Below are 56184 nucleotides of genomic sequence, written 5' to 3' on the forward strand. Positions count from 1 at the left end.
CGGCATGCAGAACGGCCTGATTCCGCTGGGCACACCCGGTGGCGGCGGCAACGGCCAGGTGCCGCTGATCGCGGCCGATGACGGGCCGGTAAAGGTGCGACCCGAGGATCGCGGCGGCATCACCATCCCCGACCAGGACAAGCGGATCTACGACCGGCTCGCCGGCAGCGAGGCGGACCCTTCCGGAGAGGAGCGCATGCTGCCGCCGCCGGAGAGCCCGCTGTCGGACATGCCGAAGGCGCCGGCCGATGGCGGTGACGGGACGGGAACCGATGTCGTGCAGGCACCGGCCGCGCCGGCGGACGATGGCGGCGAGACCCTGGCGCAGGCCGTGGGGGCGGCGCCCGCGCCCGACGGTGGTCCGCTGGCGATGCAGACCGAACCGGAGCCGACCGGCCGGGGGACACCCGTCCAGGAATCGACCGGCTCGGAAACGGTTGGCTCTGAAACGGCAGACGCCGGGAGCGAAGCCACCGGCGGCAGCAGCGCGGATGTCGGCACGGCCGCCGCCGATGCCACGCCCGGGTCGCCGGACGGCATCGAGGAGCTGCTGTCGCCCAGCCGGCAGCCGGTGCCGGACCCTGCACCGCAGACCGCACCGGCGGAAGCCGAAGATGCGGAGACCGGTCCGGCCGATACCGATATCGGCGACAGCGATACGGCAGCACTGCGGGAGGAGGCACCGCCGGCGCCCGGCCAGGAGCCTGTGTTGCAGGACGACGGGCCGGCGGCGCCGGCCGGCGACGAGGCGGCCGACGACGCAAGGGTGGCGGCGCGCCAGCCGGACATCGACAGTTCAGCCCCGGCACCTGCGCCGGAGCGCGAGCAGCTTCTGGCGCCTGCCGATGCGGGGACAGAAGGGCAGGACACCGCCGCGAGCGACATTTCCACCACCGGTACCGCCGCGACCGATGCGGCCCCCGCGGCCGCGGCAGAGAGGGAGATGCCGCCCGGGTCCATCCTGCTGCAGCTCGCCGCCCTGCGCGACGATCAGGGGGCGCGCAGCGAGTGGCGGCGGATCCAGGGGCGCCACAGCCAGGTGCTGGGGCCGATGGCGGCACATTTCGAACGGGTCGACATCCCCGGCAAGGGCATGTTCACCCGCATCCAGGCGGGTCCCTTTGCCAGTGCCGCGGCGGCGGAGAGCGCCTGCGCGAGCCTGAAGGCCGCCGGCCAGGGGTGTTTCGTTGTCCGGCGCTGAAGCGGCGGCCATCGACTGGCCGCGGCGTGCGCCGGCGATCTTCGGCTGCGCCGGACTGCGCCTGAGCCCGGCGGAGCGGGCCTTCTTCGCCGAGACCCTGCCGGTCGGCTTCATCCTGTTCGCCCGCAATGTCGACGAACCGGCACAGGTCGCCGCGCTGGTCGACGCGCTGCGCGACGCGGTGGCCGATCCGGCCGTGCCCGTCTTCATCGACCAGGAAGGCGGCCGGGTCGCCCGGCTGAAGCCCCCGCACTGGCGCGCCGCACCGGCGGCGGCGCGGTTCGGCGACCTGTACGCGCAGGATCCTGCGCGGGCCTGCGCCGCCGCCCGGCTGAACGCGGAGATGATCGCCCGCGAGCTGTCGGCGCTGGGCATCGACGCCGACTGCCTGCCGCTGCTCGACGTCCGGCAGCCGGAGGCCGACAGGGTGATCGGCGACCGGGCCTTCTGCGGCGACCCGGCAGTGGTCGCGGCGCTGGGACGTGCGGTGGCCGAGGGCCTTGCCGCCGGCGGCTGCCAGGGGGTGATCAAGCATCTGCCCGGCCATGGCAGGGCGGGGGTGGACAGCCATCACGGCCTGCCCCGGGTGGATGCCCCGGCGGACCTGCTGGAAGCCGTCGATTTCCCGCCGTTCCGGGCGCTGAACGACTTGCCCTGGGGGATGACCGGCCATCTGGTCTTCACCGCCTACGATGCCGAGCGGCCGGCGACCCAATCGCCGGTGGTGATCGAGCGCGTGATCCGCGGCACGATCGGCTTCGACGGGGTGCTGATGACCGACGATATCGGCATGGGCGCGCTGTCGGGCTCGATGGCGGCACGGAGCACGGCCTCGCTGGCGGCAGGCTGCGACCTGGTGCTGCATTGCTCCGGCAAGCTGCGGGAGATGCAGGAGGTCGCCTCCGCCCTGCCGCCGATGGCCGCCGCCGCCGCCGTCCGGCTGGCCAGGACGCGCACGATGCGACCGTCACCGCCCGCACCCGCCGATTCGGCAGTGGCCGCGCAGGAATTGCAACGACTCCTGGCTTCGGCGTAGAAGGGGCGCCCCGGGGAATACCTGGGGAAAGCGCCCCGGGGGCTGCCGGACATCCGGTGCGACTGCCGATGCGCCTGCCGCCGCCCCCTGCCGCCGCTCTGGCCGCAGGCTGGATGCACAGCCGAGCATGCCTGACCAGACCGATCCCGAGACAAAGCCTGCCGATCCGTCCTTCGCCGAGGACGATCCGCGTGCCGCCAGCCCCGAGGAGGCGGCGCGGGAAGGGATGCTGGTGGTCGACCTGGAGGTCTATGAGGGCCCGCTGGACGTGCTGCTTGCGCTTGCCCGCGACCAGAAGGTCGACCTGCGCCAGGTCTCCATTCTGGCCCTGGCGGAGCAGTACCTGACCTTCGTGCAGGAGGCGAAGCGCCTGCGACTGGACATCGCCGCGGACTATCTGGTGATGGCGGCCTGGCTGGCCTATCTGAAATCCCGCCTGCTGCTGCCGGAGCGCGAAAAGGAGGAAGAGCCGAGCGGCGCCGAGCTGGCCGCACGCCTGGCCCTGCGCCTGCAGCGGCTGGAGGCGATCCGGGAGGCCGCGGCCCGGCTGATGGCGCGGGAGCGGATCGGCGTCGACATGTTCACCCGCGGCATGCCGGAGGGCATCCGCATCGTCCGCCGCTCCGTCTTTGCCTGCGACCTGACCGAGCTGCTGGCCGCCTATGGCGCCCTGCGCGGCAGCCGGGGCAGCAAGGAGCCGCTGACCCTGCGCGCCGCCCGGCAGCGGATCATGTCGATCGAAGATGCGCTGGACCGCCTGGCCGCCATCGTCGGCCAGGTGCCGGAATGGACGGTGCTGGTCTCGTTCCTGCCGAAGGACCTGCTGGACGCGTTCGACCCGCGGTCGGCGATCGCGTCGACCTTCGTGGCGACCCTGGAGATGGCGAAGCAGGGGCGCCTGCAGTTCCAGCAGGCGGAAGCGTTCGGACCCCTTTACGTGCGCGGCGTGCCGCCCGATTTCCGTCGCCCCGGCGACGAGACCGAGCCTGGTGAGGAAGAATGAGCGACGGCCGGAAAGACGAAGCGGCAGAAGATGATGCGACCGCGGAGGATGCCGCCCGAGACTCCGGAAGCGGCGCGGCCGGGGGCGGTGCGGTCCCGGAGGACCATGCAGCGCAGGAGGGCGCCGATCGGGCGGACGACGGGGACGCTGCGGCGCCGGCGCAGCCGGCCAACGATGCCGGCGACATGCTGGATCGCGCCGGGATCGATGCCGAGGGTCCGCGGCCGCCGGCCACCGACCATGTGCGGATCCTGGAGGCGGTCCTGTTCGCGGCGGAGGAGCCGCTGGACGAGGCCAGCCTGAAGGAGCGCCTGCCTGCCGGTGCCAATGTGAAGGCCGTGCTGGCGCGCCTCGCCGACGATTATGCGGAGCGCGGCATCCGGCTGGCCCGGATCGCCGACCGCTGGACCTTCCACACTGCCCCCGACCTGGCGCCGGTGCTGCGGCGCGAGCGCGAGGTGCCGCGCAAGCTGTCCCGCGCCGCGGTCGAGACCCTGGCCGTCATCGCCTATCACCAGCCCGTCACCCGGGCCGAGATCGAGGAGATACGCGGCGTCTCCCTCAGCAAGGGCACCCTGGACGTGCTGCTGCAGTCCGGCTGGGTGCGGCTGCGCGGGCGGCGCAAGGTGCCGGGCCGGCCGGTGACCTATGGCACCAGCGACGAGTTCATGCTGCATTTCGCGCTGGAGAGCCTGGACGACCTGCCCGGCATCGAGGAACTGCGGGCGGCCGGCCTGCTGGATCTCAGCCGCGACGCGGAGCTGGGCTTCCCCGCGCCCGGCGAAGCGCCGCCGGGCGAGGAGGTGGGCCTAGACGACAGCGAGGAGGAGGTTCCGGAACCCGACCCCGAACCTGAGCCTGGGCCCCCACCCGAGACAGGCGCATCGGACGACGACGACGCGGAACCGCGGCAGGGATGATGCCGGCCACGGCCATGCAGCAGGCGAAACCCGCAGCCCTGGCCCTGCAGGGCGTATCGCATAGCTATGGCGGCCGTCTGTCGGTGGAGGGGATCGACCTGGCGGTCGGCGCGGGCGAGATCGTCTGCCTGCTGGGCCCCTCCGGTTGCGGCAAGACGACCATCCTGCGCCTGGCGGCGGGGCTGGAGACGCCCCTGGCGGGCGAGATCCGTATCATGGGCGAACTGGTGGCCCGTGCCGGCCGCGCCACGCCGCCGGAAGACCGGCATGTCGGTCTGGTGTTCCAGGATATCGCCCTGTTCCCGCATCTGGACCTGGTCGACAATGTCGCCTTCGGTCTGCCGCGGTCGGTTCGCGACCGGCGGTCGATCGCCGAACGCTGGTTGGAACGGGTCGATCTGGGCCGGCACCTGCGCGACTGGCCGCATATGCTGTCGGGCGGCGAGCAGCAACGGGCGGCCCTGGCGCGCGCCCTGGCGCCGGAGCCCAGGCTGCTGCTGATGGACGAGCCCTTCTCCAGCCTGGATCCGCATCTGCGGCACCGGATGCGCAGCGAGACCCTGGCGCTGCTGCGGCAGGCCGGCGTGCCGGCGCTGATCGTCACCCATGATGCGGAAGAGGCGATGACCCTGGCCGACCGGGTGGTGGTGATGCGCGCCGGCGCCCTGGTGCAGGACGGCACACCAGACATGCTGTATCGGGCACCTGCCGACATCTTCGCGGCACGGCTGTTCGGCCCGCTGAACGAATGGTCCGGCATCGTCCGCCGCGGCGTCGTCGCCTCGCCGTTCGGCAGCCTGCCGGCGCCGTCGCTGGCGGATGGCCAGCGGGTGCTGGTTGCGCTTCGGGCGGAGGGGGTGCGGCCGCATGCCGCTGGTGCCGCGGTCGCCGGGACTGTGGAGGCCGGCGGGGGCGGTGCGGGGCCCGATGGCCTGCCTGCCACCGTGCGGCAGGTGCGGCCGCTCGGCGCCGACTGCCTGGTGGAGCTCACCGCCCTGGCGGCGGCGCCGGAGGGATCTGGCGAAAGGGAGGGGGCCGTCCCGGGCGGCGCGGCCGCCGGGGCGGCGAAGCAGGGGCTGCTGATGCGCTGCCGCCGGAATGAGGCCCCTGTGGCGGGACAGTCCCTGCACCTGCGGATGCAGGCCGACCTGGCCTTCGTCTTCCCGGCCCCAGCCGAATCAGCTTGACGGCAGACTCATTGCCGTGCCCGATGCGTTCTGCAATGATGCATTGCAACGGCGTTGCGGCGCCTTGGCTCAGTAACGGAGATTAGCCAGCATGGGCATCAGCTTCTGGCAGGTAGCTCTGATCCTGGTTGTGGTGTTGATCGTGTTCGGCGCCGGCAAGCTGCCGCGCGTGATGGGCGACCTCGCTTCCGGGATCAAGAACTTCAAGAAGGGCATGAACGAGCCGGACTCGGTGGATGCCGCCAATGCGAACAAGCAGGTTCGCAGCGACGAGAGCCAGTCTTCGGCTGCCCTGGAGAAGGACAAGGCCGCGCACGGCTGAGCCCGATCGGGCAGCAACCGGTGCGGCCGCGGCCATTCAACCTGCATGGCCCGTCCCACATAGACAGTCAGGCGCCCGTCCGGCCCGTCCGTGTGCCGCACCGCATTTTCGCGGGCGACGGCTGCGGAACGGGCAGGGCGCCGCAGTGACGGGCTGCGACCGGCCCGGCGGTGCGACGGGCGCGGCGGCACGGGCCGCTGACGTCTGGCCGAGGATCCCTGCGGTCGCTCAGAATTCCAGGTTCCCCTAAGCGATGCTCGACATCGGCTGGACAGAAATCGTGGTGGTGGCGGTCGTCACGCTTGTCGTGCTGGGACCGAAGGAACTGCCGCGTGCCCTGAAGACCTTCGGCGCCGTGATGTCGAAGGCCCGCGCCATGGCACGGGAATTCCAGTCCGGCGTGGACGAGATGATTCGCGAGTCGGAGCTGGACGACCTGCGCAAGGACCTGCAGCAGGCCACCCGGCTGGACTTCGACGAGAGCCCGCCCAAGGACAAGCGCATCGATCCCACCTCCGGCGAGACGACACAGCCCGCCCTGCCGGCGGCAGCGCCGGACGCTGAATCGTCCGTGGCGGAGCAGGCCGGAACGGCTGCCGCGGAGGTCCCGTCCGGGTCGCAGATCGCCGGAACGGTCGAGACCGGGACGCCGAAGCCCGACGTCCCGGCGGCCGGGGAGGCAGACGGGCCTGCGCCCGGCGACGTGAAGCAGGTCCCCGCCTCCGGCTATTCCCGTGCCACGCCGGCGGCCGCCGTCTCGGCAGCCGCCGTCGGGACGGATACCGACGAGGCGCCGCCGTTCGGCGCCAACCACTTTGACCGGGACTATGCCGGCGCCGCGGAGGCCCAGGCCATGGACGACTTCCTGCCGCCGGAGGCGGAGCCCGAGGATGCGGCGCCGGCCGGGGTGCGGGACGCGACGCCGGAAGACGGCGCGGACACCCCCACCGGTGCGCCGGCCAGGGTCGCCGGGTGATGGACGCTAGTGGCATGGGCGGCGGGGCAACGGGCCGGGTGAAGCGGCGATGAGCGACGTCACGAAGGACGGCCAGGGGGGCGGCGGCGACCAGGACCCGTTCGAAGCCACCAAGATGCCCCTGATGGATCACGTGGTGGAGCTGCGGAACCGGCTGATGTGGTCGGTCGGAGCGGTGATCATCTGTTTCGTGATCGCCTATATCTTCTCTGCCGAGATCTACGAGTTCCTCACCCAGCCGCTCTACATCGCCTCCGGCGGGCGCGAAGACGTCCGCACGATGATCTTCACCGCGCCGCAGGAAGCCTTCTTCACCTACATCAAGGTGTCGTTCTGGCTGGCGATGTTCATCGCCTTCCCGATGACGGCGACCCAGGTCTGGATGTTCGTGGCGCCCGGCCTCTACAAGCACGAGCGTCAGGCCTTCCTGCCCTTCCTGCTGGCGACCCCGGTCCTGTTCTTCGCCGGCGGCGCGATGGTCTATTTCCTGATCCTGCCGCTGGCGCTGGAGTTCTTCATCGGCTTCCAGACCAATGCGGAGGGACGGATCCCGATCGAGCTGATCCCGAAGGTCAACGAATACCTGTCGCTGGTGATGACCCTGATCTTCGCCTTCGGCCTGGCCTTTCAGTTGCCGGTCCTGCTGACCCTGCTGGCGCGGGTCGGCCTGGTCACCCCTGCGGGGCTGGCGAAGCGCCGGAAATATGCGGTGGTGATCATCATGATCGCGGCGGCGGTCCTGACCCCGCCCGATCCGGTCAGCCAGATCGGTCTCGCCGTGCCGCTCTACCTGCTCTACGAGCTGTCGATCATTTCCGCCCGGATGGCGGAGAAGAAGAAGGCGGAGCGCGAAGCCGCCGAACGGGCCGCGCGCGGGGAGTGAGCCGCGGCGCCCCGGGCCGGCGCGGTCCGGGCCGGCGCGGTCCGGGGCGCCGTCCTGCAGCGAGGATCGCCCTGGCGCCTGTTCTGGACCGCCGGGGGCGAGGCAGCGTATAAGCCCGGCACGACACGCCGCCCGCCGTCGCAAGGCACCGATGGCGCGGTCCGGCCCCGTTTTTCCGACGACGACCCGAAGCAGGCCATGCTGGACATCAAATGGATTCGTGACGATCCCGCGGCGCTGGATCGCGCGCGCGCCAGGCGCGGGCTGCCGCCCGTGGCGGACAGGATCGTCCGCCTCGATACCGAGCGCCGGGAGGTGCAGACCCGCCTGCAGGAGCTGCAGGCGGCCCGCAATACGGCCTCCAAGGAAATCGGCGCCGCCATGAAGGCGGGCGACAAGGATCGCGCCGAGGCCTTGAAGGCGCAGGTGGCGCAGGCGAAGGACGAGATCCAGGCGGCCGAGGAGCGCGAGCGCGCGCTTGCCGCGGACCTGCTGGGCGAGCTGGAGACGCAGCCGAACATCCCCGACGACGACGTGCCCGACGGCCGCGACGAGGCCGACAATGTGGAGATCCGCAAGGTCGGCGATCCGCGGCGCTTCGACTTCCAGGTGCGGGACCATGTCGCGCTGGGCGAGGGCCTGGGCGGCATGGACTTCGAGACCGCGGCCAGGTTGTCGGGTTCCCGCTTCGTGGTGCTGAAGGGCGCGCTGGCGCGGATGGAGCGGGCGCTGGCGCAGTTCATGCTGGACCTTCACACCGGGGAGCATGGCTATACCGAGGTCGTGCCGCCCTATCTGGTCCGCGACGATGCCGCCTACGGCACCGGGCAGCTGCCGAAGTTTTCCGAGGACCTGTTCCGGACCACGAACGACTTCTGGCTGATCCCCACGGCGGAGATGCCGCTGACCAACCTGGTCCGCGACAGCATCCTGGAGGCGGCCGACCTGCCGCTGCGCTTTACCGCCGACACGCCCTGCTTCCGGTCCGAGGCCGGGGCCGCCGGCAAGGACACCCGCGGCATGATCCGCCAGCACCAGTTCCGCAAGGTGGAGATGGTCAGCTTGGTGCAGCCGGAACAGTCCGCCGCGGAACTGCAGCGGATGCTGGGCTGCGCGGAGACCGTGCTGCAGCGCCTCGACCTGCCCTATCGGGTGGTGATGCTGTGCAGCGGCGATATGGGCGCTTCGGCCCGCAAGACCTACGACATCGAGGTCTGGCTGCCGGGACAGGACCGCTACCGCGAGATCTCCAGCTGCTCCAACTGCGGCGACTTCCAGGCCCGCCGCATGGCGGCGCGCTATCGCCCGGAGCCGGAGGCACGGCACACCGCCTTCCTGCACAGCCTGAACGGGTCCGGCCTGGCCGTGGGGCGGACCCTGATCGCGATCCTGGAGAACTACCAGGACGCGGACGGCGGCGTGGCGGTGCCGGCGGCGCTGCAGCCCTATATGGGCGGCCTGCAGCGCCTGGCGCCGGCGGGCGGCTGAAGGCAGCGTCGGAAGGCCGGCGGCACGGGTCGCGGCGGCATCGCATCGGGGGAGATCATCGCTTGAGGATCCTGGTCACCAACGACGACGGCATCCATGCGCCGGGCCTGAAGACCCTGGAGAAGATCGCCAAGGAACTCACCCGCGACGTCTGGGTGGTCGCGCCGGAATCGGAGCAGTCCGGTTCCTCGCACTCGCTGACGATCCACCTGCCACTGCGGGTCCGCCGGCTGTCGGCGCGGCGCTTCGCGGTCAGCGGTACGCCGACGGACTGCGTCGCGATGGGTGTCCACCAGGTGATCCCGGGCCGCAAGCCCGACCTCGTCCTGTCCGGGGTCAACCGCGGCACCAACATGGGCGACGACGTGACCTATTCGGGGACGATCGCGGCGGCGATGGAAGGCTGCCTGCTGAAGATCCCGTCGGTGGCGCTGAGCCAGATGGTGAAGCCGGGCCAGTCGGTGAAGTGGGCGACCGCCGCCCATCATGCGCCGCCGGTGCTGCGGGCGCTGCTGAAGGAAGGCTGGCCCGAGGGGGTGCTCATGAACGTCAACTTCCCCGACGTCCTGCACACCAAGGTGACCGGCGTCGAGGTTTGTCCGCAGGGCGAGCGGGACTATTCCGACATGGTCATCGACGAGCGCACGGACGCCCGTGGCAACCTCTACTACTGGCTCGGCTTCCGCCGGGTGACGGGCGAGCCGCAGGCGCGCACCGACCTGGCGCAGGTCTGGGGCGGCGGCATCGCGGTCACGCCGCTGCAGCTCAACCTCACCCACCGGGGCACCATGCGCAGCCTGAAGAAGGCGTTCGAGAACAAGAACTTCGGGGATATCGCGTCGGAATGAGCGACCAGGCGCACAAGATCCGCCTGATCATGGAGCTGCGGCGCAGCGGCATCACCGACACGCAGGTGCTGTCGGCGGTGGAGCGGGTGCCGCGGGAACTGTTCGTGCCCGACACCTTCGGCGACCGCGCCTACGACAATATCGCCTTGCCGATCGACCAGGGGCAGACCATCAGCCAGCCCTACGTGGTCGCCTACATGACCCAGGTGCTGGAGCTGTTCCCCCGCGCCAAGGTACTGGAGATCGGCACCGGCTCCGGCTACCAGGCGGCGGTGCTGTCGCCGCTCTGCCGCCGGGTCTTCACGGTGGAGCGGTTCCGGTCGCTGTCGCGCCGGGCGGAGGAACGGTTCCGCGCGCTGGGCCTGACCAACATCGTGACCCGGGTCGGCGACGGCATGCTGGGCTGGCCAGAGCAGGCGCCGTTCGACCGCATCATGGTCACCGCCGCGGCGGCCGACGAGGTGCCGCAGGCCCTGAAGGAGCAGCTGCGCGACAATGGCGGCATCCTTGTGGTGCCGGTCGGGGACGGTGTTGCACAGGAAATCGTGAAGGTGCGCCGCAACGGCGACACGTTCGAGGAAAGCCGCATGCTGCCGGTGCGCTTCGTGCCGCTGGTCAAGGGCGTGGCGGAGGAGAAGCGGTGAACGGAGAGGCGATGGCGGCGGAAGCGGCGGCGGAACCGGTCGAGGCAAGCCTGACGGAGCGCTACCTGGGCAGCGTCCAGACCTGGGAATGCGACACGATGGGCCACATGAACGTGCAGTTCTACTGCGCGAAGGCCTGGGAGGCGGAGCAGGGGCTGTTCGCGGACCTCGGCCTGGGCCGCCGGGCGCGCGGTGCCAGGGGCCTGACCCTTCGGATGACCGACCAGCATATCCGCTTCCACAAGGAGCTCCGCGCCGGCACACCGTTCCGGGTCGCCAGCGGCATTGCCGCGATCGCGCCGGACGGCCTGCGGATCTATCACGAGCTGCAGCCGGTGGTGGGCGGCGGCGTGGCCACCACCCTGACCAACGAGATCCGGCTCGCCGACCGGAACGATCCGAACCGTAGCCTGGCCCTGCCGGACGAGGTGCTGCGCGGGGCAGAGGCGTTCCGCACGGCCGTGCCGGCGCATGGCCGGGCGCGCGGCCTGGACCTGGGCGATGCGCGGCCGGCGCCGCGGCTCGACGACCCGCTGGTCGCGAAGATGGTGCCGATGCAGCGTGGCGCGGTGATGCCGCACGAATGCGACGAGGCCGGGCTGCTGCGCCCGCAGGGGGTCATGGGGCGGTTCTCCGACGGGATTCCCGCGCTGCTGGGCAACATGTTGGGCTGGGACCGCTCGTCCGACCCCGATTCGGGTGGCGCGGCGCTGGAATACCGCATCGTCGTGCGCCGGCCGGCGATGGCCGGCGACGTGCTCTGCTGTTTCTCCGGCATCGTCTCGATCTCCGGCAAGCCCTATACCTGGGCGCACTGGATGTTCGATGCCGAGAGCGGCGAGGCGGTGGCGACGGCGATCAATGTCGGCGTGCATATGGACCTGCGCAGCCGGCGGGCGACGCCGCTGCCGGAGCCGATGCGCGGCGCCTTCGAAGCCCATATCGTCGACGGCCTGTCGGTCTGACAGGCCGCTCGCGGCGCGCGCGGGCCAACGCAGGACCTTGACGCCACAGGCGGCTTCCTGCATGAGAATCGGGTAGTGTCGATTCGGGGGCCGGCCGGTGCCGTGCCCCGCATTGCGGAGTGACAGGCTTGGCCGGCACGATCCGCACCTGCGCCGGTGGCGGCGGCAGCGGGGATCGTCGGCAGTTTCCGGGGGTGGCAGGCGCAGTCCGGGCAGGACTGGCGCTTGCTTTGCTGTGTCTGCTCCCGGCCTGCGCCATGAAAATGGATCCGCCGGAATGGATGCGAATCGGCAAGTATTCCGACAGCGCCACCGGCGGCGGTGCCGGCCGCGGCACGCGCCCGGGCAGCGTCGTCGTGCAGTCGGGCGATTCCGTCTCCATCATCGCGGCGCGCTACGGCCTCGACACCCGCGAGATCATCGTCGCGAACAACCTGTCGCCGCCCTACACCATCTATCCCGGACAGCGCCTGCACCTGCCGCAGCCGAAGCTCTACGTAGTCGAAGGCGGCGATACCCTTTCGGGCATCGCCGCCGGCCTGGGGGTGGAGATGGCGGCGCTGGCGGCCCGCAACGGCCTGCGCGCGCCCTATCGGATCTATCCCGGGCAGGCCCTAGAAGTGCCTGACGGGCGTGCGATCCGGACGGTCGCTGCGGCGCCTGCGCGGGCCGCGGCCGATGCGTCCCTGCCGTCCGCCCGCCGCGCCGCGAGCCCGGCGCCCCGCGCCGCCGGCAATCCGGCCCCGGCAGCGAAGCCGGCCCCGGCGCCGGCGCCGCGCAAGGCGGTCGCCGCGCCGCCGCCGCGGTCGGGCAAGCCGTTCGGCTGGCCGCTGACGGGGCAGATCCTGTCGCGCTTCGGGCCGAAGGAAGGCGGCCTGCAGAACGACGGCATCAACATCGCGGCCCGGTCCGGCGACCCGGTGCGGGCCGCCGACAACGGCGTGGTGGTCTATTCCGGCAACGAACTGGCGGGCTTCGGCAATCTGCTGCTGCTGCGGCACGGCGACGGCTGGGTGACCGCCTATGCGCATAACGAGCGGCTGCTGGTGAAGCGCGGCGACACGGTCAATCGCGGCCAGATCATCGCGCGGGCGGGCCGCACCGGCAGCGTCTCCTCGCCGCAGCTGCATTTCGAGATCCGCCAGGGGCGGCAGGCGGTGGACCCGCTGGACCACCTGCCGCGCATGACCGCCATGCAGACCGCCGCCAACTGACAGCGCCGGGCCCGGTAGCGCCGGGCATTCAATGCGAGGGGAGGGGGCGGTTGCCGCTGTTCGAGGAACTGGACTATCGGCCCACGGCGATGGGGACACTGAGCCTGCGCCGCCGGCGCGAGCCGCGTTTCGACGTCGACGTGCTGGAGATCAAGCTCGACGACGAATTCCTGATGTCGAGCCTGTTCACCGATGGCGAAGTCGCGCTGGCGGACCTGGCGCTGAACGCACATGGCGCGGGCGATCCGGCCGACAGCGACCTCGCGGTCGCCGTCGGCGGCCTCGGGCTGGGCTATACGGCGCGGGCAGCCCTGGACCATCCGGCGGTATCCGGCCTGCTTGTGGTGGAGGCGGCGCCTGAGGTCGTCGACTGGCACCGCCAGGGCCTGCTGCCGCTGGGGGCCCGGCTGGTGGCCGATCGCCGCTGCCGCATCGTGACCGGCGACTTCTTCGCCCTGGCGGCGTCAGCGGACGGCTTCGACCCGCAGCAGCCGGGGCGGCGCTTCGATGCCATCCTGCTCGATATCGATCATTCGCCGTCGGCCGTCCTGCAGGATGCCCATGGCCGCTTCTATTCGGTGCACGGCCTGGCGGGACTGGGCCGGCACCTGCGACCCGGCGGCATCTTCGGGCTCTGGTCGAACGAGCGCCCGGACCCCGACTTCCTTGAGCGTCTGGCACAGACGTTCGACTGGTCGGAGGCGCACGAGGTGCCGGTACATGACCCGCATGGCGGGCTTGCGGGGCGCAACACCATCTACCTGGCGCGCGACCCCCGCTAGCAGGATCAGGCGCCGTCGCGGAAGCCCAGCGGCTGACCCAGCCGGCCGGCCAGGTCCTGGATGAACTGCCATGCGACCCGGCCGGAGCGGGCGCCGCGGGTGGTGGCCCATTCCAGGCCCTCCCGGCGCAGCTGTTCATCGTCCACCTGCAGGCCGCAGGCATCGGCATAGCCGCGCAGCATCTCCAGGAAGTCCTGCTGGCTGCAATTGTGGAAACCGAGCCAGAGGCCGAAGCGGTCGGACAAAGAGACCTTCTCCTCCACCGCCTCGGACGGGTTGATCGCCGTCGACTGCTCGTTCTCCACCATGTCGCGGGGCATCAGGTGGCGGCGGTTGGAGGTGGCATAGAACAGCACGTTGGTCGGCCGCCCCTCGATGCCGCCTTCCAGCACCGCCTTCAGCGACTTGTAGCTGGTATCGTCATGGTCGAAGGACAGGTCGTCGCAGAACAGCAGGCTGCGCCGCGGCTGTGCGCGCAGGCCGCGCAGCAGGTCCGGCAGGTGGGCGATATCCTCGCGATGGATCTCGATCAGGGCCAGGCGGGCCGCCGGATCCGTGCCGCGGGCGCGATTCACCTCCGCATGCACGGCCTTCACCAGCGAACTCTTGCCCATGCCGCGTGCGCCCCAGAGCAGGGCATTGTTGGCCGGCAGCCCGTCGGCGAAGCGCCGGGTATTGCCCAGCAGCAGCTCCACCTGGTGGCCGATGCCCTTCAGCAGCGGCAGCGGCACGCGGGAGACGTCGGGGACCGGCTCCAGCGCCGCCGCATCGGCCTGCCAGACGAAGGCATCCGCGCCGCCCAGGTCGGGTGCCCGCCGCGGCGGCGGGGCCAGCCGCTCCAGCGCTGCCGCGATCCGTTCGAGGACCGGAAGCAGGGCCGGCGCATTGGCCGCGTCGTCGGGCGGAAGGGCGGTGCGATCGGACATTCTGGTCTCCGGGCGGATGATCTGGTAGGGCGGCGGGGAAGGATCTGCTGCCGCGGGGGCTGATGTGCCGGAATGCCTTGCGCATTGCAATGACGGCAAGCATGTCTATAGTCCGCGCACTTTCATGCCCTCCCAAAGAATGACGGCCTAGAACGATGGAGCAACTGATGCTGGTCTCGCCGGCCTATGCGCAGTCGGCCGGGGGCGGGGGCCAGGGGGATTTCATCCTCCAGCTTCTGCCGCTGGTGCTGATTTTCGTGGTGTTCTATTTCCTGCTGATCCGGCCCCAGCAGAAGAAAATGAAGGCCCATCGCGAGATGGTCGGCAATGTCAGCCGCGGCGACACGGTGGTGACCGCCGGCGGCATCGTCGGCAAGGTCGTCAAGGTGGTCGATGAAAACTACGCCCAGGTCGAGATTGCCGAGAATGTGCGGATCAAGGTGGTGAAGAGCACCATCTCCGACGTGCAGGCGAAGGGCACGCCCAAGGGCGAGGGCGGCGAGTCCGCCCCGGCGAAGCCGGCGGGCGAGGGCGACGCCGCCGCGAAGCCGGGCAACTTCCTTTCCCGATTCAAGAAGTAGGAGCGCCGCGACCCGCCTGCGGGCGGGCCGGCACCGACTGACATGCTGCGATTTGCGCCCTGGAAACTGGCCCTCATCGGCCTGATCTGCCTGCTTGGGCTGGTCTTCGCCGCGCCGAACCTGCTGACGCGGGAGGAGGTGGCGGAGCTGCCGTCATGGCTGCCCAACCAGCAGATCAATCTCGGCCTCGACCTGCGCGGCGGCTCCTACCTGCTGCTTGAGGTCGATACCGACGCGGTGGTCGAGGAACGGCTGCAGAACCTGCTCGAATCCGCCCGCACCACCCTGCGGGAGGACCGCATCGGCTATACCCAGCTGGCGGTCGAAGGCGGCCAGGTTGTGATCCGGCTGCGCAACCCGGAGCAGATGCAGGTCGCCTTCGAGAAGCTGGAGGCCCTGGCCGAACCCGTCAGCAGCTCCTTGCTGGGCGGCGGCGCCTCCGACATCACCGTCGACGCGAACGAGGCCGATGGCGTCGTGCGCATCGGCCTGACCGAGGAGAGCATCCAGGGCCGGGTGCAGCGGGCCGTCGGCCAGTCGATCGAGATCGTGCGCCGGCGCCTGGACGAGACCGGCGTGGTGGAGCCCACCATCCAGCGCCAGGGGGCGGACCGCGTCCTGGTGCAGCTGCCCGGCATCGACAATCCGGAGCGCATCAAGGACCTGCTGGGCAAGACCGCCAAGATGACCTTCCATCTGGTGCGCGGCATCGTCAGTTCGGAGGACGACCGCGCCCCGCCCGGCACGATGATCGTTCCCTCCGCCTACCAGCTCGACGCGACCGGCCAGCCCCTGCGCTACATCGTCAGCCGCAAGGTCGAGGTCTCGGGCGAGAACCTGTCGAACGCCACCGCGGGCACCGACCAGCGCAGCGGCGGCCCGGCCGTGTTCTTCAACTTCGACACCGCGGGCACCCGGAAGTTCGCCCGGGTGACGCAGGACAATGTGGGCCGGCCCTTCGCGATCATCCTGGACGACGAGGTGATCACCGCGCCCAACATCCGGGAGCCGATCCTGGGCGGCAGCGGCCAGATCAGCGGCGGCTTCACCTTCCAGGAAGCCAGCGACCTTGCCGTGCTGCTGCGCGCCGGCGCCCTGCCGGCGCCGCTGGAAGTGGTGGAGGAACGGACGGTCGGGCCGGACCTTGGGGCCGACGCCATCGCCGCGGGCGAATTCGCGACCCTGATCGGCGGCGTCGCGGTGATCGTCTACATGGTGGTCATGTACGGGCTGTTCGGGGTGTTTTCCGCCCTGGCGCTGATCGTGAACCTGATCCTGATCATCGGCGCGCTGTCGCTGATGCAGGCGACCCTGACCCTGCCCGGCATTGCTGGCATCCTGCTGACCATCGGCATGGCCGTGGACTCCGCGGTACTGATCTTCGAGCGGGTCCGCGAGGAGGCGCGCCTCGGCAAGGCGCCGATTTCGGCGATGGATGCTGGTTTCTCCCGCGCCTTCGGCACGATCATGGACAGCCAGATCACCACCCTGCTGGCGATGCTGCTGCTGTTCGCCTTCGGATCGGGGCCGGTGCGCGGCTTCTCGGTGACGATCAGCATCGGCATCGTCACCTCGCTGTTCACGTCGATCTGGCTCCTGCGCCTGTTCATGGTCACCTGGCTGCGCAGTCGCCGGCCGACCGCACTGCCGGTCTGAGAGGAGAGCGGTCATGGCACTCGTGCGGCTGATCCCCGACGACACCAACATCCCCTTCATGGCCCTGCGCAGGGTCGGCCCGATCCTGGCCGGCCTGATGGCCCTGACCTCGGTCATCCTGTTCTTCGTTCCCGGCCTGAACTATGGCATCGACTTCCGCGGCGGCATCGTGGTGGAGGTGCGGACCGACGGGCCCGCCGACTTCCCGGCGATGCGCTCCGAACTGACCGGACTGGGCCTGGGCGATGTCGCGCTGCAGCAGTTCGGCTCCCCCAGCGAGGTGCTGATCCGGGTCGAGTCGCAGGACGGCAAGCCCGGCGGCCAGCAGGCCGCGGTGGAGGCCATCCGCACGATGCTGGAGGCGGAGTTCCCCGGCTCCGACATCCGCCGCGTCGAATCCGTCGGCGCGGAGGTCTCCGACGAACTGTTCGTGGACGGGCTGACGGCCCTTGCCTTCGCCTTCGTGGCGATGCTGGTCTACATCTGGTTCCGCTTCGAATGGCAGTTCGCCGTCGCCGCCGTCGGCACCCTGGTCCTGGATGCGCTGATCGGCGTCGGCTTCTTCGCGGTCACCACATTGCCGTTCAACCTCAGCTCGGTCGCGGCCCTGCTGACGATCATCGGCTATTCGATCAACGACAAGGTGGTGGTGTTCGACCGGGTGCGGGAGAACCTGCGCAAGTACAAGACGATGCCGCTCGACGAACTGCTGAACAAGAGCATCAACGATACCCTGACCCGCACCATCGCCACCTCGCTGACGACCTTCATCGCGATCGCGCCGCTGGCGGTCCTGGGCGGCGAATCGGTCTCCGGCTTTGCCGACGCGATGATGTTCGGCATCGTGATCGGCACCCTGTCGTCGATCTTCGTCGCATCGCCGCTGGTCTACATGCTCGGCGATGAGCAACTGCGGCGCGGCGTGCAGAAGGAAGCCGATGCCGAGGTGCAGGCCCGCCCCTGATCGGGGCCGGGCGGGGAGGCGAGAGGCGGCACCCGGCCCCGAAGAGCAAGCTCTGAAAGGAGCAGGCGATGGACCTCACACCACGCATCCCGGAAGGGCGACAGGTCATCAACGCCTATGGCGAAGGCGGCTTCCGCATCGCCGGCACCCGCTACGAAGGCTCGGTGATCGTGTTTCCCGCCCGCACCCTGGCATGGCCGGTTGCCGCGCCGGAAGAGGTCAGCGCCGCGGCGCTGGCCCCGGTGCAGGAGGCGGAGCCGGCGGTGGAGCTGTTGCTGCTTGGCCTGGGGCCGCAGATCCGCAGGGTGCCCGACACGATCCGTGCCGCGATGAAGGCCCATGGCGTGGTCGTCGAGGGCCTGGACACAGGCGCGGCGGCACGGACATACAATGTACTGCTGGGGGAAAGCCGCCGCGTCGCCGCGGCCCTGATCGCGGTCTGAACGGCCCGGTCTGACCGGCGCGGGCCATCGACGGACGGACCGAGGGACGGACGGACCGAGGGACGGAGGGACGATTTGGAACAACCGATCCGTGCCACCTGGGCGGTGACCTGGGACCGGCTGCATGACGATACCCGCCAGCTGGCGGGCCGCCTGATCCAGGGGCGGCGGAAGTACCGGAGCATCGTCGCCATCACCCGCGGCGGCATGGTGCCGGCCGCGATCCTGGCCCGCGAGCTGGAGATCCGCCTGGTCGACACCCTGTGCATCGCCAGCTACCAGGACCGCGAGCAGGGCGACATGAAGGTCCTGAAGTCCGTCGACGGCAGGGGCGAAGGCGTGCTGGTCGTCGACGACCTGTCCGATACCGGCGCCACGATCCGCACGGTGCGGGAAATCCTGCCCGATGCCCATGTGGTGACGGTCTACGTGAAGCCGGCCGGCCGCGACGTGGTCGACGAGTTCATCACCGAGGTGCCGCAGGACTGCTGGATCCTGTTCCCCTGGGACACGTCTGCCCAGCACGTGGCGCCGATGGCCCTGACCGCCGCCGACCGGTCGCGGCCGCATTCGGACGCGGATTGAAGCCTTCCCGGAACTGGCGGTAGTTCGTCGTTTTCGGGCTTGACCCGAAACCCGTTCCACCGGCCGTTCAGATGCCGCGATGCTTGCGGAATGGATCCCCGATCAAGGCGGGGATGACCGAAATCGTTTTGGCGTCAGGTCCAGCCGCATGGCGACCCGCGGGCTCATCCGGTCCAGCCCGCTTGCCTGTTCGGTACGGCGCACCTCCGCCAGGAAGGGATGGCCGGGACCGGGGACAAACGGCCGGAAGCCGATACGGCTGTAGAAGGGCGCGTTGAAGGGGATGTCGCGGAAGGTGGTCAGGACCACCGCCGGCAGGCCCTCTCCGGCCGCCCAGGCGATCACCGCCTCCACAAGGCGGCGGCCCAGGCCGCGCTGCCCATGCGCCGGCACCACGTCCAGTTCGGCGAGCCAGGCCATGCCGTCCCGTCGCGCCGCTGCGGCGAGGCCCAGGGGCGGTCCATCGGGCGACTGGGCCATCGCAGGCACCCAGAGGGAGCCGGCTGCGGCGCAGTCGCGGTAGAAGGCGACGGGCTGCGCCGGCAGGTCGGCGATCTCGGGCCGCCCGATCTGCGCGAACCGGCGGGCCGCCTCGATTTCCAGGTCGGGCATCAGCACCGCCTCCTCGGGGCGGGCAAGCCGGATCAGATAGTCGTCCACAGGCACCTCGGCATGTTGCCGGCCGACACGAAAAAAGGGCGCCCGCAGGGGCGCCCTTCCTCTCGGTCCTGGCGGTCCGCCGCGCGGTGGCGGCGACCGGCTCAGGAGGCCTTCGCCAGGTTCTCGTTGACGAAGTCCCAGTTCACCAGATGCTCCAGGAACGTTTCCATGTACTTCGGACGGGCGTTCCGGAAATCGATGTAGTAGGCATGCTCCCAGACATCCATGGTCAGGAGCGGGGTCGCGCCGCCGGTCATCGGGTTCTCGGCATTCGGCGTCTTGGTGATCTTCAGCTTGCCGCCGTCCAGCACCAGCCAGGCCCAGCCGCTGCCGAACTGGGTCGCGCCGGCGGTCTTGAAGTCCTCGACGAACTTGTCGTAGCCGCCCAGGTCGGAATCGATCTTCGCCGCAACCGCGCCGCTCGGCTTGCCGCCGCCGCCGGGCTTCATGCTGTGCCAGTAGAAGGTGTGGTTCCAGACCTGCGCCGCATTGTTGAAGATCGCGGTCTTGGAGGAATCCCCGGCCACGGCCTTGATGATCTCCTCAAGGCTCTTGTCCGCCAGCGGCGTGTCCTTGACGAGGTTGTTCAGGGTCGTGACGTAGGTGTTGTGATGCTTGCCGTGGTGGAACTCGAGCGTCTCCGCCGAGATGTGTGGCGCCAGCGCGTCCTTCGCGTACGGCAGATCGGGAAGTTCGAATGCCATGTCCTAAGACCCCTTATCAGGTTGAGTAATGCTGTCGGGACCTGGTCGCGGCACGGGCGATGCGGCAGCGGGCGGGTCTGCCGCTGCCGGTCGATCGCTGTGCCGCCATACGGGCGAGATCCCCCTCCGAGCGCCCTGTTCGCCGATATAAGGCGTGCCGCTGCCAGTCTCAACCGATTCCGCCCCTGTTACCGCCGGGGAGGGGCACCGCCAGCCCGTCATCGCGCCGCATCGCTTGATCGCGGCGCTGTCCGGGGGCATGTCTGCAGCGCCATGTCCATTCGCCGCCGCGCCGAGCCCGATGACAGCCGCCACCCCGCCGGCCGATAGCGCCGATGCGGCGCATTGCGCCGAACTCCTGCACCGCGGCGACCGGGATCGCTGGCTGACGGCTTTGTTCGCGCCGGAGGGCGCGCGACGGGATGCGCTGATGGCGCTCTATGCCTGGAACCTGGAGGTTGCCCGGATCCCCGACACGGTGAGCGAGGGGATCATCGGCCAGATGCGCCTGCAATGGTGGCGGGAGACCGTCGAGGGGATCTATGCCGACACGCCCCGTGCCCAGCCGATCGCTCGCGCGCTGCACCGCGCGGTCCGCCTCGGCGGACTGCCGGCATCGGCATTCGAGGCGATGCTGGAAGCGCGCGAGCGTGACGTGGCGGCGGAGGCGCCGGCCGACATGGCCGCGCTTGAGCGCTATGTCGCGGATACCGCGGGGCAGCTGTCCGCTCTCGCGGCACAATGCCTGGATGCGGCGGAGGCGGCGCCGGCCGCAGCAGCGGCCGGCAATGCCTACGGCCTCGCCGGGTTGATCAAGGCGCTGCCCTGGCATGCGGAGCGCGGACGGGTCTACCTGCCGGTCGCCGAGCTTCGGGCCAATGGGGTGGTTGCCGACAATGTCGTGCATCGCGCCAACCCGCCGGGGCTCTACACCGTCATCGCCGCGGTCGCGGAACGGGCCGCGGCGCAGCTCGATGCGTCGCGGACGGCCCTGGCGGCGCTGCCGCCGGGCCTGCGGCGCCGCGCCCTGCCGGCGATGCTGCCGGCCGCGCTCGCCGCCCAGGACCTCGCCCGGCTGCGTGCCGCGCGCTTCGACCCGGAACGGCCTCGCGCCCATGCCTCGCCGCTGCGGCGTCAGCTGCGCCTGCTGCGCTCCGGCCTCCTGCGACGGCCCTGATTACCGCAAACCGGCAGACCGCTGCCCTTTTCGCAACCCCAGCGGAACCCGCTGCGCCATTCTCATGTTAACCCGCTGCCGACGCAGTAATGCGGCCGGCCTTCGGAAGTATCGGGCAACTATTCGCAATCCGGTGCAGTTGCGTGAGGAGAACCACAATGGCGCGGTCATCCAACGGTCGCTTCAAGGCCAATGATCCGGAGACCCGGGAACTCGGCCGCAAGGGCGGCAAGAAATCCTCGGGCTCCTTCGCCCCTGGCAGCGAGAAGGCGAAGGAAGCCGGCCGCAAGGGCGGCAAGGCCTCCTGATACGCCATGCCGGTGACGGCCGCGGGGTCACCCGGCGGGCGTCACTCGGCGGCGCTGCGCCCTGGCGCGGCACCGTCCGGGACGCCCGCAGGGCCTGCTGAAGAAAGCCAGCCGGCAAGGTGGTCCAGTGCGCGAGCGGACATGGCCGGTCGGCGCATCTTTTTGTTCACCTTCTCCTCCAGCGGCGGGAACAATCCGAAGTTGACGTTCATCGGCTGGAAGCTGTCCGCGGCCGCACCGCCGGTGATATGTTCCAACAGCGCCCCCAGCGCCGTGGTCGCCGGCGGTGGCGGCAGAGCCGCACCAAGCCGCTCCGCGGCCGCGAAGCGGCCCGCCAGCAGCCCCATCGCGGCACTTTCCACATAGCCTTCGACACCGGTGATCTGGCCGGCGAAGCGCAGCCGCGGCATCGCCTTCAGGCGCAGACTGCCGTCCAGCACGCGCGGGCTGTTCAGGAAGGTGTTGCGGTGCAGCCCGCCCAGGCGTGCGAAACGCGCATCGCCGAGGCCGGGGATCGTGCGGAACACCTCCACCTGCGCGCCATGCTTCAGCTTGGTCTGGAAGCCGACGAGGTTGTAGAGCGTGCCCAGTGCATTGTCCTGGCGCAGCTGCACCACCGCATAGGGCCAGCGGCCGGTGCGCGGGTCGGTCAGGCCGACCGGCTTCATCGGGCCGTGCCGCAGGGTCTCGCGCCCGCGGGAAGCCATTACCTCGATCGGCAGGCAGCCGTCGAAATAGGGGGTGTCGGCCTCCCATTCCTTGAAGCTGGTCTGCTCGCCCGTCAGCAGCGCGTCGATGAAGGCCTCGTACTGCGCCTTGTCCATCGGGCAGTTGATGTAGTCGGCGCCGGTCCCGCCGGGGCCGGGCTTGTCGTAGCGCGACTGGAACCAGGCGATGTCGAAATCGACGCTGTCGCGATAGACGATCGGCGCGATGGCATCGAAGAAGGCGAGGGCGGCCTCGCCGGTCAGCTCGCGGATCGCCCCGGCCAGGGCGGGGCTGGTCAGCGGGCCGGTGGCCACGATCACATTGTCCCACTCCGCCGGCGGCAGGCCGGCGATCTCCGCCCGGCGGATCTCCACCAGCGGCTCCGCCTCCAGCGCCTGCGTGACATGGGCGGAAAAGCGGTCGCGGTCGACCGCCAGGGCGGAGCCGGCAGGCACCTTGTGGGTATCGCCGGCGGCGATGATCAGCGAGCCGGCACGGCGCATCTCCTCGTGCAGAAGGCCCACGGCGTTGTTCTGCGCATCGTCGGAGCGGAAGGAATTGGAGCAGACCAGTTCCGCCAGCCCGTCGGTGCTGTGCGCCTCGGTCGCCCGCACCGGGCGCATTTCGTGCAGCACGACCGGCATGCCGGCGCGTGCGATCGCCCAGGCGGCTTCCGAGCCGGCCAGGCCGCCGCCGATGACATGGATTGGATCGTGGGACATGCGCGCTCAGATAGGCGCCGGGGCGGCTGCGGTCAATGGAATGCCGCCTGGGGAATGCGTGGCCCGCGCCGTCCGGATCGACCTTGCCATCCCTTGCCGCTAGGTTGGTCCGCGCCGGCCGTCTGCCGGCGCCATTTCCGCCTGTCACGATCCTGGAACAGCAATGAACTACGACGACGTCGTCATGGGGCGCCGCAGCATTCGCGGCTTTCTGAAAAAGCCGGTGCCCAGGGCCCTGATCGAAGACGTGCTGCGCCTGGCGATGCGGGCGCCGACCTCCTACAACACGCAGCCCTGGAACTTCTTCGTCGTCGGCGGCGCGGTCCTGGACAGGATCCGCACCGGGAATGTCGAGCGGATGCAGGCCGGCATCCCCGAATCCCGCGAGATCCGCAGCCACGGCGCCTATCAGGGGCCGCACCGCGACCGCCAGATCGAGGTCGCCAAGCAGCTCTTCGCGGAGATGGGCATCGCGCGGCACGACACGGATGCCCGCCAGGACTGGGTGATGCGCGGCTTCCGCCAGTTCGACGCGCCGGTGTCCATCGTGGTGACCTATGACCGTGTGATCCATGGCGGCGATATCGGGCCGTTCGACTGCGGCTCCGTGGTGAACGCCCTGGTGAATGCGGCCTGGTCGCGCGGGCTCGGCTGCGTGATCAACTCCCAGGGCATCATGCAGTCGCCCGTGGTGCGCGAGCATGCCCGGATCCCGGACGACCAGGTGATCATGATCTGCGTCGCGCTGGGCTGGCCGGACGAGTGCTTTCCCGCCAACCGGGTCGTGTCGACGCGTCGGAGCGTGGAAGAGGCGGCGACGTTCCTGGGCTTCGAGGACTGACGGGCGGCCGGCCCACCCCATTCAGGCTCGCTTGCGGCTGCTCCGGCGGGCCGCGGGCTTCTTCGCCGCGGGGGCCGACTTCGTTGCGCCGCGCGGCGTGCGCGCCGCCGCTTCGCGCTTGCCGCCGCGCTTTGCTGACGGCTTCGCCGGCTTCCCCGCCGGCCGGCTGGCCGGGCGGCGGCTCAGATAGTCGCGCAGGTAGTGGCCGGTATGGCTCTCCGACACCTCGGCCACCTCCTCCGGCGTGCCGGCGGCGACGATGCGGCCGCCCTGGTCGCCACCTTCGGGGCCCAGGTCGATGATCCAGTCGGCGGTCTTGATGACCTCCAGGTTATGCTCGATCACCACGATCGTGTTGCCGCTGTCGACCAGCCGGTGCAGCACGTCCAGCAGCTTCGCCACATCGGCGAAATGCAGGCCGGTGGTCGGTTCGTCGAGGATGTAGAGGGTGCGCCCCGTCGCCCGCTTCGACAGTTCCTTCGCCAGCTTGATGCGCTGCGCCTCGCCGCCGGACAGGGTGGTGGCCGCCTGGCCGACCCGGATATAGCCCAGACCCACTTCCTGCAGGGTGACCAGCTTGTCGCGGATCGACGGCACCGCCTTGAAGAAGACCGCGGCGTCGTCGACCGTCATCTCCAGCACGTCGGCGATCGACTGGTCGCGATACCGGATCTCCAGGGTTTCGCGGTTGTAGCGCTTGCCGTGGCAGACATCGCACTGGACATAGACGTCGGGCAGGAAGTGCATCTCGATCTTGATCAGCCCGTCGCCCTGGCAGGCCTCGCAGCGGCCGCCCTTCACGTTGAAGCTGAACCGGCCGGCGGCATAGCCGCGCGCCTTTGCCTCCGGCAGGCCGGCGAACCAGTCGCGGATCGGCGTGAAGGCGCCGGTATAGGTGGCGGGGTTCGACCGCGGCGTGCGGCCGATCGGTGACTGGTCGATGTCAATGACTTTGTCGAAATGCTCCAGCCCGCGCACCTCGTCATGGTCGCCGGGCACCTCCCGCGCGCCGTTCAGGCGCCGCGCGACGGCCTTGTACAAAGTCTCGATCACCAGGGTGGACTTGCCGCCGCCGGAGACGCCGGTGACGCAGGTGAACAGCCCGACCGGGATCGAGGCGTCGACATTCTGCAGGTTGTTCTCCCGCGCACCCGTGACCGTCAGGGCACGGCGGCTGGCGGTGCGCCGGGCCTCGGGGATCGGCACCTGCTCCATGCCGGTGAGATACTTGCCGGTCAGGCTGGCCGGGTTGGCCATCACCTCCTCCGGCGTGCCGGCGGCGACCACCTGGCCGCCATGCTCGCCGGCGGCCGGGCCCATGTCGATGACATGGTCGGCGGCGCGGATCGCATCCTCGTCATGCTCCACCACCAGCACCGTATTGCCCAGGTCGCGCAGCCGCACCAGGGTCTCCAGCAGGCGGGCATTGTCGCGCTGGTGCAGGCCGATGGAGGGTTCGTCGAGGACGTAGAGCACGCCGGTCAGGCCGGAGCCGATCTGAGAGGCGAGCCGGATGCGCTGGCTCTCGCCGCCTGACAGGGTGCCGGAGCCGCGCCCCAGGGTCAGGTATTCCAGGCCGACATTGACCAGGAAGCCCAGCCGTTCGTTGATCTCCCGCAGGATGCGCGCGGCGATCTCGCGCTCCTTTTCGGTCAGCTGCGGGTCGAGGTCGAGGAACCAGTCCCGCGCCCCGCGGATCGACAGCTCGCCCAGCTCGCCGATATGGCGGCCGGCGATCTTCACCGCCAGCGCCTCGGGCTTCAGGCGGAAGCCGCCGCAGGCGGCGCAGGCCTTCGGCGACTGGAAGCGGTCCAGCTCTTCGCGGATCCAGGCACTGTCGGTCTCCTTCCAGCGCCGCTCCATGTTCGGGATCACCCCCTCGAACGGCTTGGAGACGGTATAGCTGCGCAGGCCGTCGTCGTAGGTCAGCTTCACAGCCTCCTTGCCCGTGCCGTTCAGGATCGCCTCGCGCGCCTCTTCGGGCAGGTCCTTCCACGGCGTGCGGACGGAGACGCCCAGATGTGCGGCCAGGCTTTCCAGGGTCTGGGCATAGTAGCGGGAGGAGGATTTCGCCCAGGGCGCGATCGCGCCGGCCGCCAGGGTCAGCCCCTCGTCCGGCACCACCAGCATCGGGTCGAAATGCAGGATCGTGCCCAGCCCGTCGCAGGTCGGGCAAGCGCCGTAGGGATTGTTGAAGGAGAACAGCCGCGGCTCGATCTCGTCGATGGTGAAGCCGGAGACCGGGCAGGCGAACTTCGAGGAAAAGATGGTGCGGCTGTCGTCGTCGGCATTCTCCGCGATACAGATGCCGTCCGCCTGCTGCAGCGCCGTCTCGATGGAATCGGCCAGCCGGGTCTCCAGCCCCTCGCGGACCACGAGGCGGTCGACCACCACCTCGATGTCGTGCTTCAGCTTCTTGTTCAGGGCCGGCACATCGGCGATCTCGTGCAGTACTCCGTCGACCTTCACCCGCTGGAAGCCGCGCTTTTGCAGCTCGGCGAATTCCTTGCGGTACTCGCCCTTGCGGCCGCGCACGATCGGCGCCAGCAGGTAGAGGCGGGTGCCTTCCGGCATCGCCATCACCCGGTCGACCATCTGGCTCACCGTCTGGCTCTCGATCGGCAGGCCCGTGGCAGGGGAGTAGGGGCGGCCGATGCGGGCGAAGAGCAGGCGCAGATAGTCGTAGATCTCCGTCACCGTGCCGACGGTGGAGCGGGGATTGCGCGAGGTGGTCTTCTGCTCGATGGAGATCGCCGGCGACAGCCCGTCGATCTGGTCGACATCGGGCTTCTGCATCAGCTCCAGGAACTGGCGGGCATAGGCCGACAGGCTCTCCACGTAGCGGCGCTGCCCCTCGGCATAGATCGTGTCGAAGGCGAGCGACGATTTGCCGGAACCCGACAGGCCGGTCAGCACCACCAGCCGGTCGCGCGGGATCTCGACATCCACGTTCTTCAGATTGTGCTCGCGCGCGCCGCGCACGGAGATCGTCTTCTGCATCGGCTTCCCGTCGACAGGCCGGGCGCGTGACCCGCGCCGCTTTGCTAGAGGCGGGCGGCGCCGGTCAGGATCGGCGTCGCCGGAACAGGATCGCGAACAGGGCGAGGCCGGCCAGGAAACCGCCCACATGGGCGGCCCAGGCGACCTGCTCGGCCACTCCCGGCATGCCGGTCATCCCGAACACCACGGAAATGCCGATCCAGACCACGACCAGGATCAGGACCTGCTGCCGGTTGCCGCCGCCGACCCTGTTCATCATCAGGATGATGGCACCGAACAGGCCGCTGATGGCGCCGGAGGCGCCGACCATCGGCACGTAGGATGTCGGATCCAGGATGTACTGGGCGAAGGCCCCGGCAACACCCGACACGATATAGAACAAAAGGAGATTTCCGCCACCCATCACCCGTTCGACGCCGGAACCGAAGGCGGCCAGGAACACCATGTTGATGATCAGGTGGAACAATCCGCCGTGCAGGAACATGTAGGTGACCGGCGTGACCAGGGTCAGCACATCGTCCAGCGGGCCGCCGAATCGGGCCGGGATGAAGCCGAAGCGGAACAGCACTTCCTGTTCCAGGTTCACCGGCAGCAGCATCTGGATGATGTACACGGCCACGGTGACCACCAAGATCGCCGTGACCACCGGCGGCAGGTTCAGCATCGGCTGGCCGCCGCCGCCGGACCCGCTGCGGCGCGGCCCTCCGAAACCGGGGCGCTGGAAGCGGGAAGGGCGGGGCTGCGACATGGCGTGCTGTGTCCTTTGTCGAGGCGGATATTCAGGGTCGCCGGCAAGGTAGCAGATGCGGCTACCGGGGCCAGCCTCCCGGCAGGGATTACCCGGGATTGCGTTTGTTCCTGGTCTGTACCAGTCTCGCGGGTGCGTCGGAGGTTGGCCGGAAGCCTTCAAACCGGCCCTGGCTGGCGTCTATAGTGCGCGCCGCTTGGCAGAAAGGGACCGCAGACATGGCAGGCAGCGTCAACAAGGTAATCCTGATCGGCAATCTGGGACGGGACCCGGAAGTCCGCTCGATGCAGTCCGGCGACGAGGTCTGCAATCTCGCGCTGGCGACGTCGGAGAACTGGCGCGACCGCCAGACCGGGGAACGCCGGGAGAAGACCGAATGGCACCGGGTCGTGATCTTCAACGAGAACCTGGTCAAGGTGGCCAAGCAGTACCTGCGCAAGGGCTCGAAGATCTATATCGAGGGCCAGCTGCAGACCCGCAAATACACCGACCAGCAGGGGGTCGAGCGCTATTCGACCGAGATCGTGCTGCAGCGCTATCGCGGTGAACTGACGATGCTCGACGGCCGCGGCGAAGGTGGCGGCGGCGGCGGTGACTTTGGCGGCGGCGGCGGCGATTATGGCGGTGGCCGGAGCGGTGGCGGTTCGGGCGGCGGCAGTTCCGGCGGCGGCGGCCGTGGCAGGGATATGGGATCGGATTTCGATTCGGGGCCGGCCGACCTGGACGACGAAATCCCGTTCTGACCTGAGTTCTCCGGACCGCAGGCGGGCCCGCCGGTGACGATGGCGGGCCCGCCGGGTCGCGACTGTCAGGCGGCGCGCACCCCGATCAGGAACTGCTCGACCGCCTCGCTGAGGCGCTGCGACTGGGCTGCCATGGCGCTTGCGGAAGCCTTCACCGTCTCCGCCGCGCCGCCTGCCTCGCCGGCAGCCTGGGTGACGCCGCCGATATTCGACGTGACCTCGCGGGTGCCGTGGGCCGCCTCCTGGACGTTGCGGGAGATCTCCTGCGTGGCGGCGCCCTGCTGCTCCACCGCGGCGGCAATCGAGGTTGCGATGTCGTTGACCTCGCCGATCGTGCGGCCAATCCCCTGGATCGCGGAAACCGCCTCTCCGGTCTCGGACTGGATGCCGGCGATCTGCTGACTGATCTGCTCCGTCGCCCTGGCGGTCTGGGTGGCGAGGTTCTTCACCTCCGACGCAACGACGGCGAAGCCCTTGCCGGCCTCGCCCGCGCGGGCCGCCTCGATGGTGGCGTTCAGCGCCAGCAGGTTGGTCTGCTCGGCGATGTCCTGGATCAGGCTGACCACCTCGCCGATCTTCTGCGCCGCCTGCGCCAGGCCGTCCACCTGGGCGTTGGTGCGCCGGGCATCCTCGCTGGCGCGGCCGGCGATGGTCGCGGACTGGTTCACCTGGCGGGCGATCTCCTCGATGGAGGAGGACAGTTCCTCCGCCGCCGCGGCGACCGTCTGCACATTGCCGGATGCCTGCTCCGACGCGGCAGCCACCATGTTCGCCTGCCGGCTTGTCTCTCCCGCCGTGTTTGACATCGAGGCAGCGGTGGCCTGCATCTCCTGGGTCGCGGCGCCCAGCTGCGCCAGGACATCGGCGACTGCACCGTCGAAATCCCGGGTCAGCGCCTCGATCGCCTGGGTACGCTGCTCGCGCTCCTCCTGTTCGCGGCGCTGGGTCGCGGCCATCTCCTCGTTGCGGATCATGTTGTCCTTGAAGATCTGCACCGCTTCCGCCATCTCGCCGATCTCGTCACCGCGGTCCTGGGCCGGGATCTGGGTCTCGGTATCGCCCTCGGCGAGGCGGCTCATCGCCCCGGTCATCGCACGGATCGGGCGCGCGATGCTCCGGCCGATACCGAAGGCGAGCAGAACGGAGAGGATCACGGCCAGCACGATGGCGCCGACCGTCAGCCACTGGATCCGGTCGGCTTCGGCCACCGTCGCATCGCCGACCTCGGCCAGGCGGCTGCTGTTGCGCTGCCGTGCCTCTTCCATCTGGGCGGCGAGGGCAGGGCCGATCGTCTCCACCTGCTCCGCGATGATCTGGTTGCGCTGCTGGATGGTGGCGACGACCTCCGAGAACAGGGCGGTGTAGCGCTCCAGCAGGCCGCCCATCGTGTCGACCAGTGCCTGGCCCTCCGGATCGCTGACAGTGCGGTCCAGCGTCTTCAGCGCCTTGGCGGTGTCGGCGAAGGCCTCCTGCGCACGCTCCGAAGCGTCGGTGGCGTCGGTGGCCAGGAACTCGCGGATGTTCAGGCCGGCGAGCAGCAGGTTCCGCATCACCATGCTGGCATTGTAGGTCGCCGTCGCGTTGGTCAGCTGGCGCTGCCGTTTCAGCAGGGCGAGGGCGGTGGCGTCCGCCTCGGCGCCCAGGGCGCCGAGATCGGCGACCTGGCGGTCGCGCCGCTCCTGCATCGGCACGACCTGGCGGAAGGCCTGGTCGTAGGCGCCGAGCTGCTCGCGGATGGCCGCCACCCGTGCGGCGAGCTCGGGGTCGTCGACGCCCTCGATCCGGACCGCGTCCTGTGCCGCCTGGATGTCGGCGGTGGCCCGTTCCTGGGACGCCGTGCTGCTGGTCAGCATGAAGTCCTTGATCGCGATGCCGGCGGACAGCAATGCGCTCTGCAGCTGCGAAGCGGCGGTGGTCCGTTCGGTGATCGCCCGGTAGCTGCCGAAGTTCCCCTGAACGGTGCCCAGCCCGATGACCGCGATTGCGCCGACCAGCATCAGCAGGACGAGCACGGAGCCGGCGCAGAGCGCGATCTTGGCGGCGACGGGCAGGTTGTCGATCCGTTTCATGACGTTCCTCATTCGGGGCGGGTCAGGGCGATAGGTCGAGCATGGCGACTGCGCAGTAATTGCGACTAACATGTTTATGAAAGGTAAACGTCGGAACGCAGCGGCCGGCCTGCCGGTCCGGCCGCTGTTGACAGGGCCGGTGTGGTGGGGTGCCTTTGCCGGGTCTGTGCCTCAGGCGGCCCGGACGCCGTTGAGGAATGCCTCGACGGCATCGCGGAGCCGGTCGGACTGGCCGGCCAGATTGCCGGCCGAGGTGTTCACCTGCTCGGCGGCGCTGCCGGTGTCGGCCGCGGCGCGGGTGACGCCGGCGATATTGCTGGAAACCTCCTGGGTGCCGCGGGCGGCCTCCTGCACGTTGCGGGAGATCTCCTGCGTCGCCGCGCCCTGCTCCTCCACGGCGGAGGCGATGGTGGTGGCGATCTCGTTGATCTCGCCGATGGTGCGGCCGATCCCCTGGATGGCGCCGACCGCCTCGTTGGTTTCCGACTGGATTCCGGTGATCTGGCGGCCGATCTGCTCCGTCGCCCTGGCGGTCTGGGTGGCGAGGTTCTTGACCTCCGATGCGACCACGGCGAAGCCCTTGCCGGCCTCGCCGGCACGGGCCGCCTCGATGGTGGCGTTCAGGGCCAGAAGGTTGGTCTGTTCGGCAATGTCCTGGATCAGGCCGATGACTTCGCCGATCTTCTGCGCCGCCTGGGCCAGCCCGTCCACCTGTGCGTTGGTGCGGATGGCGTCCTCGCTCGCCTGCGCGGCAATGGCCGCGGATTGTGCCACCTGGCGGCTGATCTCCCGGATCGAGGCCGCCAGCTCTTCCGCTGCGGTGGCGACGGTCTGCACGTTGGCCGAGGCCTCTTCCGAGGCGGACGCGACGGCGCCGGCCTGACGGTTGGTTTCCTCCGCCGTCGAAGACATGGAGGAGGCGGTCGACTGCATGTCTTCGGCGGCCGAGCCGAGCGCGCCCAGCATCGCCGCAACCGCCTGGTCGAAGGTTCCGGTCAGGCTCTCGATCCGTTGCGCCCGCGCCTCCCGGGCGGCGCGCTCGCGCGCCTGTTCGGCGGCCATCTCCTCGTTGCGGATCATGTTTTCCTTGAAGACCTGGACCGCCGATGCCATCGCGCCGACTTCGTCGCGGCGGTCCTGCGCCGGGATCTCCGTCGTCTTGTCGCCTTCCGCCAGTTGCCGCATCGCGCCGGTCATCGCCACCACCGGGCGGGAGATCGAGCGGCCGATCAGCAGGCCGCCGGCCAGCGCCAGCAGCAGGATCGCGGCAGACAGCGCCAGGACCAGGATCTCGATGCCGGCGCGGTCCTCGGCCAGGTCGCTCCTCGCCTGGCTGCGAATGGCCGCAGCGGCCTCGCTGATCGCCTCGAAGTCCGGCTGCATCCGCGCGAAGATGTCGCTCAGGGTGGAGGTCTCGGCGGTCATCTCGACGACGGTATCGGCCCAGGCGTGGAAGTCCTGCTGGTATCGGTCCATCAGGCGGGAGATTTCCTGCTTCTCCGTTGGCGGAATTGGGCTCTCGGCCAGCAGGGCGTCGAACTCCTGCCGGCGGGTGTCCAGGCGGTCGACATATGTCGGGTCGCCGCGCAGCATGAAGTCCTTCTCATGCCGGCGCATCATCAGCATCTTGACCGTCAGCGGTGGCGCGTCGGCGGCCTGCAGGCGTTCCTCGACCGCATGGACGGCGCTGCGCAGGCCGCCGGAAAGGCCCTCTGTCTCGTCCAGCCCCAGCCGGGTCTGCAGGTCGACGACCTTGCCGAACTGGGCACGGTGTTGCGGGATCTCCGAGGCAAGGCCGGCCGCCGCACGCCGCACCTGGGCCGAAACGGCCGTGGCCTGGAGGTCGTCCAGGATGGCGGCAACGGTTTCCGCCTCGCGCTCATAGGCCTGGTGGTATTTCAGTTCCCTGCGCAGCAGGAAGTCCTTCTCCCTGCGTCGCATCTGCAGGGCGCCGATCTCCAGCGCCGACGCGGCTTCTGCGGCGCCATTGGCGCGTTCCATCGTCGCGATCGACTCGTCCGTCTGCACGCCGCTGAAGAGGTTCAGTCCGGCGAGGATGACGATCGCCGTGGCCGTAAGCGCAACGAGCAGCCCGATCCGCCGACCGACGGAGAGATTCTGGAACAGGTTCATCGTCGAGGTTCCCCAGAGGTCGCCGGGGAAGGTCGACAGACAGGCCCCGTGCAGCTGCACCGGATGCCGCGCGGATGGCCCGGCATCGCATGCCGACCCACAGGCCAGGTCCGGGGAGTCGGCCCGGCACGACCGGCATCGGCATTTCGGGCCGCCCTGCGGCCCTGGCGGTACTGTCCGCGATCTGGATTAAGAAAACCTCAAGGTGACGCCGCCCGCAGGGGCGGGCGCCGGGACTGCCGTCCCGGCGCCCCTCTCTCGGTCCTTGCGATCAGGCGGCGCGGACACCGTTGAGGAAGGCCTCCACCGCACCGCGCAGGCGGTCGGACTGGCCCGCCAGGTTGCCGGCGGAACTGTTCACCTGCTCCGCGGCGCTGCCGGTGTCTGCGGCGGCCCGGGTGACGCCGGCGATGTTGCTCGACACCTCCTGGGTGCCGCGGGCGGCCTCCTGGACGTTGCGGGAGATCTCCTGCGTTGCAGCACCCTGTTCCTCGACGGCGGAGGCGATCGTGGTGGCGATCTCGTTGATCTCGCCGATCGTCTTGCCGATGCCCTGGATGGCGCCGACCGCCTCGTTGGTCTCCGACTGGATGCCGGTGATCTGGCGGCCGATCTGCTCGGTGGCCTTGGCGGTCTGGGTGGCGAGGTTCTTGACCTCCGAGGCGACGACGGCGAAACCCTTGCCGGCTTCGCCGGCACGGGCCGCCTCGATCGTCGCGTTCAGCGCCAGGAGGTTGGTCTGCTCGGCGATGTCCTGGATCAGGCTGACGACCTCGCCGATCTTCTGCGCCGCCTGCGCCAGGCCGTCGACCTGGGCATTGGTGCGCTCGGCATCGCTGCTGGCGCGGGCGGCGATGGTCGCCGACTGGGCAACCTGGCGACTGATCTCCTCGATGGAGGAGGAAAGTTCCTCTGCCGCGGATGCCACGGTCTGGACGTTGGTCGAGGCCTGCTCCGAGGCGGCCGCCACCGCCGTGGCCTGGCGGTTGGTCTCCTCGGCAGTTGTGGACATGGAGGCGGCCGTGGTCTGCATCTCCTGTGCGGCTGCGCCGACCTCGGCGAGGACGGCCGCGACAGCCTGGTCGAAGTCCTGGGTCAGGGCCTCGATCTTCCGGGCGCGCGCCTCCCGGGCGGCCCGTTCGCGCTCCTGCTCGGCGGCCATCTCGTCGTTGCGGATCATGTTGTCCTTGAAGATCTGGACCGCCGCGGCCATCTCGCCGACCTCGTCCTTGCGGTCCTGTGCCGGGATCTCCGCCGCCTTGTCCCCCTCCGCCAGGCGCTTCATCGCCGCCGTCATCGACTGGATCGGCCGCGCGATGCCGCGGCCCACCAGGACCGCCGACAGGATTCCCAGCAGCAGCGCCACGACGGCGGCTGCGATCCCGGTGATCAGGGCGATGTCGGTGGTTTCGGTGGTGGCGTTTCCAAGTTCGTCCTGTGCCGCCTGATTGTTGGCCTGGAAGGTGGCCATCTGCTCGCTGAGCCCGATGCCGGTCGGGCGCAGCCGTTCGGCAACCACCGCGTTACGCCCGTTGATCTCGTCGACCGCGCCGGCAAAGGCCTTGGCATAGATGGAGGCGAGGTTCTGCAGTTCGGCCAGGCGTGCCTTTTCTTCGTCGGCGAAGACCATTTCCTGGACATTGGCGACATGCTCCGCCATGTCCGCCAGCTCTGCATCGACGCGCTGTTTCAGGGCGGGGGTATTCTCGATCAGGAACCGGTTGGCATAGAGCTGGGCCAGGATGAAATGCTTGCCGGCCTCGCCGGCGGCGAACAGCCCCTCGATATTGCCCTTGTCGCGTTCGCCGACGGTGATGGCGTCGATCAGCGCCTCGGCCTGCGGTCCGGCAAAGTTCATGACCTCGACATGCTCGCTGACAGCGGCCTGCAGTCTGGCGACCTCATCGAATTCCGTTCCGTAGGAACGCACCACCTCCACCGTCTTCCGCACACTCTCCTGAACTTCGGGGTCGGGGAAGAGCGGGACCGAGTTCTCGGTGACCTCCGCTGCCTGTGCGGCATTCGCCCGGACCTCTTCGGCTGCCTCCTGCGTCCCTGAGATAAGGAAGTCGGCAACTCCCAGCCGGGCCCGCAGCAGTGCCTTTTCGACACCGGACGCCGCGGCCGTCTGGGCCGACATGGTGCGGTAGTCCGAAAGGCCGGATTGGGCGCTGGTCAGGCCGATGACGGCGATCACGCTGGAAATCACCATCAATCCCAGGATGATCCCGGTGGTGAAGGCAACCTTGCCGGATACCCTCATATTGTCGATCAGGCGCATTCTGGATCCCCCTCCATCACCTGCGTCGGCCGCCGCCGTCTCGGCGGGCGCGGCAATGCGCGTCGCGAAATGCCAGTCGATTGTCACCGGGCAGGATGCGCGCGGATGTTGAAGAACAGGTTAATGTTGCGCCGCAGCGCCGCACATTGCGCTGCAATATGCAACGCACGACCTGCCGCGGCCCGGCGTCAGGCTGCGCGCACCCTCTGAAGGAAGGACTCGACCGCCTGGCGCAGGCTCTCCGACTGCGCAGCCAGGTTCGACGCCGACGCCTTCACCTGCTCCGCCGCCGCGCCGGTGCCGGCAGCGGCGTCCGTCACCCCGCCGATATTGGCGGAGACTTCCTGCGTGCCCTGGGCCGCTTCCTGCACATTGCGGGAGATCTCCTGCGTCGCGGCACCCTGTTCCTCGACGGCCGAGGCTATCGTGGTCGCGATCTCGTTGATCTCGCCGATCGTTCCCACGATCCCCTGGATGGCGGTGACGGCCTCGTTGGTCTCTCCCTGGATGCCGCCGATCTGCCTGCCGATCTGTTCCGTCGCCTTGGCGGTCTGGGTGGCCAGGTTCTTCACCTCGGAAGCCACGACGGCGAAGCCCTTGCCGGCCTCGCCGGCACGGGCGGCCTCGATCGTCGCGTTCAGGGCCAGGAGGTTGGTCTGCTCGGCGATGTCCTGGATCAGGCTCACCACCTCGCCGATCTTCTGTGCCGACTGCTTCAGGCCGTCGACCCGCTCGTTCGTGCGCTGCGCATCCTCGCTGGCCTGGCCGGCGATCATGCTGGACTGGGTGACCTGGCGACCGATCTCCTCGATCGAGGATGACAGTTCCTCCGCCGCCGATGCCACGGTCTGGACATTGGCGGAGGCCTCTTCCGCCGCGGCCGCGACGGCGCCGGCCTGTCGGTTGGTCTCTTCCGCCGTCGCCGACATCGAGGCCGCGGTGTTCTGCATCTCCGCCGTCGCGGTGCCGACGGCATTCAGGACGGCGGCGACGGTCCGGTCGAATTCTCCGGTCAGCGCCTCGATCTGGCGGGCGCGCTCCTCGCGGGCGGCCCGCTCGCGTTCCTGCTCGGCGGCCATCTCTTCGTTGCGGATCATGTTGTCCTTGAAGACCTGCACCGCATTGGCCATGGCACCCACCTCGTCCCGGCGCTCCTGACCCACGACCTCGACCGACTTGTCGCCGTCGGCCAGGCGCTGCATCGCCGTCGTCATGGCGGCAATTGGCCTGGCGATGCCGCGGCCGACCAGGACCGAAAGCAGGATTGCCAGGATCAGGGCGATGGCGGCCGCGGCGATGCTCACCGTCTCCGATTGGACGATCGAGGCCTGGGCGCGCGGGCCGAGTTCGTCCTGGGCCGCGATGCTCCTGGCGCTGAACGCCTCCAGGTTGTCGGAAAGGGCCTGTCCGGCGGGATCGAGCCGCTCCGCGACGATAGCGTTGCGGGCGCCGATGGTCTGAACGACTTCCCCGAAGGCGGTACGGAAGGTTGCCGCCTGGGCGGCGAAGGCGTCGATCTGCTGCTGCCCCACATCGTCGTAGATCGCCACGCGCAGGACCTCGACATTCCTGTCCAGTTCGGCCAACGCGGTGGCGACCCGCTCCGCCTGCGCCGGCAGGTTCTCGACCAGGAAGCGGGCGGCCCAGAGCCGGGCCAGCAGCAGGTGCCGCAGGACCGCCGAGGCGTTTGTCACCGCCCGCATGTTGCTGAGGACCGCCTGCTCGTCCAGCAGGGTGCCCATCACCGACGCGGCCGCGTTGCCGGAAGTGTCCATCTGTTCCACCAGTTCCAGGCGTCGGGCGTGCATCGGAAGGATCGCGGCAAATGTCTCGCCATAGGCCGATATGTCGGCCGACATGGCCTGCAGCTCCGCCCTGATCGCGGGATCGGTGAACAGGTTTTCCGCGGCGCTCGCTGCCGACCCCGCGGCCGCCATGCGTCCTTCGGCAGTATCGGCAGCACCTGCGTCTCCGGAGAGGATGAAGTCCTTGACGCTGATGCGTGCCGCCAGCAGTTCGCCGCGGATAGCGTTGGCGGCATTGGCGCCGCGGGCCAGTTCGCGATAGCCGGAGAAATTCTCCGATGCGCCGATCAGCCCGAACAGGGCGACGCCGATGGCGATCACGAGCAGGACTAGGGTCACACCGGAACTTATGGCGACTTTGCCGCCGATCCGGATATTGTCGAGGAACCTCACGGTCGATGTCTCCCTGGCGTCCGTGGCTTCCCGTGGGCGGGAAGTCGTTTCCGTTTATTGATCTAACTGGGGCATGCCGATCGCAACAGGTTCGATTCTGGCGACAATGTCCCGTCGGTTGCAAACCTAATCGATCAGCCATGAAGCATTGGTGAATGCGGACCTGTCGGGTGGCATGCGAGGCAACAGATCCCGTTTTCACGACCGATGCGTAGCGGACTATCTTTCATGCATCGGTGATCGGTGACCGGTGCGCGGACCGGCGGGGATTGGCCTGGTGTCGAAGGCAGCAACAGATGGGGCAGGGCGGTTCAGCGGCGTGGACCAGGCGCCGCCCCGGCCGGCCGAAGAGCCGGCAAATAGGCGCCGGGATCGCCGCGGCCTGCCGCTGTCGCTGGTGGTGGTCGGCGGGGTGATCGGCCTTCTGGTGATCGCCATGGCGATCGTCACCGCGGTGACGTTCGCGGCGGGCCTGCGCAACACGAACGACCTTCTGATCCTCACCTCGCGGGTGGTGGCGCAGGCGCTGGAGAGCCGGCTGGAGCGGGAACTGGCGCCCGCGGAACGTCTGGCTGTGCATGCGGCGACCAATGCGGCGAACGACCCGGCCACTCTGGCGGCCGCGATGCCGGCGGAGGTGGCGATCGGCGCGATGGCCGTGCTGCCGCAGGTCGTGGCGGTGGTGATCGATGCGCGGCTGCTTTCGGCCCGGGCCGGCGAACGGGTGCTGGTGCTGGCCGATGGCAGCCGCCACGACCCGGGCAGCCGCCTGCAGGTCCTGCTGCGCGACCTGGCCGCCCGCAGCGCGCAGGTCGGCGGCGCCGTCTGGGGGCCGCCGACCTATGTCCCGCAGCTCGGGGCCACCCTGCTGCCGGTGGTCGCGCGCGCCACCCGTGCCGATGGCGCCCCGGCGGCGGCGCTGGCCCTGGTCACCCTGGATGCCGTGGTCGCCGACGTGGCCGAGATCGAGCTGCGCGGCGGGCGCGCCTTCCTGCTCTACGGCGACGACCACCTGATCGGCCCCCCGGACTGGATCGATCCGGCGACGGTCGACCCGCTCGCGGCAGTGCCGCTTGCCCGCCTGATGGACGCGACCGACCCGGTGATGCGGGCGATGGCGGCGGGTGCGGGCGCGCCGCTCTTCGGCGAGCTTCCCGTTGCCGGCTTCGACGGCCGCTTCATCGACCTGGGCGATGCGGACGAGGACGACAGGACCGGCGATGTCGGCGAGAACGGCGCAGCCGCGGACGGGGATGGCGATGCCGGGGAGCTGGGCGAGATGCTCGGCATGGGCGGGCGGGAATATGTCGTCCTGACCCGCGACGTCACCGACTATTCGCCGGAGCCGCTGACCGTCGGCATCTCCTTCCGGGCGGAGGATGTGAGCGGCGAGATCGAGCGGCTGTCCAGGGCAGGGATGGCGGCACTGGCCGTGGTGCTGGTCGCGGCATTGCTGGCCTACCTCCTGTCGATGCTGATCACCCGGCCGGTGCGCCTGTTCGCCGCCAATGCGCGGCGGGTCGCGGAACTGCGCCTCGACGAGGTCCGGATCGGCCGCGGCGATCCCACGATCCGGGAATTCCGGGAAGCCAATGACGCGTTCCGGCGGATGCTGCATGCGCTGCACTGGTTCGAGGCCTATGTGCCGAAGAGCCTGGTGCGCACCCTGCTGCAGCAGCCGGATCCGGCGGGCAGCCCGTCGGAGGAACGGGTGGTCACCGTCATGTTCACCGACATCCGCGGCTTCACCGCCCTGGCGGAAAAGATGTCCGCCCGCGAGGCCGCGGCCCTGCTGAACAGCCATTTCGAACTGGTCAGTGCCTGCGTCGAGGCGGAGGGCGGCACGATCGACAAGTATGTGGGCGACAGCGTCATGTGCTTCTGGGGCGCCCCTCAGCAGCAGGACGACCATGCCGCCCGCGCGCTGCGCACCGCGCGGCGCATCCGGCGCGCGCAGCAGGCGGCGAACAGGCAGCGGGAGGCCGAGGGCCTGCCGCCGATCGCGCTGCGCATCGGCCTGCATACCGGGCGGGCGATCGTGGGCAATATCGGCTCGCGCAGCCGGGTGAACTACACCTTGATCGGTGACATGGTGAACATCGCCAACAGGCTGGAAGCCCTGGGCAAGAAGCTGGCGCCGGACCTGACCTGCTGCATCCTTGCAAGCGACGCGGTCTTGAGGCATTGCGGGGCCGGCTTCGCGTTCCGGCCATGCGGGCGGCACGCCCTGCCGGGACGCGCCGGCATGGTGGAGGTCTTTGCCCTGCTGTGATGCGCTGCCGTGATGCGGGATGGGGGCATTGCCGGCTGTCGGTTCTCTGGAGGGGGATGAAGGTGGTATCGGGAAGCGAGTTCGAGGGCCCTGGACAGGGCCCGTCCGGCACCGTCGGAACGGGGCAGCCTGCGGCGCATGGCTCGATCTGGTCCGACGAACCGGACTGGACGCCGATGTCGCCGCAGGAAGCCAGCGAGGCCGCGCAGCGCGCGGCTGCTCCACCGCCCGGGCTGCAGCCCGCGCCGCGGCAGCCAGACCCGCAGCCGGCGCAGGCCCAGCCCCAGCCAGTTCCCGCCCAGCCAGTTCCGGTTCAGCCGACCGCGGTTCCGCAGCAGGCGCCGCCGGCATCCGCCGCGCCTTCCCCGGCCGCCGGCGCCTCGGCCCCGCCTGCCTCCGCGCCCGAGACGCCGCCGCCGATCGTCACCTTCGAGCAGCTGACCCGACCGCCCGAGCCGTCCCCCTATGCGCCGCCGCATCGCCCGGCGGAGCAGCCCCTGGCGGGACTGCCGCAGGCGCAGGCGGGCATGGCCGCCGGAAAGCCGGACTGGGCGACCCTGGCGCCCAGGACCCAACACGCCCAGCCGCAACAGGTCCAGACAAGCCAGGTCCAGACAGGCCAGGCTCAGACAAGCCAGGCCGAGGCACATCACCCGCAACCTTTCTTGCTACAGCCGTCCCAGTTGCAGGCGTCGCAGGCGCAGCCGGCGGAAGCGCCCGCCATGGGCCAGCCCCAGGGAAGGCCGGCCGGTGCCGACCGCGTCTCCGGCCTGGGCGCGGTCTCTGCGGCGGTCCAGCCGACCCTCACAGTGCTCCATGTCGGTTGCGGGCCGCCGAACCCGAATGCCCTGCCGGCGGCGCTGCGCACCCAGAACTGGCGCGAACTGCGGCTCGACGCCAATGCGGAGATGCAGCCGGACATCGTCGCCAGCATCACCGACATGCGGCAGGTGTCCGACGGGTCGATGGACGCGGTCTATTCGTCCCACAATCTGGAGCATGTCTTCCCGCATGAGGCGCCGCTGGCGCTGGCCGAGTTCTGCCGCGTGCTGAAGCCGGACGGTCTGTGCCTGCTGCTTTGCCCCGACCTGCAGACAATCGGCCAGATGATCGCCGAGGGCCGGCTGCTGGAACCGATCTATCATTCCGCCGCCGGTCCGATCTCGCCGATCGACATGCTGTACGGGCATCGGGCGTCGATGGCGGCCGGCAACCTGTACATGGCGCATCGCAACGGCTTCAGCGCGGCCTCCCTGACCCAGCTGATGCAGGAGGCGGGCTTCGCGAAGGTGGCGGTCACCCGCGATCCGGCGCGCTTTTCTCTGTGGGGGCTCGGCTTCCGGATCGATATCGGCGACGAACTGGTCGCCCGCTGCCAGGCCAATCTGGGCATCGGCCATCCGGCCTTGCCGCCGCCGCGGGGCTGAGCTTCCCTGGCGCAAAGGTCAGGGGAGAAGCGGGAGGATCGAGAGGACGGCCGCTTGTGGCGCGCCCGATTGCGCTGTAAGCCTCCGCCGTTCCAGCGACAGGTCCCGCATCGGACGGGATCCCCGGGGGAGTAGGCAGAATGGCACAGAACAGCAACGGCAAGATCCAGGTCGCCGTTCTCGGCGCATCCGGCTATAGCGGCGCGGAAGCCCTGCGCCTGCTTCTGTCGCACCCCCATGTCCGCATCCAGGCGCTGACCGCCGACCGCAAGGCGGGTGCCCCGATCGGCGAGGTCTTCCCGCAGCTCGACGGCTATGGGCTGCCCATGCTGCAGCGGATCGAAGAGCTGGACTGGGACCAGATCGATACCGTCTTCTGCGCCCTGCCGCACGGCACCACCCAGGACGTGGTGGCCGCGCTGCCGGACAAGGTGAAGGTGGTCGACCTGTCGGCCGACTTCCGGCTGCGCGATATCGACGCCTATGCCACCTGGTACGGCCATCCCCACCGGGCGCCGGACCTTCAGGAACAGGCGGTCTACGGCCTGACCGAGTTCGCGCGGACGGCGATCGCGAACACCCGGCTGGTCGCCTGCCCGGGCTGCTACCCGACCTCCGCACTGCTGCCGCTGTTGCCGGTGCTGGAGAAGAAGGTGATCCGCACCGACGACGTGATCATCGATTCCAAGTCCGGGGTCAGCGGCGCCGGTCGCGCGCTGAAGGAGGGCAGCCTCTATGCCGAGGTCGCGGAGGGCATTCATGCCTATGGCATCGCCAGCCACCGCCACGGCCCGGAGATCGAGCAGGAGCTGAGCGGCGCCGCGGGCCTGGCGATGACGGTGACCTTCACGCCGCACCTGATGCCGATGAACCGGGGCATTCTGTCGACGATCTACGTGAAGCTGGCCGACGGGGCCGATGTCGAGGATCTGCGTGCGGCCCTTGCGGAACGCTATGCCGACGAGCCCTTCGTGCGGCTGCTGCCGCAGGGACAGGCACCGCAGACCCGCCATGTGCGGGGCTCCAACAACGCATCGATCGGCATTTTCGCCGACCGGGCGCCGGGGCGGGCGATGCTGATCTGCGCGATCGACAACTTGGTGAAGGGGGCGGCCGGCCAGGCGGTGCAGAACTTCAACGTGCTGCACGGCCTGCCGGAGACGACCGGCCTGTCCCTCGCGCCCATGTTTCCGTGAGCGACACCGGGCGGGCAAAGGCAGACCGGGCCGGGGCAGGGCGCCTCGGCGCCGCACTCATCCATCCCTATCGCGGCACCTGGCCGCGCATCGACCCGGCGGCGTTCGTCGCACCGGGCGCGGTCGTCGCGGGGGACGTGGAGATCGGGCCCGGCTGCAGCATCTGGTACAACTGCACCCTGCGCGGCGACGTCAACGTGATCCGCATCGGCAGGGACAGCAACATCCAGGACGGCACGGTGATCCATGTCTCCCGTTTCGGCCAGGGCACCTATATCGGCGACAGTGTGACGGTCGGCCACATGGCGCTGCTGCATGCCTGTATGCTGCGGAACGGCTGTTTCATCGGCATGCAGGCCACGGTGATGGACGATTGCGTTGTGGAGGCCGGCGCAATGGTCGCCGCCGGGGCGCTGGTGACACCGGGCAAGACGGTCCCGCAGGGGACCGTCTGGGGCGGCCGGCCGGCGAAGTACATGCGCGACATCCGGCCCGACGAGGTGGCCTATTTCGCCGACACCGCCCGCCACTATGCCGCGATGGGCGCCGAATATGCGGCCGCCCTGAAGGCGGAAAGCGTCTGAACCGGCCGGGTCGTCAGGGCACCGGGTCGAAGACGATCCGCTTCTGGGAGACCGGAACGAAGCCGCATTTCTGGTAGAGCGGCAGGGCCCCGGGATGGTCCAGGTCGCAGGTGTTTAGGATCACCTTCGCCGGGCCGCGGCTCCAGGCGGCGTCGATCGACCATTCCAGGAAGTAGCGCCCCAGCCCGCCGCCCTGGAATTCCGGCACCAGGCCGAAATAGGCGATCGCCGTCTGCTCCGGCAGGCGCCGGTAGTCGATCTCCACGAAGCCCGCCGGCACGCCGGCGGACAGCAGCAGGTAGATATGCACCTCCGGGTGGCGGACGATCTCCGCCAGGGCCGTGTCGCTGAGCCGCTTGCGCTCGATCCAGTACCAGTCCCGGCCGACCGTGTCGTACAGATAGCGGTAGAAGTGCAGGGGCGGCTGCTCCGCCCGGATGAGGGTCAGCCTGCGGCCCTGCGGCGGGTGCGGCAGCGACCGTGATGGGCGCGCCGCCATTTCCAGGAAGGTGACCGTGACGTCGAACAGGCCGTCCGGACGCACCTTCGGCATCCGCAGCCTGTGCGCGCGGTCCGCTGCCCCGGACATCGCCTCAGCGCCGCCCGCGGAGCGGCATCCGGCGGGCGGCCGCCCCGGTGGCGGTCACCTGCCGGTGCCCTCGTCCTTGCCGGAGCCTGTCGCCAGCGGCAGCTCTTCCCGGCTGCCCCATTCCGCCCAGGAGCCGTCATAGACCGCCACCTGGGCGCGCCGGTTCACCCGCTGCGCGGCCAGCGCGACGATGCAGGCGGAAACGCCGGAGCCGCAGGTGGCGGCGATCGGCCGGGCCGGATCGACACCCTGGTCGCGGAACAGGTCCGCCAGCCGTTCCGGCGGCAGGAAGCAGCCGGTTTCCGGATCGGTGAAGGTGCTGAAGGGCATGTTGACCGCGCCCGGCATATGGCCGGCGCGCAGGCCGGGCCGGGGCTCCGGCTCGGCGCCGGCGAAGCGGGGCGCGGGGCGGGCATCCACTACCTGTTCCCGGCCACTGGACAGCCCGCGCTGCACCTGCACGAGGTCGCGCAGCAGGGTCTGGTCCATCCGGGCGGAGAAATGCCGCTCCTGAATCAGCGGCGGATGGTCGTCCACAGGCCGGCCTTCCGCGATCCACTTCTTCAGGCCGCCGTCCAGCACCGCGACATCGTGGTGCCCGAAGAAGCGGAACATGAACCAGACCCGGGCGGCCGCCAGCCCCCAGCGGTCGTAGACGATGATCCGGTTGCCGTCGCCCAGACCCAGCCGGCGCACCCGTGCGGAAAACTTCTCCGGGCTCGGCATGGTGTGGGGCAGGCCGGAGTCCAGGTCGGCGATCTCGTCGATGTCGAAATAGACCGCGCCCGGGATATGCTCCGCCTCGTACTCCGCGCGGGCATCGCCAGGCATCGTCGGCAGGTACCAGGTCGCGTCGACGACCCGGATGTCCGGGGCATCCAGGTGGTCGGCAAGCCAGTCCGTGGACACCAGGAGCTTCGGATCGGCGGGCGCGTCGGGGGCGGTTTCGGGCATGTCGGTCTCTGCTTTCCAATGCCGGGCCTGCCGGACGGACCGGCCGCCCGCGGCTCACTCGTCTGCGAAGGAGATGGTCACGCGCCGGTTCTGGCGTCCCTTGCTCTCCAGCTTGCGGACCTCGATCGGGCCGATCTCGCCCGTCCTCGCGACATGCGTGCCGCCGCAGGCCTGCAGGTCCAGATGCCGGCCATCCGGGCCACCGGCAACTTCGATCAGGCGCACCCGCCCCGCGCCGCGGGGCGGCTTCACGGCCATGGTCTTGACCAGGTCCGGATTGCCCTCCAGCTCCGCCTCCTCGATCCAGCGAGCCTGCAGCGGATAGTCGCCCTCGATCAACTCATTGATGCGCGTTGTCAGCTCGGCCTTGTCGGGCACGTCCGCGCCGGTGGCGTCGAAGTCCAGCCGGCCCTTGCCGTCACTGATCTGGCCGCCGGTCACCGGCAGCGGCAGCACAGCCGACAGCAGGTGCAGGCAGGAATGCATCCGCATCAGCCGGTGCCGCCGCGGCCAGTCAAGGCGCAGGGTCACATTGCTCCCGGCGGCCGGCAGGGTGGCGTCCCCGGCCGGGATATGCAGCACGTCCTCCGGCCCCTCCGGCCCCTTCCGGGTGTCGATGACCGCGACCTCCGTGCCGTCGGCACAGAGCAGGCTGCCGGTGTCGCCGGGCTGGCCGCCGCCCATCGGGTAGAAGATCGTCCGGTCCAGCCGGATCCCCTCAGGCGTCGCCGCCAGGACGGTAGCGGTGGTTTCGGCCAGGTAGGGGTCGTCGCGGAACAGCAGGGTCATCGCGCCAGCCATTCGGGCACCGGCAGGTCCTTGCTGCGCAGGAAGTCGGGGTTGAACATCTTGCTCTGGTAGCGGGCGCCGCCGTCGCACAGAACGGTGACAATGGTGTGCCCGGGTCCCATTTCCCGCGCCAGCCGGATCGCACCGGCGATGTTGATTCCGCTGGAGCCGCCGAGCACCAGCCCCTCCTCTCGGATCAGGTCGAAGCAGATCGGCAGCGCGACATCGTCGGCGATCTGGAAGGCGTGGTCCGGCGTGATCCCTTCCAGGTTGGCGGTGATCCGGCCCTGGCCGATGCCCTCGGTGATGGAGGAGCCCTCAGATCTCAGTTCGCCGTCGGTGTAGTAGTGGTAGAGCGCCGCGCCCATCGGGTCCGCGATCGCCGTGCGCACCGCCGGATTCTTCGCCTTCAGCGCCATATGCACGCCTGCAAAGGTGCCGCCGGAGCCGACGGCGCAGGCGAAGCCGTCCACCTTGCCGTCGGTCTGCTGCCAGATTTCCGGTCCGGTGGTGCGGAAATGGATGTCGCGGTTCGCGGTGTTGTCGAACTGGTTGGCCCAGATCGCGCCGTTCGGTTCGCTGGCGGCCAGCTCCTCGGCCAGCCGGCCGGAGAATTTCACGTAGTTGTTGGGGTCGCGGTACGGCACGGCCGGGACCAGGCGAAGGTCGGCGCCGCACAGGCGCAGCATGTCCTTCTTCTCCTGGCTCTGGGTCTCGGGCATCACGATGACGGTGCGGTAGCCCAGGGCATTGCCCACCAGGGCCAGGCCGATGCCGGTATTGCCGGCGGTGCCCTCCACGATCACGCCGCCGGGTTTCAGCAGGCCCCGGCTTTCGGCGTCGCGGACGATGCCCAGCGCCGCGCGGTCTTTCACGGAGCCGCCCGGGTTGAGGAACTCCGCCTTGCCCAGGATGGTGCAGCCGGTCTGCTCCGAGGCCCGTCGCAGCTTGATCAGCGGCGTGTTGCCGATGGCGTCGATGAATCCGTTGCGAATGTCCATGGGGGCCCATATTGCGCTGTGCCGGGCGGGAGCCAAGCAGTGACTGACCTATAGCGGTGCGGCGCGGGGCGTCAAGAACGGCGCCATGCAGCCTCTGCATAGGTGCCTGCTTGCGACCGGCTGCCGCGTTCTAGGTCCAGGTCGCGCGCAGGCGCGCGCGCTCCAGCCGCAGCCAGAGCAGGGAGATCAGGATCGGGCTGGAATTGGCGCGGCCGTCCAGCAGCATCGCGAAGGCGTCTTCGACCGCCAGGAGGTTCACGCGGATATCCTCGCCCTCCTCGGCCACGCCATGAACCTCGCCGCTGCCGCCCTCCAGTGTCGCTTCGGCGCACCAGATCTCCACCCGTTCGCTGCAGCCGCCCGGCGTCGGGTAGTACTCGCAGATCTTCTCCGCTCGCGCGCCCAGGATGACGCCTGCTTCCTCCACCGCCTCGCGGCGCGCGGATTCCAGCGCGCTCTCCCCGGGATCGATGAAGCCGGCCACGGTCTCGTGCAGCCAGGCATGGCCGCCATCGGCGAAGGCGCCGATCCGGAACTGTTCGATCAGCGCCACCCGGTCGCGCACCGGATCGTAGGGCAATACCGCGACCGCCGGACGCCGCAGAAGCACCTCGCGCTCCAGCGGCGCGGTCAGGCCCCCGTCGAACCGTTCGTGCCTGACCCGCATCCGCGCCAGCTGCATGAACCCGTCGAAGACCAGTTCGTTCTCCAGGATGTCGACCTGTTGCGGGTTCCGCCTCGGCTGCCCCGGCATGGCGCCTCCTCCGACTGATGGCCCGGTAGGTCGGGCCGGATTGGATATCGTCTTTCCTGAGTGATCCGCCCGCGGGTGGATCGCGTATAGTGGCGCGAATAGGTTCTATCCGATGTCCTGCCCGTCGATGAATGGTGTGTGGCGGGACGGCAGACAGTACGGACAAGCTGACGTGATGAAACCCAGTCATCATCCGGTGGAAGAGTTCCTGCTCGACTATGCCCTCGGTCATCTGCCCGAGGCATGGGCGCTGGCCGTGGCCACCCATCTGACCTTCTGCCCGGACTGCCGGAATCGGGTCGCCGGCTATGAGCGCATGGCGGGCCAGGCGGTGGCGGAGGCGGGGCCGGTCCCGATGGGGGAAGGCAGCCTGGCGGCGGTGCTGCAGCGGCTGGATGCGCCGCCGGCAATGGCGGAGTCTCCGCCGGCGGCCCGCCCTGACGCGCCGCTGTCGATCGACGGCGTGCCGCTGCCGGCCCCGCTGCGCCGCTACCTGGCGGCCGGCGAGGCTGGCAGGTCCTGGCGCCGGGTGATGTCCGGGCTCGACGAACTGCGCCTGCCGGTTGGCGAAGAGGGGCAGAAGGCGGTTCTGCTGCGGATCCAGCCGGGCAGGGCGATGCCCTGGCATACCCATCGCGGCGAGGAAATGACCGTCGTGCTGGACGGCGGCTTCGTCGACGCGTCCGGCGAGTTCAGGCGTGGCGATTGCGCGCTTCTCGATTCCCAGGTCGACCATCGGCCGGTGGCGATGGAGGACCGCGCCTGCCTGTGCCTGGCGGTGACCGACGCGCCGCTGAAGCTGACCGGTCCCGTGGGCCGCTGGCTGAATCCCCTGATCCGCTACTGAGCCGGTTCCGGATCCGGTCTTCCGGACCAGATCCGATCGCCTGATGCCTGCGTAAACGTCTGAAAGGCGGCGCAATGCGGCCCCGCCGATCCCCCCGCCTTTTCGGCGGGCGGGCATCGCACGGACCTGCGGCACGAGGGCAATAGTGAGCGAAACGACCGGCGAAAGTGTCTGGATTACCGGTGCCGGCTCCGGCATCGGCAGGGCCGTTGCACTGCGCTTCCTGCGCGCCGGCGCGACGGTACTGGCCAGCGGTCGAGATCCAGATCCGCTGCAGACCCTGGCGGCCGATGCCGGCGTTGCGCCGGAGTCGGTCGCCGTGCATGCGGTGGACGTGACAGACCGGGCGGCGGTCCATCAGGCCGTGGCCGACATGCAGGTGCGCGCAGGGCCGGTTGATCGTGTGATCCTGAACGCGGGCACCTACCAGCCGGTGGAAGCCGACAGCTTCGACGCCGCCGCCTTTGACCGCCAGTTCGCGGTGAATGTCGGCGGCGTCGTCAACTGCCTGGAGGCGATCGTTCCGGCGATGCGGGCGCGCGGCGCGGGCCAGATCGCCCTGGTGGGATCGCTTTCCGGATATCGCGGGCTGCGGCGTGCATCGGCGTACGGCGCCAGCAAGGCTGCGGTGATGCGGATCGCCGAATCGCTGCGCCAGGACCAGGCTGCAGCGGGCATTGACGTGCGGCTGGTTTCGCCCGGCTTCGTGCGAACGCCGCTGACCGATCGCAACGATTTCGAGATGCCGTTCCTGGTCGAGGCCGAGGATGCCGCGGAGCGGATCTATCGCGGCCTGGTGCATGGCCGTGGCTTCGAGATCGCCTTCCCGCGCCGCCTCGCATGGCCGGTGCGACTGGCTTCGATGCTGCCCTACGGGCTCTATTTCTCGATGATGCGGAGGGTGACGGGGTGACCGGGGATGCAGCGGAACTGCCGGCGTATGTCGCCCGCTATGCGGATTTCTTCGACAGGATGACGGCGGAGACGGTGCCCCACCTGGCCGACCTTGTCACGCCGGACGTCCACTTCCGGGATCCGTTCAACGACATTCGCGGCGCCGAAGGGATGCTGCGGGTCATGGCGCATATGTACGAGACCTGCGACCTGGCCCGGTTCCGGGTCGTCGATACGATGGCCAGCGACCGGCATGCCTTCCTGACATGGGAGTTCGACTTCCGGCCGAAGCGTCTGCGCGGTGCGCCCTGGCATGTCGACGGGGTGACCGAACTGCACTTTGCCCCCGACGGACGGGTGACCGCCCACCTGGACTACTGGGATTCCGGCAGCCAGTTCTACGGGCGGTTGCCGGTCCTGGGCTGGGTGATCCGCAAGCTGCGCGGCCGGCTGCAATACGCGCCGTCGTCGGGCGGCGGGATCTAGTCCTTCTGCAGGCGCAGATGGGCGACGTCGATCCGGCCGGAACGGAAGCCGCCCTCGCAATACGCCAGGTAGAATTCCCACATCCGCCGGAAGCCGGGGTCGAAGCCCTGACGCTCGATCACCGGCCAGGCATCGAGGAAGCGGTGGCGCCACAGCCGCAAAGTCTGGGCATAGTCCGCGCCGAACCGCTCGTCGGCGGTCAGCCGCAAGCCGGCCCGCGCGGTCTCCCGCTGCAGGGCTGACGGGCAGGGCAGCATGCCGCCTGGGAAGATGTAGCGCTGGATGAAATCCTGTCGGCGGCTGTAGGCGGGGTAGTGCCGGTCCTCGATCAGGATCGACTGCAGGGCGGCAACGCCACCCGGGACAAGCAGCGCATGCAGACGGCCGAAAAAGACCGGCCAGTAATCGGCGCCGACCGCCTCCAGCATCTCGATCGACACGATCCGTTCGTAGCTGCCGGTGACATCGCGATAGTCGCGCAGCGCCACCTCGACCCGGTCGCCGAGACCCTCCTCCCGCACCCGGGCGGCAGCGTAGTCGGCCTGTGCCGCGCTGATCGTCACGGTGGTGACGCGGGCGCCGAATTCGCGGGCGGCAAAGCAGGCGAAGCCGCCCCATCCGGTGCCGATCTCCAGGACCCGGTCGCCGGGCTGCAGGCCGGCCATCTCCGCGATGCGGCGATACTTGTTCAGCTGGGCGGTCTGCAGATCGTCCCGCGGACTGTCGAAGCAGGCCGCGGAATAGGTCATCGTCGGGTCCAGCCACTGCGCGTAGAATTCATTGCCCAGATCATAGTGGAAGGCGATGTTCCGCCGGCTGCCGCGCCGGCTGTTGCGGCGCAGCGCCTGCAGCGCCCGGCCGGCCAGGCGCAGCGGCGGCACCGCCTGCAGTGCGGAGCGGGCCAGATCCTCGTTGCTGACCGCCCACTCCACCAGGGCAGCCAGGTCTGGGCTCTGGAAATCGCCGTCGATATAGGCCGCGCCGACGCCGGTCGCGCCGCCCAGCAACAGGCGGCGTGCGAACCGCGTCCGTCGGATCGTCAGCTCCGCCTGTGGGCCGGCGCGCTCGCCGCTCACCTGCACTGTCTGGCCCCCGGGCAGGGTCAGACGGATCGCGCCGCAGCGTACATGGCGTGCCAGGCGCAGCAGCAGCCGGGTCCAGAGGTCCGTGCCGGCATGGTCCTGCGCCTTGCGGCTGGCGGATAGGTCGATGACTTCGGTCATTGCGGGATGTCGGCCTGTGGCGCTTGCGTTGCGGGGACAGGGGCGGGGACAGGGGCGGGGACAGGGGCGGGGGCAGCGGCGGTGGGCGAACGGAAGCGGGCGCCCTTGCGCCAGAGCTTCAGCGCCTCCCAGTGGATTCCGCCGATCACGCGCAGGGACTGCAACGGATAGGCCAGCAGCAGGCGAGCCAGGGCAAGGTCGCTGCAAGGCCGCCGGACCGCGGCATGCACCGCGGTCAGCCGGTTGCCCTCCTCATCGTCGAAGCGGATCGACAGGGCGTAGCGTTCGCCCGGCGGCTGCAGGCGGAAGCGGTAGCGTCCGGCGGTACCGAGGAAGGGGGAGACGAAGAATGCCTTCGGTCGGGTATGGCAATGGGCGCGCCCGCTGTCCCGGGCCGTCAGCGGCGCGGCATAGACATGCTGGCCGCCAAAGGTGTTCTTCACCTCGTAGAGGATCGCCCCGAGCCTGCCGGCCGCATCGTGGCAGAAATAGACGCTCAGCGGGTTGAAGACGTAGCCGAACAGGCGCGGAAAGCAGAGGAGCTGTAGACGTGCGGCGAACGCGGACAGGCCGTGCCGGGCGAGCTCCGCCTCGATCCACGGACGCAGGGGCGTGCCGTCCCGCGGGCCATGGTCGCGATCGTCGAAGGCCAGGGGCGCGAAGCGGTTGTAGCCGAACAGGCGCAGATCCCGACCGGCCTCCTCCAGCCGGTCGATGTCCAGCAGCAGGGAGAATACCGGCAGGCGGAAGCGATGGCGCTGCGGCCCGTCGCGGCGATGCATCACATGCCCGGCGTAAATCGCCAGGGCCGGCGCGCTGTCCTGCTCTGCGTACGTCATCGACATGCGTTCGGGGTCATCCCGCCCAGAGCCGTTCTTCCAATGGTGCACCGAACACCTGCCCGCCATCAGGCCATGCGGACAAGGCGGTCCGATGCCGCGGCTTCGCGGGGCGGCGCCATCCCGTCGTCGTTCCGGAGACCGCTCCCGTCGCGCCCGCCGGCCGGCGGGACTGCGGTGGGCCAGGGCGGCGCGGCGCCAAACGACCGGGCGACGGCGATCGCGGATGCCAGTCCGTCCTCATGGAAGCCATAGCCCAGCCAGGCCCCGCAATACCAAGTGCGACGCTGTCCCTGCAGCCGGCCCAGCCTGGCCTGTGCCTCGCAGGCCCGGCGGTCAAAGACCGGATGGTGGTAGACGAAGCGACCGATCTGCGCTTCCGCCGCCGGTGGACGTTGCGGGTTCAAGGTGACGAACAACGGAAACCGCCGATCGATCCCCTGCAGCCGGTTCATCCAGTAGGACACACTGACCCTGCCGTCCTGCGCGCCGGCGGACAGGTAGTTCCAGCTGGACCAGAGCCGGCGTCGCCGCGGCATCAGGGTGGGATCGGAATGCAGTACCGCCTCGTTCTCCTGAAAGCGGATCGCGCTCAGGCTGTAGGCTTCCTCCGGATCGGGGTCCGCCAGCAGCGCCAGGGCCTCGTCGGCATGGCAGGCGAAGACGACCTCGTCATAGCGCGCCCGATCACCGGCCCGGTCGGTCACCACCGCACCGTTCCGGTCGCGCGATACCCGTTGCGCGGCGCAGCCGGTGCGCAGCACTGCGGGTCCGAGATCGGCGGCGAGCCGGTCGACATAGCTGCGCGACCCGCCGGCGACGGTGCGCCAGCGCGGGCGGTCCGACATGTCCAGAAGCCCGTGATTGTCGAAGAAGCGCAGGAAGTTCTCGGCGGGGAACGCCGCCATGGCCGCCGTGGGCGCGGACCAGATCGCCGCGCCCATCGGCAGCAGGTAGTCGCGGGCAAGCTCCGGCGCGTAGCCCTGGGCGGCGAGGAAGCGCCCCAGGCTCATGCCTTCGAGATTGCCGTGCTGCAGCGCCAGACGGGCATCGCGGTTGAAGCGCAGGATGTCGCGCAGCATCCGGTGGAAAGCGGGACGCAGCAGGTTGCGCGGCTGCCCGAACAGCTTCAGCAGGTTGTCGCCCGCCCATTCGAGCCGGCCATCCTCGACGCTCACGCTGAACGACATGTCCGACGGGCGGGTCGGCACCTTCAGATGCGCGAACAGGGCACAGAGGTTGGGATAGTTCCGCTCGTTGTAGACGATGAAGCCGGTATCCACCGGGACCGTCCGACCGTCGCCGCCCGGCGCCTCGACCGTATGGGAATGGCCGCCGAGCCGCGGCTCGCGTTCGTAGAGGGTGACCTCGTGCCGCTGCTGCAGCAGCCATGCCGCCCCCAGGCCGGCAATCCCGCCGCCGATCACGGCGATGCGCCTGCCGGGGCGCCTCTCGGTCGGTGCGGATGTGGAGCGATTGTCGTTGGCACGCACACTCATTCCGCCGCATCCTTGATCGTTTCGAAGGCGGAAAGGGCGTGCCGGCGTGCCTCGGCATGGTCGACAACCGGACGGGGATAGGTCTCGCCCAGGTCAATGCCGGCGGATCGCAGCACCTCCGCCGGCGCCTCCCAGGGGGCATGGAGGAACCGGTCGGGCAGGGCGGCGATCTCCGGCACCCATTCACGGACATAGCCGCCTTCGGGGTCGAACTTCCGGCCCTGCAGCACGGGATTGAAGATGCGAAAGAACGGTGCCGCGTCGGCGCCGCATCCGGCGACCCACTGCCAGCTTGCCGAATTGTTGGCGAGATCGGCGTCGACAAGAGTGTCCAGGAACCAGCCGGCGCCGGTCCGCCAATGGATCCGCAGGTCCTTCACCAGGAAGCTCGCGACGACCATGCGGACCCGGTTATGCATCCAGCCGGTGGTCCAGAGCTCCCGCATGCCGGCATCCACGATCGGATAGCCGGTCCGTCCGCGGCACCAGGCCTGCAGCGCGTTGCGGGTGGCCGCATCGCCGTCCGGGGCGGACCAGGGAAAGGCGTCGAAGCGCCCGTTCAGGTTCTGTCGCGGCAGGCTCGGGAAGTGGTGGAGCAGGTAGTGGGAGAATTCCCGCCAGCCCAGCTCCGCCAGGTACTTCTCCGCCGCCTTCTCCGGCATGCCGCCTGCGGCGACGGTACGGCGCACCGCGTGCCACACCGTCTGCGGCGAGATCTCGCCCCAGTGCAGGTGCGGCGACAGCCGCGAGGTGCCCACCCGGTCCGGCAGATCGCGCGCCCTGTGATAGCTGGCGGCGGCGGCGTCGAGGAAGCCGTCGAGACGCGCCCCGGCGCCGGCTTCGCCGGGTGTCCAGGCGGCGCACAGGCCGCCGGCCCAGTCCGGTGCCGTCGGCGTCAGGCGCCAGTCGGCCAGGTCTTCCGATGCAAGCGGGTCGCCATCGCCCGACCCCGCTTCAGCCGACCCCGCTTCAGCCGGGCCCGCCGCCGCCGGCGGCATCGGCGGTTGCGGTCGCGGCGCAGGCGGCTCCTGTTCGCCAAGGCAGGCCCGCCAGTAGGGGGTAAAGACCTGATAAGGCTCGCCGGAGCGGTTCAGGGGCTTCGGCGGGTCGAACAGGAGCGGCGGGCCGGCGATGACAAGATCGATCCCGTCTTCGGCGAGCGATCGCTGCAGGCTGCGGTCTGCAGCGATCGACTGCGGTTCCGGTACCTGGTTGCAGAAGATGCGGGCGGCGCCACTGGCCTGGCAGATGTCGCGCAGCAGGTCGGCCGTTGGACCGCTGCGCAGCAGCAGCTCCAGGCCCTGCATACGCAGAGATTCGGACAGGGCCGAGAGGCTGTGGTGCAGCCACCACGCGGCGGCGCCGCCCAGTTCTGCCCATTCCGGCCGGTCCGGGTCGAACAGGAAGCAGGGGATCAACGGACCGCCCCGGTCCGCTGCCGCGATCAGTGACGGATTGTCGTGCAGCCGCAGGTCGCGGCGGAACCAGAGGATGGCGGGCTTGCTGTTCGGCACGTCCTGTCCTGCATCAATGAGGGGCGCTGATTGGCCTCTGCCGGCCAGTGCCGGCGTCGATGGTCGATACGCAGGATGCGCCGGGATGGATCACGCCGCCCGGGCACGGGGGCAGCCTCCGTCCTGGCATGAGGGATCGGACGCGGGACGTCGTGCGGGGGACGCCCGCTGGATGCGGGCCAGATGCAGCGAAGCCCGGCCGGGGCCGGGCTTCGGAGGGGAGGGGGGAGAGCGCTTGCCGTGCGGTCAGGCAGCGTGGGCCAGCGCGCCGTCCGGCATCCGCGGACGCTCCATCCTGTCGTAGCGGGCGGGCCTGTGCGTGGCTGCGCCGTCGCCGCCGGCCGCATGGCCGCCGTATATGTTCATCGCCAATGCCGTGGCCTGGGTACGGTTGGTGACGCCGAGCTTGCGGAAGACCTGGCGCAGATGCGCCTTGACGGTGACCTCCTGCAGGTCGAGCAGACGGGCGATTGCCTTGTTCGACATGCCGCTCATCAGATGATGCAGCACCTCCCGTTCCCGGTCGGTCAGGCGCATCAGTCGCGGATCGCGGCACTCATCTGCCTGTGCGGGCCCTTCCAGGCGGATGCCCAGCATGTCGCCAATCCCGGACAGAACATTGCGCGCCTCGTCGGACCCGGCGTCGTCGTCAAGCCTGTGGCAGGCGATCGTCGCGTTGCTGCCGGCAATGGTGACGCCATCGTCGAACATCGCGACCGGCACGCCGGGATAGGCCGCCTGCAGGCGGATCAGGTCGTGCAAGCCGCGATGCCTTACGCTGTCCAGGTCGATGCAGAGCAGGCCGACCATGTCGCCGCAATCGCTGAGCGATACGGCTTCGCCGAAATCCGGTGCCTCGCTGAAGACCAGGCCGCCGCCCAGACGATTCAGGAACTTGCGCATGCGCCCGTGGAACTGGGGCCGACTGCCGATCAGAAGCACCTTCATGAAACCCTCCTCTGCACCATCCGGCCGGCGCATTCGTCATCGATGCGGCCGATTTTGACGGATGCAACGCAAGCGGCGTACCAGAGCGGGCCAGAGCCTTTGCGGCTTTCACAAGATCAATGGAATCAAGCAACTAAGCCATGTGACTGAAAATCATTCCTGAAAAAGGATGGCGAGGCGAATCATTGTTACTGCGGATTGCCTCGCCTGCCTTGCAATTTGCAATGGATCGTCTCGCAGCCTGCAAGCGCGATGTGCCATTCGGGGCAGGTGGCGCCCTGTGGCAGCGGGAGAGTTCCGGGGGCATGAGAGACGGGCAGGTGCCGGAATCGCAGTTCGGCCGCGTTTGGCGTGGGGAGGCACCGGCACGGCGGTGCGGCTGATCTCGCGACCGATGCCGAAAACAGAACGGCCGGGACGGCAGCGCCGTCCCGGCCGTGTCTGGAATTGGCTCCCCGGGCCGGACTCGAACCAGCGACCCGGTGGTTAACAGCCACCTGCTCTACCAACTGAGCTACCGGGGATCAGACCGCGTCGGCGACGGCATCCGGCGGCCTCCTGGGGCAGGCCCGTGCGATGCCGGAAGGCGGCGCGGGCGAGACCCTGAGACCGGCCTTCGGCCAATCCCTGCGCGGGGCCGACTTCATATCAGAGGGTCAGCCGCGTTGCAAAGGCTCGATTTCGGAAAATCTTCGCTGCGGCTGTCGCCGTCCCGCCGGCCGGGAGAACTGCAGCGCAGGGCCCGCAGGCGGGCCGGCAAGCGGTCTGGGAGACGAAGCCGCGCCGCCCTTCTTTCGGGCAATGTCGCTGGGTTTTCGAACGTGACACGAAGAGGCCGGTACGGCGGGAAGACGGCCGACCGCTTCTGGCATGCAGCATGCTTGCGGATTGCCATGTCAGGGGCGATACAGGGCAGGCCCGCACCGCGTCCGGAATCAGGACAGTGATATTGGCTTGGGCCAGTGGGTCGTGGACCGCGCACCGGGTTCGGCGTTCGGCAAAGGGGGAGAGATGTCAGGCGATTGGCGGACGAGGGTTTCACGGCTGTATCCGGTCTTGCTGGCGGGTGGGGCCGGTGCCGGTCTCTGGCCGATGTCGCGGCTGCTTTATCCGAAGCAGTTCCAGCCGCTGGCCGGCGAACGCTCGCTGCTGCAGCAGGCCGCACTCCGCTTCGCCGGGCGCCGCGACTTCGCCCCGCCGGTGGTGGTGTGCCACCACGAGCACCGTTTCATCGTCGCCGAACAGCTCGGCGATGCCAATGTGCCTCCTTTCGGGATTCTGCTGGAGCCGGAGATCCGCGAGACCGGCATCGCGACCCTGGTGGCCGCGCTCATGCTGCGCAAGCGCGACCCGGATGCGGTGATGGTGCTGATGCCGACGGACCAGACCATCGCCGACCCGGCCTCGTTGGAAGCCGCGATCGACAATGCCGTGCCGGCGGTCCTGGACGGC

Annotated in this window: 51 protein-coding genes and 1 tRNA gene (1 of these 52 cut by a window edge); 31 read left to right on the plus strand and 21 right to left on the minus strand. The window is 69.6% G+C overall.

The genetic code is table 11. From position 1 onward, the window contains the following. The 14 genes from ACFOGJ_RS05435 to ACFOGJ_RS05500 all read left to right on the plus strand — a co-directional run. A partial coding sequence (locus ACFOGJ_RS05435) for an SPOR domain-containing protein (RefSeq protein WP_379898738.1) occupies positions 1–1201 on the plus strand: 1201 nt, incomplete at its 5' end. Continuing rightward, positions 1188–2237 (plus strand): beta-N-acetylhexosaminidase, encoded by a 1050-nt coding sequence (gene nagZ / locus ACFOGJ_RS05440; RefSeq protein ID WP_379898741.1) that lies wholly within the window; start codon positions 1188–1190, stop codon positions 2235–2237. The genes ACFOGJ_RS05435 and nagZ, both read left to right, overlap by 14 nt. A 127-nt stretch (positions 2238–2364) precedes the next feature. Beyond that, the gene (locus tag ACFOGJ_RS05445) at positions 2365–3240 is read left to right on the plus strand and encodes a segregation and condensation protein A (protein ID WP_379898743.1); all 876 of its coding nucleotides are present in this window, start codon (positions 2365–2367) and stop codon (positions 3238–3240) included. After that, entirely contained in the window at positions 3237–4160 is a 924-nt protein-coding gene (gene scpB, locus ACFOGJ_RS05450) for an SMC-Scp complex subunit ScpB (protein ID WP_379898744.1), read from the plus strand. Before ACFOGJ_RS05445 ends, scpB begins: the two co-directional genes overlap by 4 nt. Then, complete coding sequence (locus tag ACFOGJ_RS05455; RefSeq protein WP_379898745.1) at positions 4157–5347, plus strand: ABC transporter ATP-binding protein; 1191 nt, start codon at positions 4157–4159, stop codon at positions 5345–5347. Before scpB ends, ACFOGJ_RS05455 begins: the two co-directional genes overlap by 4 nt. A gap of 91 nt (positions 5348–5438) precedes the next feature. Then, positions 5439–5669, plus strand: a complete 231-nt coding sequence (gene tatA / locus ACFOGJ_RS05460) for a twin-arginine translocase TatA/TatE family subunit (protein ID WP_379898746.1) — start codon at positions 5439–5441, stop codon at positions 5667–5669. 253 nt (positions 5670–5922) lie between these two features. Further along, positions 5923–6645, plus strand: a complete 723-nt coding sequence (tatB, locus tag ACFOGJ_RS05465; protein ID WP_379898748.1) for a Sec-independent protein translocase protein TatB — start codon at positions 5923–5925, stop codon at positions 6643–6645. A 49-nt stretch (positions 6646–6694) separates the two neighbouring features. Then, positions 6695–7528 carry a twin-arginine translocase subunit TatC gene (gene tatC / locus ACFOGJ_RS05470; RefSeq protein WP_379898749.1) on the plus strand — a complete coding sequence of 278 codons (834 nt, stop codon included), beginning with the start codon at positions 6695–6697 and terminating at the stop codon, positions 7526–7528. Between the two features lie 198 nt (positions 7529–7726). Then, on the plus strand, positions 7727–9016 hold the full coding sequence (gene serS, locus ACFOGJ_RS05475; RefSeq protein WP_379898751.1) for a serine--tRNA ligase: 1290 nt from the start codon (positions 7727–7729) through the stop codon (positions 9014–9016). A gap of 62 nt (positions 9017–9078) precedes the next feature. Further along, positions 9079–9864 carry a 5'/3'-nucleotidase SurE gene (gene surE, locus ACFOGJ_RS05480; protein ID WP_379898752.1) on the plus strand — a complete coding sequence of 262 codons (786 nt, stop codon included), beginning with the start codon at positions 9079–9081 and terminating at the stop codon, positions 9862–9864. After that, positions 9861–10508: a protein-L-isoaspartate(D-aspartate) O-methyltransferase gene (locus ACFOGJ_RS05485; RefSeq protein WP_379898754.1), complete on the plus strand. Its 648-nt coding sequence runs from the start codon at positions 9861–9863 to the stop codon at positions 10506–10508. The genes surE and ACFOGJ_RS05485 overlap by 4 nt, the downstream gene beginning before the upstream one ends. Then, the gene (locus tag ACFOGJ_RS05490) at positions 10505–11473 is read left to right on the plus strand and encodes a thioesterase family protein (RefSeq protein WP_379898756.1); all 969 of its coding nucleotides are present in this window, start codon (positions 10505–10507) and stop codon (positions 11471–11473) included. The genes ACFOGJ_RS05485 and ACFOGJ_RS05490 overlap by 4 nt, the downstream gene beginning before the upstream one ends. Positions 11474–11754: 281 nt before the next feature. Further along, the gene (locus tag ACFOGJ_RS05495; protein ID WP_379898758.1) at positions 11755–12687 is read left to right on the plus strand and encodes a peptidoglycan DD-metalloendopeptidase family protein; all 933 of its coding nucleotides are present in this window, start codon (positions 11755–11757) and stop codon (positions 12685–12687) included. Between the two features lie 50 nt (positions 12688–12737). Then, on the plus strand, positions 12738–13469 hold the full coding sequence (locus ACFOGJ_RS05500; RefSeq protein ID WP_379898760.1) for a spermidine synthase: 732 nt from the start codon (positions 12738–12740) through the stop codon (positions 13467–13469). A 5-nt stretch (positions 13470–13474) separates the two neighbouring features. Here the strand turns inward: ACFOGJ_RS05500 and ACFOGJ_RS05505 are convergent, their stop codons facing one another. Further along, on the minus strand, positions 13475–14395 hold the full coding sequence (locus tag ACFOGJ_RS05505; protein WP_379898763.1) for an ATP-binding protein: 921 nt from the start codon (positions 14393–14395) through the stop codon (positions 13475–13477). A gap of 155 nt (positions 14396–14550) precedes the next feature. On the opposite strand from ACFOGJ_RS05505, the gene yajC reads away from it, so the two are divergent. The 5 genes from yajC (at position 14551) to gpt (ending at position 18624) form a co-directional block, all read left to right on the plus strand. Then, on the plus strand, positions 14551–14976 hold the full coding sequence (yajC, locus tag ACFOGJ_RS05510; RefSeq protein WP_379898765.1) for a preprotein translocase subunit YajC: 426 nt from the start codon (positions 14551–14553) through the stop codon (positions 14974–14976). Positions 14977–15018: 42 nt separating this feature from the next. After that, on the plus strand, positions 15019–16632 hold the full coding sequence (gene secD / locus ACFOGJ_RS05515; protein ID WP_379898767.1) for a protein translocase subunit SecD: 1614 nt from the start codon (positions 15019–15021) through the stop codon (positions 16630–16632). A 13-nt stretch (positions 16633–16645) separates the two neighbouring features. Further along, on the plus strand, positions 16646–17596 hold the full coding sequence (secF, locus tag ACFOGJ_RS05520) for a protein translocase subunit SecF (RefSeq protein ID WP_379898769.1): 951 nt from the start codon (positions 16646–16648) through the stop codon (positions 17594–17596). A 68-nt stretch (positions 17597–17664) separates the two neighbouring features. Next, complete coding sequence (locus tag ACFOGJ_RS05525; protein WP_379898770.1) at positions 17665–18039, plus strand: Mth938-like domain-containing protein; 375 nt, start codon at positions 17665–17667, stop codon at positions 18037–18039. A 75-nt stretch (positions 18040–18114) separates the two neighbouring features. Then, the gene (gpt, locus tag ACFOGJ_RS05530) at positions 18115–18624 is read left to right on the plus strand and encodes a xanthine phosphoribosyltransferase (RefSeq protein WP_379898772.1); all 510 of its coding nucleotides are present in this window, start codon (positions 18115–18117) and stop codon (positions 18622–18624) included. 102 nt (positions 18625–18726) lie between these two features. Here gpt and ACFOGJ_RS05535 read toward each other — a convergent pair whose 3' ends face one another. Together ACFOGJ_RS05535 and ACFOGJ_RS05540 are read right to left on the minus strand one after the other, a co-directional pair. After that, positions 18727–19284 carry a GNAT family N-acetyltransferase gene (locus ACFOGJ_RS05535; RefSeq protein WP_379898774.1) on the minus strand — a complete coding sequence of 186 codons (558 nt, stop codon included), beginning with the start codon at positions 19282–19284 and terminating at the stop codon, positions 18727–18729. Positions 19285–19385: 101 nt separating this feature from the next. After that, entirely contained in the window at positions 19386–19988 is a 603-nt protein-coding gene (locus ACFOGJ_RS05540) for a superoxide dismutase (RefSeq protein WP_379898775.1), read from the minus strand. Between the two features lie 301 nt (positions 19989–20289). On the opposite strand from ACFOGJ_RS05540, the gene ACFOGJ_RS05545 reads away from it, so the two are divergent. Both ACFOGJ_RS05545 and ACFOGJ_RS05550 read left to right on the plus strand, forming a co-directional pair. Next, positions 20290–21165, plus strand: a complete 876-nt coding sequence (locus ACFOGJ_RS05545; protein WP_379898777.1) for a phytoene/squalene synthase family protein — start codon at positions 20290–20292, stop codon at positions 21163–21165. 158 nt (positions 21166–21323) lie between these two features. Continuing rightward, a complete protein-coding gene (locus ACFOGJ_RS05550; protein ID WP_379898779.1) occupies positions 21324–21473 on the plus strand; it encodes a con-10 family general stress protein in 150 nt (49 codons plus the stop codon). A gap of 41 nt (positions 21474–21514) precedes the next feature. On the opposite strand, the gene trmFO is transcribed toward ACFOGJ_RS05550, so the two are convergent. Further along, positions 21515–22903 carry a methylenetetrahydrofolate--tRNA-(uracil(54)-C(5))-methyltransferase (FADH(2)-oxidizing) TrmFO gene (trmFO, locus tag ACFOGJ_RS05555; protein ID WP_379898782.1) on the minus strand — a complete coding sequence of 463 codons (1389 nt, stop codon included), beginning with the start codon at positions 22901–22903 and terminating at the stop codon, positions 21515–21517. Positions 22904–23066: 163 nt separating this feature from the next. Between trmFO and ACFOGJ_RS05560 the strand changes: the two genes are divergently transcribed. Continuing rightward, complete coding sequence (locus tag ACFOGJ_RS05560; protein ID WP_379898785.1) at positions 23067–23744, plus strand: nitroreductase; 678 nt, start codon at positions 23067–23069, stop codon at positions 23742–23744. A gap of 21 nt (positions 23745–23765) precedes the next feature. Here ACFOGJ_RS05560 and uvrA read toward each other — a convergent pair whose 3' ends face one another. Together uvrA and ACFOGJ_RS05570 are read right to left on the minus strand one after the other, a co-directional pair. After that, entirely contained in the window at positions 23766–26744 is a 2979-nt protein-coding gene (uvrA, locus tag ACFOGJ_RS05565; protein WP_379898787.1) for an excinuclease ABC subunit UvrA, read from the minus strand. A 64-nt stretch (positions 26745–26808) separates the two neighbouring features. Beyond that, positions 26809–27492, minus strand: a complete 684-nt coding sequence (locus ACFOGJ_RS05570; RefSeq protein WP_379898789.1) for a rhomboid family intramembrane serine protease — start codon at positions 27490–27492, stop codon at positions 26809–26811. A gap of 218 nt (positions 27493–27710) precedes the next feature. Here ACFOGJ_RS05570 and ssb point away from each other — a divergent pair, with 218 nt between their 5' ends. Next, positions 27711–28235 (plus strand): single-stranded DNA-binding protein, encoded by a 525-nt coding sequence (ssb, locus tag ACFOGJ_RS05575; RefSeq protein ID WP_379898791.1) that lies wholly within the window; start codon positions 27711–27713, stop codon positions 28233–28235. Between the two features lie 65 nt (positions 28236–28300). Here the strand turns inward: ssb and ACFOGJ_RS05580 are convergent, their stop codons facing one another. The 4 genes from ACFOGJ_RS05580 to ACFOGJ_RS05595 all read right to left on the minus strand — a co-directional run bounded on the left by ACFOGJ_RS05580 (position 28301) and on the right by ACFOGJ_RS05595 (position 36916). Continuing rightward, positions 28301–30304, minus strand: coding sequence for a methyl-accepting chemotaxis protein (locus ACFOGJ_RS05580; protein ID WP_379898793.1), 2004 nt, complete (start codon positions 30302–30304; stop codon positions 28301–28303). Positions 30305–30475: 171 nt separating this feature from the next. Then, positions 30476–32437 (minus strand): methyl-accepting chemotaxis protein, encoded by a 1962-nt coding sequence (locus ACFOGJ_RS05585; RefSeq protein ID WP_379898796.1) that lies wholly within the window; start codon positions 32435–32437, stop codon positions 30476–30478. A 271-nt stretch (positions 32438–32708) separates the two neighbouring features. Then, positions 32709–34718 (minus strand): methyl-accepting chemotaxis protein, encoded by a 2010-nt coding sequence (locus ACFOGJ_RS05590; protein ID WP_379898798.1) that lies wholly within the window; start codon positions 34716–34718, stop codon positions 32709–32711. A gap of 188 nt (positions 34719–34906) precedes the next feature. Further along, positions 34907–36916 (minus strand): methyl-accepting chemotaxis protein, encoded by a 2010-nt coding sequence (locus ACFOGJ_RS05595; RefSeq protein WP_379898800.1) that lies wholly within the window; start codon positions 36914–36916, stop codon positions 34907–34909. A gap of 277 nt (positions 36917–37193) precedes the next feature. Between ACFOGJ_RS05595 and ACFOGJ_RS05600 the strand changes: the two genes are divergently transcribed. From ACFOGJ_RS05600 to ACFOGJ_RS05615, 4 genes are all read left to right on the plus strand, one after another. Then, positions 37194–39188, plus strand: a complete 1995-nt coding sequence (locus ACFOGJ_RS05600; RefSeq protein WP_379898802.1) for an adenylate/guanylate cyclase domain-containing protein — start codon at positions 37194–37196, stop codon at positions 39186–39188. 722 nt (positions 39189–39910) lie between these two features. After that, entirely contained in the window at positions 39911–40615 is a 705-nt protein-coding gene (locus tag ACFOGJ_RS05605) for a class I SAM-dependent methyltransferase (protein WP_379898803.1), read from the plus strand. A 140-nt stretch (positions 40616–40755) separates the two neighbouring features. Next, on the plus strand, positions 40756–41811 hold the full coding sequence (gene argC / locus ACFOGJ_RS05610) for an N-acetyl-gamma-glutamyl-phosphate reductase (RefSeq protein WP_379898804.1): 1056 nt from the start codon (positions 40756–40758) through the stop codon (positions 41809–41811). Next, complete coding sequence (locus tag ACFOGJ_RS05615) at positions 41808–42395, plus strand: gamma carbonic anhydrase family protein (RefSeq protein ID WP_379898805.1); 588 nt, start codon at positions 41808–41810, stop codon at positions 42393–42395. The genes argC and ACFOGJ_RS05615 overlap by 4 nt, the downstream gene beginning before the upstream one ends. A gap of 13 nt (positions 42396–42408) precedes the next feature. Here ACFOGJ_RS05615 and ACFOGJ_RS05620 read toward each other — a convergent pair whose 3' ends face one another. The 5 genes from ACFOGJ_RS05620 to ACFOGJ_RS05640 form a co-directional block, all read right to left on the minus strand. Beyond that, positions 42409–42939, minus strand: coding sequence for a GNAT family N-acetyltransferase (locus ACFOGJ_RS05620; protein WP_379898807.1), 531 nt, complete (start codon positions 42937–42939; stop codon positions 42409–42411). 99 nt (positions 42940–43038) lie between these two features. Continuing rightward, complete coding sequence (gene sseA, locus ACFOGJ_RS05625; RefSeq protein ID WP_379898808.1) at positions 43039–43938, minus strand: 3-mercaptopyruvate sulfurtransferase; 900 nt, start codon at positions 43936–43938, stop codon at positions 43039–43041. A gap of 54 nt (positions 43939–43992) precedes the next feature. Beyond that, a complete protein-coding gene (locus tag ACFOGJ_RS05630) occupies positions 43993–44727 on the minus strand; it encodes an alanyl-tRNA editing protein (RefSeq protein ID WP_379898809.1) in 735 nt (244 codons plus the stop codon). Then, positions 44724–45728 carry a cysteine synthase A gene (locus ACFOGJ_RS05635; protein ID WP_379898810.1) on the minus strand — a complete coding sequence of 335 codons (1005 nt, stop codon included), beginning with the start codon at positions 45726–45728 and terminating at the stop codon, positions 44724–44726. Before ACFOGJ_RS05635 ends, ACFOGJ_RS05630 begins: the two co-directional genes overlap by 4 nt. Positions 45729–45858: 130 nt before the next feature. Then, positions 45859–46482 (minus strand): NUDIX domain-containing protein, encoded by a 624-nt coding sequence (locus tag ACFOGJ_RS05640; protein ID WP_379898812.1) that lies wholly within the window; start codon positions 46480–46482, stop codon positions 45859–45861. A gap of 175 nt (positions 46483–46657) precedes the next feature. Between ACFOGJ_RS05640 and ACFOGJ_RS05645 the strand changes: the two genes are divergently transcribed. From ACFOGJ_RS05645 to ACFOGJ_RS05655, 3 genes are all read left to right on the plus strand, one after another. Further along, positions 46658–47329 (plus strand): ChrR family anti-sigma-E factor, encoded by a 672-nt coding sequence (locus ACFOGJ_RS05645; RefSeq protein ID WP_379898915.1) that lies wholly within the window; start codon positions 46658–46660, stop codon positions 47327–47329. Positions 47330–47474: 145 nt separating this feature from the next. Further along, complete coding sequence (locus tag ACFOGJ_RS05650; RefSeq protein WP_379898814.1) at positions 47475–48242, plus strand: SDR family NAD(P)-dependent oxidoreductase; 768 nt, start codon at positions 47475–47477, stop codon at positions 48240–48242. Further along, positions 48239–48709, plus strand: coding sequence for a nuclear transport factor 2 family protein (locus ACFOGJ_RS05655; RefSeq protein ID WP_379898816.1), 471 nt, complete (start codon positions 48239–48241; stop codon positions 48707–48709). The genes ACFOGJ_RS05650 and ACFOGJ_RS05655 overlap by 4 nt, the downstream gene beginning before the upstream one ends. Here ACFOGJ_RS05655 and ACFOGJ_RS05660 read toward each other — a convergent pair. The 6 genes from ACFOGJ_RS05660 to ACFOGJ_RS05685 all read right to left on the minus strand — a co-directional run bounded on the left by ACFOGJ_RS05660 (position 48706) and on the right by ACFOGJ_RS05685 (position 55256). After that, positions 48706–49932, minus strand: coding sequence for a class I SAM-dependent methyltransferase (locus tag ACFOGJ_RS05660; RefSeq protein ID WP_379898817.1), 1227 nt, complete (start codon positions 49930–49932; stop codon positions 48706–48708). The two genes, ACFOGJ_RS05655 and ACFOGJ_RS05660, sit on opposite strands and share 4 nt — an antisense overlap. After that, positions 49929–50777 carry a DUF1365 domain-containing protein gene (locus ACFOGJ_RS05665; protein WP_379898819.1) on the minus strand — a complete coding sequence of 283 codons (849 nt, stop codon included), beginning with the start codon at positions 50775–50777 and terminating at the stop codon, positions 49929–49931. The genes ACFOGJ_RS05660 and ACFOGJ_RS05665 overlap by 4 nt, the downstream gene beginning before the upstream one ends. Before the next feature lie 62 nt (positions 50778–50839). Continuing rightward, complete coding sequence (locus ACFOGJ_RS05670; RefSeq protein WP_379898820.1) at positions 50840–52270, minus strand: NAD(P)/FAD-dependent oxidoreductase; 1431 nt, start codon at positions 52268–52270, stop codon at positions 50840–50842. Further along, positions 52267–53784, minus strand: coding sequence for a cryptochrome/photolyase family protein (locus ACFOGJ_RS05675; RefSeq protein WP_379898821.1), 1518 nt, complete (start codon positions 53782–53784; stop codon positions 52267–52269). Before ACFOGJ_RS05675 ends, ACFOGJ_RS05670 begins: the two co-directional genes overlap by 4 nt. 246 nt (positions 53785–54030) lie before the next feature. Then, a complete protein-coding gene (locus ACFOGJ_RS05680; RefSeq protein ID WP_379898822.1) occupies positions 54031–54732 on the minus strand; it encodes a helix-turn-helix transcriptional regulator in 702 nt (233 codons plus the stop codon). Positions 54733–55180: 448 nt separating this feature from the next. Further along, a tRNA-Asn gene (locus ACFOGJ_RS05685) sits at positions 55181–55256 on the minus strand. 487 nt (positions 55257–55743) lie between these two features. On the opposite strand from ACFOGJ_RS05685, the gene ACFOGJ_RS05690 reads away from it, so the two are divergent. Next, on the plus strand, positions 55744–56184 hold the 5' end (the start) of the coding sequence (locus tag ACFOGJ_RS05690) for a mannose-1-phosphate guanylyltransferase/mannose-6-phosphate isomerase (RefSeq protein ID WP_379898824.1). 1155 nt of this gene lie beyond the right edge of the window; 441 of the gene's 1596 nt are visible here — the first part of the coding sequence; its start codon is at positions 55744–55746; its stop codon lies off the right edge, out of view.

The organism is Marinibaculum pumilum, assembly GCF_042646425.1.
Lineage (GTDB): Bacteria > Pseudomonadota > Alphaproteobacteria > Ferrovibrionales > Ferrovibrionaceae > Marinibaculum > Marinibaculum pumilum.

What these genes read in the sequence shown, in the direction of transcription:
- ACFOGJ_RS05445 (WP_379898743.1), top strand. Translation starts at nt 2,365, where the DNA reads ATGCCTGACCAGACCGATCCCGAGACAAAGCCTGCCGATCCGTCCTTC.
- scpB (WP_379898744.1), top strand. Translation starts at nt 3,237, where the DNA reads ATGAGCGACGGCCGGAAAGACGAAGCGGCAGAAGATGATGCGACCGCG.
- ACFOGJ_RS05455 (WP_379898745.1), top strand. Translation starts at nt 4,157, where the DNA reads ATGATGCCGGCCACGGCCATGCAGCAGGCGAAACCCGCAGCCCTGGCC.
- tatA (WP_379898746.1), top strand. Translation starts at nt 5,439, where the DNA reads ATGGGCATCAGCTTCTGGCAGGTAGCTCTGATCCTGGTTGTGGTGTTG.
- tatB (WP_379898748.1), top strand. Translation starts at nt 5,923, where the DNA reads ATGCTCGACATCGGCTGGACAGAAATCGTGGTGGTGGCGGTCGTCACG.
- tatC (WP_379898749.1), top strand. Translation starts at nt 6,695, where the DNA reads ATGAGCGACGTCACGAAGGACGGCCAGGGGGGCGGCGGCGACCAGGAC.
- serS (WP_379898751.1), top strand. Translation starts at nt 7,727, where the DNA reads ATGCTGGACATCAAATGGATTCGTGACGATCCCGCGGCGCTGGATCGC.
- ACFOGJ_RS05485 (WP_379898754.1), top strand. Translation starts at nt 9,861, where the DNA reads ATGAGCGACCAGGCGCACAAGATCCGCCTGATCATGGAGCTGCGGCGC.
- ACFOGJ_RS05495 (WP_379898758.1), top strand. Translation starts at nt 11,755, where the DNA reads ATGCGAATCGGCAAGTATTCCGACAGCGCCACCGGCGGCGGTGCCGGC.
- ACFOGJ_RS05505 (WP_379898763.1), bottom strand. Translation starts at nt 14,395, where the DNA reads ATGTCCGATCGCACCGCCCTTCCGCCCGACGACGCGGCCAATGCGCCG.
- yajC (WP_379898765.1), top strand. Translation starts at nt 14,551, where the DNA reads ATGGAGCAACTGATGCTGGTCTCGCCGGCCTATGCGCAGTCGGCCGGG.
- secD (WP_379898767.1), top strand. Translation starts at nt 15,019, where the DNA reads ATGCTGCGATTTGCGCCCTGGAAACTGGCCCTCATCGGCCTGATCTGC.
- secF (WP_379898769.1), top strand. Translation starts at nt 16,646, where the DNA reads ATGGCACTCGTGCGGCTGATCCCCGACGACACCAACATCCCCTTCATG.
- ACFOGJ_RS05525 (WP_379898770.1), top strand. Translation starts at nt 17,665, where the DNA reads ATGGACCTCACACCACGCATCCCGGAAGGGCGACAGGTCATCAACGCC.
- ACFOGJ_RS05540 (WP_379898775.1), bottom strand. Translation starts at nt 19,988, where the DNA reads ATGGCATTCGAACTTCCCGATCTGCCGTACGCGAAGGACGCGCTGGCG.
- ACFOGJ_RS05545 (WP_379898777.1), top strand. Translation starts at nt 20,290, where the DNA reads ATGACAGCCGCCACCCCGCCGGCCGATAGCGCCGATGCGGCGCATTGC.
- ACFOGJ_RS05550 (WP_379898779.1), top strand. Translation starts at nt 21,324, where the DNA reads ATGGCGCGGTCATCCAACGGTCGCTTCAAGGCCAATGATCCGGAGACC.
- trmFO (WP_379898782.1), bottom strand. Translation starts at nt 22,903, where the DNA reads ATGTCCCACGATCCAATCCATGTCATCGGCGGCGGCCTGGCCGGCTCG.
- ACFOGJ_RS05560 (WP_379898785.1), top strand. Translation starts at nt 23,067, where the DNA reads ATGAACTACGACGACGTCGTCATGGGGCGCCGCAGCATTCGCGGCTTT.
- uvrA (WP_379898787.1), bottom strand. Translation starts at nt 26,744, where the DNA reads ATGCAGAAGACGATCTCCGTGCGCGGCGCGCGCGAGCACAATCTGAAG.
- ACFOGJ_RS05570 (WP_379898789.1), bottom strand. Translation starts at nt 27,492, where the DNA reads ATGTCGCAGCCCCGCCCTTCCCGCTTCCAGCGCCCCGGTTTCGGAGGG.
- ssb (WP_379898791.1), top strand. Translation starts at nt 27,711, where the DNA reads ATGGCAGGCAGCGTCAACAAGGTAATCCTGATCGGCAATCTGGGACGG.
- ACFOGJ_RS05580 (WP_379898793.1), bottom strand. Translation starts at nt 30,304, where the DNA reads ATGAAACGGATCGACAACCTGCCCGTCGCCGCCAAGATCGCGCTCTGC.
- ACFOGJ_RS05585 (WP_379898796.1), bottom strand. Translation starts at nt 32,437, where the DNA reads ATGAACCTGTTCCAGAATCTCTCCGTCGGTCGGCGGATCGGGCTGCTC.
- ACFOGJ_RS05590 (WP_379898798.1), bottom strand. Translation starts at nt 34,718, where the DNA reads ATGCGCCTGATCGACAATATGAGGGTATCCGGCAAGGTTGCCTTCACC.
- ACFOGJ_RS05605 (WP_379898803.1), top strand. Translation starts at nt 39,911, where the DNA reads ATGGGCCAGCCCCAGGGAAGGCCGGCCGGTGCCGACCGCGTCTCCGGC.
- argC (WP_379898804.1), top strand. Translation starts at nt 40,756, where the DNA reads ATGGCACAGAACAGCAACGGCAAGATCCAGGTCGCCGTTCTCGGCGCA.
- sseA (WP_379898808.1), bottom strand. Translation starts at nt 43,938, where the DNA reads ATGCCCGAAACCGCCCCCGACGCGCCCGCCGATCCGAAGCTCCTGGTG.
- ACFOGJ_RS05630 (WP_379898809.1), bottom strand. Translation starts at nt 44,727, where the DNA reads ATGACCCTGCTGTTCCGCGACGACCCCTACCTGGCCGAAACCACCGCT.
- ACFOGJ_RS05635 (WP_379898810.1), bottom strand. Translation starts at nt 45,728, where the DNA reads ATGGACATTCGCAACGGATTCATCGACGCCATCGGCAACACGCCGCTG.
- ACFOGJ_RS05640 (WP_379898812.1), bottom strand. Translation starts at nt 46,482, where the DNA reads ATGCCGGGGCAGCCGAGGCGGAACCCGCAACAGGTCGACATCCTGGAG.
- ACFOGJ_RS05645 (WP_379898915.1), top strand. Translation starts at nt 46,658, where the DNA reads ATGAAACCCAGTCATCATCCGGTGGAAGAGTTCCTGCTCGACTATGCC.
- ACFOGJ_RS05660 (WP_379898817.1), bottom strand. Translation starts at nt 49,932, where the DNA reads ATGACCGAAGTCATCGACCTATCCGCCAGCCGCAAGGCGCAGGACCAT.
- ACFOGJ_RS05665 (WP_379898819.1), bottom strand. Translation starts at nt 50,777, where the DNA reads ATGTCGATGACGTACGCAGAGCAGGACAGCGCGCCGGCCCTGGCGATT.
- ACFOGJ_RS05670 (WP_379898820.1), bottom strand. Translation starts at nt 52,270, where the DNA reads ATGAGTGTGCGTGCCAACGACAATCGCTCCACATCCGCACCGACCGAG.
- ACFOGJ_RS05680 (WP_379898822.1), bottom strand. Translation starts at nt 54,732, where the DNA reads ATGAAGGTGCTTCTGATCGGCAGTCGGCCCCAGTTCCACGGGCGCATG.